Source organism: Bradyrhizobium sp. LB14.3 (assembly GCF_040547985.1).
Taxonomy (GTDB): Bacteria; Pseudomonadota; Alphaproteobacteria; order Rhizobiales; family Xanthobacteraceae; genus Bradyrhizobium.
The window spans coordinates 1-43,214 of record NZ_JBEPQT010000038.1; the positions used below are offsets into that span (position 1 = coordinate 1).

Consider the following 43,214-nt stretch of genomic DNA (forward strand, 5'->3'; position numbering starts at 1 on the left):
GGGTTGGATTGGAGGTTGGTCCGTCCGGAGGAAGCACGGCGCCCGCAGGTGGCTGGATAACTGCGACAGAATGACTCGGAAGCTATTTTGAACGTTGCACGCGCAGTGATGATGTGCTCGAAATGGCGCATGAGCATTGCGGCGCTGCGCGAGGGAAACGAACGCCTGAATGCCCTTTTGGCGCAAACGCAGTCAGCCTTGAGCGAGCATCAGGGGCGCTGGCGGCATCGGAGAAGCGCGACGTCGGCTGGAGATCCGGCGCAGTTCCGCGTTGTCGTTACCCGGCGTCCCAAATACGCCTGTCGTGCCTGCGAGGATGGTGTCGTGCAGGCCGAGGCTCCGGCCCGGCTGATCGAGGGCGGCCTGCCGACCGAGGCCACGGTCGCCCAGGTTCTGGTGTCCAAATATGCCGATCATCTGCCGCTCTACCGGCAGGCCCAGATCTAAGCCCGCCAGGGCATCGCTCTCGATCGATCGACGCTGGCGGACTGGGTTGGGCATGCCGCCTTCCAGCTGCGCTCGCTGCATGAGCGCCTTCTCACGATGCTTCGAGCGAGGTCCAAGCTGTTCGCCGACGAGACGACGGTGCCGGTGCTCGATCCCGGTCGAGGGCGCACCAAGACCGGCCAGCTCTGGGCCTATGCCGCCGACGACAGGCCCTGGGGCGGCCTGGATCCGCCCGGCATCGCCTATGTCTATGCACCCGATCGCAAGGCCGAGCGGTTGTTCAGCCATCTTGCCGGCTACAAGGGCGTCCTGCAGGTCGATGGCTACACCGCCTATCCAAAGATTGCCGAGCGCGGCGAGGTCGAGCTCACCTTCTGCTGGGTGCACATGCGGCGCAACTTCTACGAACTCGCGACGGCGGGCCCCCCGCCGATCGCAAGCGAGGCACTGAAGCACGTTGCCGCATTCTACGCGATCGAGAAGGAGATCCGCGGCCGCAGCCCGGAGGAGCGCCGTCTCGTGCGTCAGCAGAAAAGCCGACCGCTGGCCGATGCCTTCGAAGCTTGGCTACGCGCCAAGCTGGCTCTCATCAGCCAGAAGATCAAACTCGCCGCCGCCATCCGCTACGCTCTCTCGCGCTGGCAGGGGCTGACGCGCTTCATCGATGACGGTCGGCATCGAGCTCGACAACAATATGGTCGAACGATCGATCCGCGGCATCAAGCTCAGTCGCAAGAACGCGCTGTTTGCCGGATCCGACGGTGGTGCCGAACACTGGGCGGTCGTCGCGTCCCTGGTCGAGGCCTGCAAGCTCAACGACGTCGATCCGCTTGCCTATCTCACCGACGTCCTGACCAGGATCGTCAGTGGTCATCCGAACCGCGACATCACCAGCTATTGCCTTGGGCCTACCGCACTCAGTTCCTCAAAGCCGTGGCCTGATAACGACGCTTACCTTTTGGGCGATAGCTCCCGGCAGTACTGGGGTGGTCTTGTGGCCGTCAGCTGTCTAACAGCCGCGAGGTATGAGGGGGAAATCTAGTCTTCCTTACCTAACGCATTTATTAGCATCAGCGAGCCCTCGATTGACCTTGCCCCCAAGTTTTATCCAGTTTTGAGTTCGCTCCGGCAGTTGGACTTACTCTCTTGGGCGGTGGGAGCGACGGGAGCTGGCGCGGAGCCTTCGGCATAGCGCAGCGCCAGATCCGCGCGGGTGGCAGGTCAGGGCGAACTCGGACGGGGTTCTCCATCCGAGCTGCGAGTGCGGACGTGTGTGGTTGTAATCGGCCCACCAGCATCCAAGCGCGACGCGGGCTTGGGCCAGTGACGTGAACAGCGTCTCGTTCAACAGCTCATCCCGCAGGCGACCGTTGAAGCTCTCGATGAAGGCGTTCTGCATGGGTTTGCCCGGCGCGATGTAGTGCCATGCGACACGGCTCTGGTCGGCCCATGCGAGAATGGCGTTGCTAGCGAGTTCGCTGCCGTTGTCGCTGACCACCAGCTTCGGCTTGCCACGCTCGATCATCAGTCGGTCCAGTTCCCGCACCACGCGGGCGCCGGAGAGCGAGGTGTCGGCTACCAGCGTCAGGCGCTCGCGGGTACAATCATCGACGACGGTCAGGATGCGGAAGCGGCGGCCGTCGGTCAGCTGATCCGACACGAAGTCGAGCGACCACCGGTCGTTCAGCGTCATCGGAACCAGCATCGGCGCCCTGGTCCCGATCGCCCGCTTGCGGCCACCACGGCGACGCACCGTCAGCTTCTCTCCCGATAGAGCCGGAACAGCTTTTTGTGGTTGATCAGATACCCCTCCCGCTTGAGCAGAACATGCAGCCGCCGGTAGCCGAAGCGGCGGCGTTCCTGGGCAATCGCCCTCATGCGCTTGCGAAGACTGGCATCGTTAGCCCGGGTCGTCCGATATCTTATGGTCATGCGGCAGCAGCCGATGGCTTTACACGCCCGCCGTTCGCTCATCCCGTGGGTGTCCACCAGATGAGCGACAGCCTTCCGTTTCCCCGCGGGCGTCACCACTTCTTTCCCAAGAGGTCCTTCAGCGCCGCATTGTCCAGCATGGCGTCGGCCAGGAGCCGCTTCAGCTTCGTGTTCTCGCCCTCCAGCGTTCTCAGCCGCTTGGCCTCGGAGACGTCCATCCCGCCGAACCTGGCCTTCCATTTGTAGATGCTGGCGTCGCTGACGCCGTGCTTGCGGCACAGATCGGCCACCGAAATCCCGGCCTCGTGCTCCTTCAAGATCCCGATGATCTGCTCTTCCGTGAAACGATTGCGCTTCATGCTCTGGTCCTCGTCTTGGGCCAGAGCGAACTTCAAACTGGATTAAGCCCGTGGGGCAAGGTCACGATCAATCTCATAAGAGGGTCTGCGGAAACACTATGCCTCACCGCCTGCAAGAGCGATGCAAGCGAGCATTGAGAGATCAAGACAAGTTTGCGGGCGAACAGGTGTGGAGAGCGCCCAGGTGGCCGCATGCCCTGATCTTCTTAGCAGGCCACCGTTACCCCGGCTTAGATGAGCTCCACTTGTCCACTAGTTCCGAACGAACTTGCCCAGCGAATGTCTTTCTCAGTGGTCAACGCTGACCAAAAGCTGTTCTATGACATAGTCCTGCTGCTCATCCTCTAGATGCGGCCCGATCGGTAAACCGACCAGACGATCACAAATGGACTCGGTCGTCGGATAGCTCCCGCGCGGCCGCTCGAGAGCTGCAAAAGCCGGCTGCAGGTGCATGGGCGGCATGTAGGTGAGATTCGTTCCAATGCCCTTCTCAGCCAAACGTTCCCGCAAATGGTCACGATTAGCAACCTCAATCACATAGTTTCGCCATGCATGCTCAACCCCTGGCCTGCATTGAGGAACGCGGATCGCACTCCCATTGAGCGCTGCCTCGTACCGCGCCGCTTGGCGTCTGCGGCAAGCGATATTCGCCTCAATTGACGGCAGCTTGACTCGAAGCAATGCAGCCTGGATTTCGTCGAGTCTTTGGCTCATTCCAATGGTCTCGTGCCAGAACCAGCCGTCCTTCCCCAGGCCCGATTTCTTCCAGGATCTGCCTCGCGATTCTCCATACTCTGAAATCTTCCTCAAACGTTCAGCGAGGTCTCCACTCTCCGTCAGAACGCAACCGCCGGCGCCCATAGCTCCCAAGTGCTTGTTTCGACCGAAGCTGAAGCAAGTGGTCGTAGCGAGGCTTCCAACCTTCCGTCCGTTTATGGTAGCGCCAAGTGCCAGACACGAATCTTCAACGACCGGGATTTCTCGTTCAGTGGCGATAGCCTTGATCTGATCAATGTCAGCAGGATGACCGAACATGTCTACCGGGACAATCGCGCGGGTTCGCGGGGTTAGCGCCGCCTTCAATGCCTCTGGGGACATCGTCCGAGTGACAGGATCGATATCCACCCACACGAGATTGGCTCCCGACATCACCACAGCGGATGACGTGGCTCCATCTGTGTTGGGTACAGTGATCACCTCGTCGCCGGGTTTGATGCCCAATGCCAACAGCGAGGCCAACAATGCTGCCGTCCCGGAATTGACGGAAACGGCAAATGAGGCTCCGTTCCACGCGGCAAACTCAGCTTCAAACCGCGACACCTCATGATCGACGTCCAGATTGCTGGTGATCACACGCTCCACGGCAATCTTCATGTCGTCCAGAAAGGGGCGATTGATCTTGTCTCGGTCGTAAACCGGAATAGGCATCTGGAATAACTCCCTCCCAAGGGCCGCGCCGCGCTTATCTACAACTAGACTCGTAGCGTGATTTCGCGCGACTTCATCCCGGCGCAGCGATTGCCGGAAACTCGGTGCGCAGGTCGGCAAATATAGCTTCCATCTGATCCGTCAAAGGCAGCTTGGAATGCGCACCCTGTTCCACTAACGAGAAAACCCTGTGCTTGAGGAAATGCCGCCAAATGACCGGCGCTCTCGCCAGAAACGTGGTGAGCAGGTCGTATCGCGAATGGGTCCACACCCTTTCAAACTCAGTTCGCGTTGCGCCATGATCGAAATGTGGCTGCTCCGGCGTTGGCATCTTTTGTCGTAATCTCGTCGTTTCCGCTTCATCAATGATGCCCTCGCGGATAGCAACACCATAGTCCCGCAGCGCGGAATACGATGACACGAACCCACGGCGCCAATCCTGCAGGACAAGCTTGGGGTCACGCTTCAAGGCCGGTCCGTAACCACCAGCACCTGGCCCGACAACGCGTACGACATCGCCTGGCTCGCACTTGATAACATCTGCATTACCATGTTCGACCGCACCAAGCGTGTCGGGATTGGTGGTGAAACGTGAAACCGCCCCAGCACGTCCTCCGAGGGCGCCAGCAGAGGCGAAAATAGATCGGTTACGATTGCGCGCAGTTACGATTGTGTTCGGCGTGAACACCTGAAACTCCATGACCATCGCAAGTCCGCCGCGATGAAGCCCGGGTCCTGCCGTGTCGGGGAACAATCCATAGCGCCTAAAGAGAACTGGCACCTCACCTTCATTGATCTCCACAGGGGTGTTTTTGAGAAAGGCTGAGAGGCCTCCCGAACCATCGGCACCGTCGTGCGTCGGCGTGCCTCCGGCCCCGCCGCCTACCGGACCAACAGAGGCCACGATAGTCCGACCGTCCGTTGCTAACGTCTTTATGTTTATGATGGCGTTTCCACCAGGCGAGTTGGCCGGCATGCGATCCGGCACGGCAAGTGAGAAGCAGCCAAGCGTGGCAATCTGAGCGACAGTGCAGGTGAGCGAACGCATGCCGACCGCAGCCGGCTGCTCGCAATTCATTACGGTGCCTTTCGGCATGATTGCACGTGTAGGCCTCAGAGTACCGGCGTTCAGCAGCAAGGCAGGGTCAAGAGTCGAAAGAGCATAGGTAACCCCGACCAGCCCAAGCGGATGACGCTCGCGACCGCCGGTCGGCATATTTAGTGAGGACATTAGCTGTGGATCAGACCCTGTGTAGTCGAGTTCCAATTCGCCGCCCTTCACGCGCATCGTGATCGCAACGCGACAGGGATAACCCCCGTCCCCATCCTCGTCGGCGTAGTCTGCGTAGAAATACTCGCCATCGGGAATAGTCTCGATGATGCGCCGCGACTGGGCCTCGGCATAGTCCAGGATGCCATGGATGCCGTTCGAGAAATCGTCGGCGCCGAAGCGGTCGATGATTGTACGGATCTTGCTCTCACCCGTGTTCACGGACGCGATCTGGGCGTTGAAATCTCCCCAGTTTTGCTCCGGCGCCCGCACATTGAGCTTCATCATGCGGACGACATTCTCCTCAAATTTGCCGCCGCTGAAGATCTTCATGGGCGGAATGCGCAAACCTTCCTGCACAATTTCCGTCAATCCACGCGACAAAGAGGCCGGCACCGCACCACCTACGTCGGTATTGTGAATGTGGCCTACCACAAAGCACATGATCTTGCCCTGATGAAACACCGGTTTCCAAATGTGAATATCCGGCGAATGCGTCGCGACGTTCCCCGCGTAGCTGTCGTTTGTGATACAGATATCACCTTCCCCATAGTGGTCGATCAGCTCGATTACCGGTCCGTAATCGATCCCACTATACCAAGGCCCCCCAATGCTGCGGGGCGTAGCAAATGCGAGCCCTTCCGGTGTCACAAGCTGACAGGAGAAGTCTTCGGTTTCCTTGACAAAGGTGGAATGGGCAGTGCGCATCAGCGTAAATGCCATTGCATCAGCTGCAGCAGCACAGTGGTTGGCCAGAATCTGCAAGTTGCGTCCATCAATTGCCATGACAAGCGCTCAGCCTTCAAAAGGGATAATCACGAGATTGCCGAACTCATCGACATTTATCCGCATGCCTTGCGGAACGCAGGTTGTGCTGTCATCCTGAACGATGATTGCCGGCCCATCAAGGGACTGCCCGGCGCGAAAGTCTTCGCGGTGGAAGAGCGGCACGGAGTGAATTCTGCCATCGAGATGGCAGGCGACCTCGGTGCGGCGTGTCGGAGCGCCAACACCACTTTCGAGCCGCGTCAGCCGAGGTTTGACGGACGGAGACGAAATCACCAACCGGAGATTCATCACCTGTACCGACGCCTTCGCATCGGAATGCCCGAAGAGTGTTGCATGCTGAGAATCAAAGGCCGAGCGAATGGAGTCGAGATCGCCCTCTCGCACCCATTCGGCATGCAGAGGCACCTCGATCTCGAAGCTTTGGCCACGATAACGCATGTCGCTCGAAAAACTCAATTCATGCGGAAGGTCACGGCCGTGTTCCCGTTCGAGCCACGCTTTGGCGTCCGCAGTGAGGGTCCGGGCGACTTCCGCGAGTGCACCAGTCATGGCTGGAGTGAGCTCACGGTAGATAGTGTGAATGAAGTCGTTCTTGAGATCAGCTACCAGCCCGCCGAGCGCTGATAGTACACCAGGCGTTGGCGGCACGATCACGCCCTTCATGTTGAGTTCTCGCGCCAGCCAACAAGCCATCATCGGCCCGGCGCCGCCGAACGCAAGGAAATAGAATTCGCGTGGGTCGATACCGAAGCGCGACACAAGTCCGGAGACCCCCGTGTACATCGAGGACACCGCGATCTGAATGATTGTATCGGCGGTCTCGTCGACGCTGATACCAAGCTGCTTAGCGAGATCGCCAATGGCGCACCGTGAGGCGGATACGTCAAGCTGAACAGCGTTATAGCCAAGGGGGCCATGCCCGATCATGCCAGAGACGACGAACGCGTCCGTGACCGTGGGTCGAGTTCCGCCGCGTTGGTAGCACACCGGGCCGGGCAACGAACCAGCGCTTTCCGGTCCGACCCGCAATACTCCGAAATCGTCGATCCAGGCGATTGAACCGCCGCCCTGGCCTACTGAGGTGACGGATACGCTTGGGATATGAATCTGAAAATCGCCAATGATCTCGCCCGTTCCATATTCCGCTCGACCATTACGGATCACTGCGACATCGGCCGAGGTGCCGCCGATGTCGAGGCTCAGCAAATTCACGAAGCCACAGGTTTCAGCGATAAAGCTTGCACCGATTACGCCCGACGCCGTGCCTGACAGAATCATCTGCACACACTCGGCCTTGGCCTGATCGAGGGCCATAACGCCACCGTTCGACTTGGTGATGCGCGGCGGCACAGGAACGCCCATACCCTTCAGGGCGCGTTCAAAGCTTTCAAGGTAGTGTATGATCCGCGGCTGTACGTAAGCGTTGATAATCGCGGTGATGGTGCGCTCATATTCACGGATGATGGGCCAAATGTCTGCTGAGCATGACGTCAACAGCTCCGGCGCCAGCTCACCGATTATGTCTCGCACCCGCGCTTCGTTTGCACGGTTGCGGTAGCTGTGAAGCAGCGCTACCACCACTCCCTCTGCTCCGGCGGCTCGAGTAGCTTCGATTGCCTCGACTACGCTCGCGCGGTCGACATCCCTGAGAATGCGCCCGTCGCGATCGGTGCGTTCTGCGATCGGAAACACCATGTCGCGCGAAATGAGGGGGGCAGGACGAAGACAGTAAAGATCGTGGATGTGCGGAACTTTCAGACGGGCTAACTCAAGAACGTCCTCAAAATTCGCGGTTGTAAATAGAGCAAGCTTTACCCCCTTTCGTTGGATGACGGTGTTTACGCCAACCGTCGTTCCATGGGTGAAATAGCTTACTTCTCCCGGCGCAATGTTATAGCGCTCCTGCAGCGCCGTGAGTCCTGTGGTGATCTCACTGCCGGGACTGTCGGGTCGCGAGAGCACCTTGAGCGTCCGGATGGTATTGTCGCTCTCGTCAAGGACTGCGAAATCGGTGAACGAGCCGCCAATGTCGACTCCGATGCGGTAAGACATGACTATGACCTTCGTTCGGACAACTGCGGCTGGGTCGGGCTTGCCTCCGTTGAGGGGGCGTCCTGAAACACCTCCATGAGCCAATCAGGATGACGCACCGCACTCCAGCCAGCGCGCGCGTAGACAGCGTGAGCGTCTTTGGTAGAGAGGAGCCACCTGCTCACGGTAATCAAATCCGGATGGGTCCGGATCGCGGTCGCGAGCCAACTGCCGAGGCCTCGCCCCCGGTAATTCCTGTCGATAAAGACATCCATCAGGTAAGCGAGACGGGCTCCGTCGGTCAGAACCCGGGCAAAGCCGACTTGCTGTCCACCATCGTACAGGCCAACCGAGATCGCTCCTTCGATGGAGCGCAAAACGAGTTCACGCGAAATCCCCTGAGCCCAGTACGATTCGTCACCGAGAAAGCGCTGAACGCGGTCAATATCCAAACGCGCCCGATCCGTGCTTAGTACGAAGCCGTCGTCGCGACGCCACTCAATGACGCGTGTTTCATTGGGCAATGCCATTCTCTTGTCCTTCTGGAAACGCTCCTCGATCGAGCAGTAACTACAGCGTCGCGGCCTGTAACGATGAGCAGCCCGCGTCTCTCGAAAACACACCCGCGACGCCACGGAAAATGACATCGAGAACAGACACCACGGCCAGCGCAAGAGGAAACAGTTCACATCGAGACCCGAACTGTGACCTCATATGCTGCAGCGCTCCGATCTACACGAGCGCCGACCTCGCTCAATTGGCATCCGTGCTCCGGATGGTAAATCGCAGGCAGAGCAATAAGCCTCGACGTACGTTTGGAACTTCCTAAGCATAGACTGGTGCCTGTGATGCCATCAACGCTCCGGGCTAGCATGTCGGTTATTGGAAGATAACGCGCGCTCTAGACTGAATTCCGCATTTTTTGCGCTTGGCAGGCTGAAATACTGCATGAAGTTGATCGAGCGAGAACTTCTCAAGCGCTGAAGCCTACGTTCTAAGAGCGGGGCTCGCAGAGAGGTCCAGACAGCACCCCGCGCATGGTGCCCTCAGAAAGTGCGCAGCCATAGCTTGAGTGCGACGTGTTTAACGTGTGGGAAGTAGCCTTCGGCGAGGCCATCTCGGTGTGTCGCGATCCGACGTCACTGCTTGCTCTCGTTAAAAAGCCGTCCGGCCGATTGCGAGGATCAGCCCACAGGTAAATGCTCGGGAGGTCGATCCCTGCGGTTGCTCTTGGTAGAATGTTGGCCAAGGCGTATTCCTCCGTTGAGGCTTTCAATTACCCACATTTAGTCGAACGGGCTGAGGGAGCGCACAAACCATTGCAACGCAGGAATCGACCGTGATTCCTTGTCTGGCACCGATTCGCAGGGGGCGGTGCCGATGGACGAAGAAGCCGACGCATGGTTTGATCGCGAACTCGCAGGCTGCAGCCTTGCCGACGAGCGCCTGAACAAGCGGCTCCGCAAACTGGTAGCGCAGATCGGGAGCACCATGGGCGAAAGTATTCCGCTGGTGTGCCAGGACTGGGCCAACACCAAGGCTGCGTATCGTTTCTTCTCCAACGACCGGGTCAGTGAGGCGGACATTCTGGCCGGCCACTTTCAATCGACGCGTGAGCGCACGATTGCCACTGACGGTCCTGTTCTAGTGCTCCATGATACGACCGAGTTCAGCTATCAAAGAGAGAACTCAGACGCGGTCGGGATCACCAAGAGCATAAACAGCGGCCGGGACAAGGCGGGCCGCCTGAGATCGCACACGGTTTGCGGCATCCTGATGCACTCGAGCCTGGCAGTTAGAACCGATGGGCTGCCGCTTGGACTGACGGCCGTCAAATTTTGGACCCGGAAGAAATTCAAGGGGACCGCCGCACTTAAGAAGAAGATCAATCCGACCCGCGTTCCCATCGAGAAGAAGGAGAGCATTCGGTGGCTGGACAATGCCCGGCAATCCACGGAGTTGCTGGGCGATCCGGGACGATGCGTTCATGTCGGTGATCGCGAGAGCGACATCTATGAGCTGTTCTGCGCGGCTCGAGAAGCTGGAACGCATTTCGTGATTAGGACTTGCGTTAACCGTTTGGCTGGGGATGGAGCTCACACGATCGTCGACGAAATGGACGAGGTCGCCGTCAAAGGACTGCATTGCATCGACGTCAGAAACAGCAACGGTGATCCAGATGAAGCCGTCCTCGAGATCAGATACCGCAAGATTCGCGTCTTGCCGCCGATCGGAAAGCAGAAGCGCTATCCCGCGCTGACCTTGACGATGATCCATGCTGAAGAGCGCGTGACGCCGAAGAACAGAAAGAAAATCGAGTGGAAGCTGATCACAGATCTGCCTGTTAGCTCCCGCACCGACGCCATTGAGAAGCTCGAATGGTATGCTTTGAGATGGAAGATCGAGGTGTTCCACAAGATCCTCAAATCGGGCTGCAAAGCTGAGGAGTCGAAGCTTAGGACCGCCCAGCGTCTGACCAATCTGATCTCGCTCTTTTGCATCCTGAGTTGGCGGGTCTTCTGGATGACGATGCTAAACCGTTCCGCTCCAGACGCGCCGCCAACCCTCGCGTTGACCGCGACCGAAATCAAGGTGCTCGATCGCCTCGTCAACGACAAACCCAAAGCGAGACAGAAGACGCTTTCGCACTATCTCATCAAGATCGCCCGGCTCGGCGGTTATCTCGCCCGCGCCAGCGATCCGCCTCCCGGCAATACGGTCATGTGGCGCGGGCTGTCGCGCTTCACCGACATCGCGTTAGGCGCCTTGGTCGGAGGAGAATTTGTGGGTAATTGAAAGCCGTTGAGGGCCGCCTTGTTTGACGGACGCGAACGCTGCAGGTCCTAGGGGTAATCCTAGGAGAAGCGCTATGACGATTTCGAGGGCGGAGGTGATCACATCGGTCGAGCGGCGGCGCCGGTGGTCGCAGGATGAGAAGGAACGGCTTGTTGGAGCATCGCTCGAGCCCGGAGCCTGCGTTTCCGAGGTGGCTCGCATGGCTGGCCTTCATGTAAGCCAGCTGTTCCGGTGGCGCAAAGAGCTTTGCAAGCACGGTGAAGCGAGTATAGCGCCGTTCGTGCCGGTCGAGATTGGGCCGTCTGTGCCGCCGCGGGAGATGGCCGAAGCGCCATTGACGACGACGGCGGCGCGTCGACGGAAGAGCCTGGGCATCATCGAGATAGATCTTGGTAGCGGGCACCGCATCCGGGTCGATGGCGAGGTTGATGGAGACGCGCTACGTCGCGTTCTCGATGCTTTGGTACGCCGATGATCCCGGTTCCGACAGGCGCGCGACAGGCTACACGGACATGCGCCGAGGCTTTCCGTCGTTGGCGCTGCAAGTGCAGGAGGTGCTTCGCAAAGACCCGCTCAGCGGTCATCTGTTCGTCTTCCGAGGTCGCCGCAGCGACCTTGTGAAGATGATCTGGCACGATGGCCAGGGAGCATGCCTGTTCACCAAAAGACTGGAGAGAGGGCGGTTCATCTGGCCTTCGGTTGCTGCCGAAGCAGTGACGATCTCTCCGGCGCAGTTGAGCTATCTGTTCGATCACCCATGTTGATGCCCCTCCTTGTTAGGCTGACAGATTCTTAGATCAAGTTGCGTAATGACGTGGTTTCGAAGATCGCGGACAGCGTCAAGAAGAGATGGTGTATTCGGGAAGAGATAGGCGCCGCTTGGCTGGCGATCAATCAGCAAACGCTTACTTCGGATCTGCACATAGAGCCAGTTCACCGGGATCTTGAGCTTGCGGGCCAATTCGGGTGGGCTGAGGAGTGCGTCGTCATGCTCCCATCGGTTGCGCTGGGTAGCCACCTTGATGGCAGCGGCACGGCGGAGCCGCCCAACGGTGATGGGCAGCACCTTATCGGCGCAATGGGGAGAGCGGTGGCCTTCGTGGGTAAGGATCGCGGCGATCTTGTCGTCGGGGACGCCGTCGCGGGCAAGCGCCAGCAGGCGCTCCCGCATTTCCGTACCTCGCGTCAATCTGGTGACAGAGTTGACGCTCATCTTCACCTCGAGCTCCGTCACGGCGCCTCCTCGCCAGACAATCCTGGCCAGGGCCAAGTCGTGCTCACCGCGGTCGAGCACGACCTTTTCGATGAGGCATCGCAACAACGCCTTGCGATGCGCATCCGAGATAGTCTCGTCACCCCATATTTGCGGGAGGCGGCCGGTGAGGCTGATGACCTTGTCGTTGAGCTCCTTGCTTATGGCCACTTGTGTGATGGCTTTGGGCGGCGTCTGTCGGGCAAGCGCCTCTTCGGCGGCGCGCACGTCGTTTAGCGCCACTTCCCATCGGCGCTCGAGTTCCGAGGCGACCAACCGATTGTCTGGATCGGCGCGGTTGAACTGCCGTTCGGCGAGCGCCGCCGTGTAGCGCTTGCGCTCGAGCTCTCGTTCTGCACTGGAGCGTAACGCATTGTTCATCTGCTGCTGCACCCGGCGGGAGCGCGACAAGGCATCGAGTTCGGCCGGCGCTAGTGCGGTTAGGAATGCGTCGCCAACCGCTGCATCGATATGGGCCGCGCGGATGTGTTGGCGCGTTGGCTGACCTTCCTGGGTACGCAGGTGATTACATACATACTCGCCGCCCTTGTAGCGGACGTACATCTTATGGCCACATCGTGCGCACCAGGCAATGCCGTGGAGCAGGAGCTCGCCATTGCGAGGCGCGCCGCGGGTGATGATGCGCATGTATTCGGCTCGGTTATCTCTGATGACGGCTCGGATTTTGTCATAAATTGGCCAGTCGATATAGGCTGGATATCGATCTTTAACGACGATCCGCCACTCCTCCATCGGCCGCGGAGCCTTTTGTGGCAGAGCACCCTCCCGCTTGGGTGGCTGGAAGCGGGTTCGTCCATAGACAAAGGCGCCTGCGTATGCGGGGTTCTTCAAGATCGCCGCGACAGCAGCCAGCGTCGCGCGCGTCCAGCACAAATCGCCATACCGATCACGACGCGGCAGTTCCAGGTCACGCTCGTTCAACGCTCGCATGACCTTGGCAACGCTGCGCAGCAGCAGGAACAGCTGGAAGACGAGACCGAGCCGCCCTTGCACGGCCATGTCTGGATCCTTAACGACCACGCCGCTCGGGTCTCGCATCGGCCCGATTGGCAGCATAACCGCAAGTTCGCCGCGTTCGGCTTTAGCCAGCAGGCCGGCAGTCAGCCGGCTGCGGATCGTATGTAGCTCAAGCTCGGAGATCGAACCCTTCAGCCCGAGAAGTAACCGTCCGTTGGGAGTGCCCGGATCATAGACACCATCGCGGTCGGCGATCAGGCAGCCACGTAGACCGCAGATATCCAGGAGCGGATACCAGTCGGTACAATTACGCGCCAAGCGGGTCACGTCGATCGACAAAATGAGTCCGACTTCACTCAGGCCAACACGGCCAACGAGCTCCTTGAAGCCGTTACGTTGTACTATAGAAGCGCCGCTCAACCCGAGATCCGCATCGATCACGTCGATGGCCGCCTCACGCCATCCGAGTTCGCGGGCGCGCTGGCGAAGCGCGTATTGAAGGCGCAGGCTCTCCTGATTGCTTACAACCTGGTGGGGGGCGTCGACTGCCGGATGTAGACTACGGCCTTGCGCGCCAAGTGGTTTGGTGTGACCAGCTCGGACTTCATGAGGGATCTCCGCCAAAATCGCGGCGACGTCTTCGACGATCTGGCGTCGGAGCGCGGGCGTCAGCGTCGACCAAAGATCGGCTGGATCCATGCTCATGTGCGTCGGGACAATCCGCTGTCGATAAAAGCTCGAGTAGAGCCTCCATGCTCAGCTTAATCTGATTTGCTTCTTGCTCATAATATTCGATTGCGGTTGCCTGAATTAGGAGACTGCTTCCCGTGCGAAACTCAACTTCATACGAAGCGGGAATGCCTCGGCCTCGCTGGCCGATCTTCCTGATCACTCGAAATGAGCGGCGGTACAAAGGATGGTGGGGGTCTCGAACTTCGACCACCTCCGGAAATGATTCGTCAGACTCACTATTAGGGACATTCCTCAATCCCCTCACTGTCCGGGATCGATTGGCGCAACCCTCAAGAAAGCCAGCGTCCGACGCGGGTCGGATAGCCGCTTTTACGGTTTGAATCTGCTGCTTGATCTGATTCAATGGCTTCATGATATCGAAGCCGGACGATCTTCCATCGGACCTTGTGAGTGCCCTGGCGGCGCTGCAGGCCGAGCGTGAGGCGCGGCTGCGAGCCGAGGCGGTGGCTTGCCAGTGCGCGGGCGGAGCTGTCGGACAACGCGGCGCTGATCGCGCATCTCGAGCTGCGGATCGAGAAACTCAAGCGCGAACTGTACGGGCAGCGCTCCGAGCGCACGGCGCGGCTGATCGAGCAATTGGAATTGGAACTCGAAGAACTCGCCACCACGGCGAGCGAGGATGAGCTTGCCGCGCGTGCCGCCGCGGCGAAAAACCCAGAGCATGCGCACCTTCACGCGCAAGCGGCCGGTACGCAAGCCCTGGCCGGACGACATCGAACGCGAGCGCGTCGTCATTGAGGCGCCAAAGACCTGCGCCTGTTGCGGTGGGGCGCGCCTTGCGAAGCTGGGCGAGGATGTGACCGAGACGCTGGAGGAGATCCCGCGCCGGTTCAAGGGCATCGAGACCGTGCGCGAGAAGTTCACGTGCCGCGATTGCGAGAAGATCAGCCAGCCGCCGGCACCGTTCCACGCGACGCCGCGCGGCTTCATCGGTCCGCAATTGTTGGCGACGATTCTGTTCGACAAGTTCGGCATGCACATCCCGCTCAACCGCCAGAGTGCGCGCTTTAAGGCCGAGGGGATCGATTTGCCGTTGTCGACGCTGGCCGACCAGGTCGGCCACGGGACCTTCGCCGTGATGCCGCTCTTCCACCTGATCGAACGCCATGTGCTTGCTGCCGAGCGCCTGCATGGCGATGACACCACCATCCGCATCCTGGCGAAGGGCAAGTGCAAGACCGGTCGGATCTGGACATATGTGCGGGATGACCGGCCCTTCGCCGGGCCAGCGCCACCGGCGGCGGTCTATTACGCCTCGAGCGACCGTCGAGGCGAGCACCCGCAGAGGCATCTGCGCCACCGTCGCCGGTATCCTGCAAGCTGATTGCTACAACGGCTTCGAGCCGTTGTTCGATCTGCAGAAGAAGATGCTGCCGATTACGCCGGCGTTTTTGCTTTGCCCATGCGCAGCGGGGCTTCTTCGAGCTGGCCGACATCGAGAAGAACGCCCGGGAAGGCCACAGGGGCAAACGGTCTCGCCGATCGCGCTGGAGGCGGTCAAACGCCTCGACGCTTTGTTCGAGATCGAGCGCGCCATCAACGGCCGCAGCGCCGACGAACGGCGCGCCATGCGCCAGGAAAAGAGCAAGCCGCTTCTCGAGGACATGCACGCCTGGCTGCTGCGCGAGCGCGAAACCCTCTCGCGCTCCTCCGAGGTCCTGAAACCCATGAATTACATGCTCAGGCGCTGGGCTGACTTTGCCCGCTTCCTCGACGATGGCAGGATCTGCCTCAGCAACAACGCCGCCGAAAGAGCGTTGCGCGGCATCGCCCTGGGAAGGCGCAATTGGACCTTCACCGGCAGCCTGCGCGGCGCCGACCGCGCCGCCATCATGCTGACGATGATCACGACCTGGCGCCTCAACGACGTCGATCCCAAGGCCTGGCTCGCCGATATCGTCGCCCGTATCGCCGATCTTCCCGCATCGCGTCTGCACGAACTGCTGCCCTGGGAATGGAAGCTCCTGCGCCAAGCCGACACGCCCGCCGATCAGCAGGCCGCCTGATCTTCGCGCAGCGCCATCATAGAGCTCGCCGTGCCCGCGCGCATGCGTCAATCAGGCGGTCTTCGTCGTATGCGTACGCCAAGGCCAACTCTCAAGGTCGACTTCTATGATCCAGTCGGACTGATCCTTACAGGAAGGTCGTGTCCCCGATAGCGCTTGATGGCGGCAACCAGAGGCACCCTTGTGAGATCCTCCGAACTGGCCAGCGAATCTTGCGCTACTTAGACGTGGTAAACTCCTGTGCAACGCCCCGGAGAGGGCGCCGCGAGCAGGGACCGCCTGCAAAGCTGGCGCCTTCTTTCCATCAAGAAAAGTCGCGCCGGGCGAAATGACCAAGATGTCGCCTGTCGGCGTGGATACAGACGCTTACCGGAAAGCGGATGCCGGGACAGGTCTTCGATTGACTTAGCCGGCCGTACGCGAGTCCGGCGAGTTCTATAGTGTTCTCTGGATTCGTCGCTGGAGAGGCATCAGAGTTCTGCCCGTGCCGCACTTATCTGCCGCTCCGGTTTCGCAGATCATGTGGAACGAATTGCTAGTAGGCGCGCAATTGAGATGAATCCGCTTTTTTCGCTTTGCTCAGTTGGCGCAAAATCGCATTGAGGGCGGTCATACCAGATGGAACATCGCACACGGACACACCGACCGGGGGCCGACCCGTCGGCTGTCCCGGAAGCGAAACCCAGCGTTGCAATGCTGCCGACTTTCGGAGTCTGAATGAAGACATCTGCCACCGTGGAGATTGCATCCAGAAATTCACCGTCTTTCGCGACCGTCAGGTCCAGGCAGATCGAGCCCTTTCCGCGAACCTTCAAGCGCCGTTCTATGCCAATCCTACATCAACGTTTCCGAACGGCATATTGAGAACGCCTGTACCTGAGAATGGAAAGCACTCTGCTCTGCTCATTACCTACGATGGCGATGCCCTCATCGACTCCCATCCCGGGTTTTGCGAGAATCATGTCTGCCTGTGTTGCGAGCGCGACGTTGACAGCAACTGTTGCCGACAAATCTGTTTCGGTGCAGCTTCCACCAACATACGCGCCGACGCCATTTTCCTTGCAAACCAGAACGGCCGCGGCGCCGTCCGCAATCGACCCGACGTCGGGCATCTTGATCTGAACTATATGAGCCGCCTTCGCCTTGGCAAAGAGCTGAATATCTTCAAGTGTATTACATTGCTCGTCCACTACGATTTTAGCGTCTGTTCCGCGCGACTCCAGAGCAGTGACGATCTTCGCGTACTCTTGCAACTGGGCCGCTGTCGACCCGTAGTCCGCCGGACATTCGATATGAAGGCGGTAGCCGGGGACTTCATCGGCGAGCCGGGAGATGAAATCGGCAACCTTTTCCGCCTGCAAGCCGATCTCAAGACCGATCCAACCGTAAACGTCGAAATGCAGGACAGGATGATAGCCGGGCTTGCCAATTTCTCGGGTGCGTTTGGCGACCCACTTCACGAACTCGCGAAACCGTTCTCCTGACGGGCCGAACTTTTCACGGGAGTTGATGAGTCCGTGTGGAAGAATATCCACACCCTTGAGGATCATCTTATCCACGTTGAGTTCTCGTGAATCTCCACTCTGGGCGTAAATGGGGACAGGTCGCTTAGGCAATGGCAGGGCAAATTCGGAACAGATCACCTCAGCCGCTGTGGTCCGTGCAAAATGCGCAGCAGCGCGAAGAAGCGCTTGGCTCACCCCATACTCGATCGCCAAGGGTAGACGCTTGCCCTCATGGTTTGCGAGCACATGTTTACAGGCGCTGAGAAAGTTGGACGCATCGACAGCTAAAAGGCGCGGCGTGACGACAGACGTCGTAATCTCTTCTATTGATTCGAGTTGGAATACTGGATCGCGGCCGCCTGCGCCCGAGTATTGCACGCTCATCATGTCGCCCCACACAATGACGTCATCCGACAATACGAGACCGATGCCGAGCGAACGCGCCGGCATACGGATGCTGGTGAATCCGGGCGTGAGCGGCGCGCCTACATAGAGAAACCCATCATGAGGCGCGCCGGCTCGAATTGCCGCTTGATCGTCATAGAAGAAACAACCATTCCCATGCGCCAAGACTACGTCTTTTACAGTTTGTGAGTGTGTCATCGTGTGCTCAATATTAAGTTCGGCGGCAATAGCCTAATCCATCGCCACAACATGAGCTGAATTGACGAGCTTCAAGTTCTGGAAGGCTTTGAATCCTTCCGCACCACCTTCATAGCCGTAGCCGCTCTGTTTGATGCCACCGAGCGGCGCATCCGCGGAAACGCCCTTGAGAGTGTTCACGCTGACAGCACCGGCTGAAAGGCTGCGGACCATTCGTTTCTGGATTTCGGTCGACTCGCTGAAGATATAGGATGCCAGCCCGTATTCGGTCGCATTAGCTCCCACAACTGCCTCTTCAATCGTATCGAAGGGCTCTACAGTGATAATTGGTCCGAAAGGCTCCTCGCGAAGTACCAGCGAGTCGGCGTGGACGTTGCTCAGAATTGTAGGCGGCCAATAGAACCCTGGCCGGTCGAGGCGCTCCCCCCCTGTTTGGACTCTTGCTCCTCGAATGACAGCGTCCCTCGTCATACGCTCCATCGCCTCGATGCGCCTCGAATTTGCCATTGGCCCCATTTCGACTTCGGGATCATCAGGCAAACCGACCTTGATTCGGCGTGCTGCCTCCACTAGCTGTTCCAGGAACGCTTGGTAGATTGAACGCGCCACGAGAATGCGGCTAGGAGCATTGCAGCTCTGACCCGCGCACTCAAACTTGTACTCGGATATTGCGGTGACGGCCTTCGAGATGTCTGTGTCTTCAAACACAACGACAGGGGAATGGCCGCCAAGTTCGAGAACACAGCGCTGCAGATTGGCAGTTGCAATCCTGGCAAGCTGCTTGCCGACAGGCGTCGAGCCGGTGAACGACAAAACACGGACCACAGGTGAACCTAGCAAATGTTCGGAAATCATTGGCGGATTTCCAAACACCAGGCTCACGACGCCTGGGGGAATCCCCGCCTCCTGCAAAGCCTGTACTACATAGACCCCGGCGCTTGGCGTCTCCTCTGCCGCCTTCAGGATGACCGGGCACCCCGCTGCGATAGGGGCCGCAAGTTTGCGGGCGTTGAGAACGGCTGGATAGTTCCACGGGGTAAACGCAGCAACGACTCCGATCGGTTCCGGCACGATCATCCGTTTCTGATCAATCGGTAGTGGAGCCGACAATTCCTCCGCATGAACACCATTCCAGTCCAGGGTTTCAACTGCCCGCGCATATTCGCCCTTTGCTTCGGCGAGCGTCTTGCCTTGCTCTCTCGAAAGCGCGGTCGCCGCTGCTTCGAGCTTTCCTTCGAGAATCTTGGCCGCGCGAATGAGAAACGTGCCTCGCTCACGAGCCGGGGTATTGGACCAGCGTACCAGGGCTTGCTGCGCAGACCTTAACGCATCGTCGAGATCCGACGCAGAAGCCACGGCTACACGGCCGAATTCTCGGGCGTTAGCGGGATTAACAACCGGCAAACTGACGCCGTCACAACCGAAACGCCACGTTCCGTCGATAAAAAGGTTATAGTTTATGCTATGTGACATTAGTGGACATCGCTCTACTGCGGGTTGCTTCACCGGCTGGTTTTATTCACGAGGTGTGGTACAGCTTCGCTTTCCGCCCCCCTCTCGATCAAACGAACGTAATCTCCGCAACCACTCCACGCATCAGCGGAGAAGCAGACGTGAAAGGAACCCGCCTTGACGATCTCGTAGGGAGTAATGTCAAGCGCCGCCGCTGTGCGAGATCTTCACACCGCCGCGAACGAGCCCATCCATCACGGCACCAACGGCGCTTACCGTAATGGAGATGATCTCATCTATCTCGGCCTTGGTGGTTACGAGCGGTGGAGCAAAGCCGAGGATGTCGCCATGCGGCATGGGCCGGGCGATCAGACCGCGATCGCGCGCTGCCTTGGAAACCAGAGCGCCGACTTGGAGGGACGGATCAAACCGTTTCTTCTTACCCCGATCGCTTACGAACTCGATTGCCCCCATCATTCCGACCCCGCGCACCTCGCCAACTATGGGTAGTTGCGCGAACTTCTCCTGGAGCTGCGCTTGGAAGTACGCACCAACGTTCTTGGCGTTCTCAGCGAGGTTATCTTTCTCGACGATGTCGAGCACCGCATTTGCGGTAGCAGCGCCAATCGGATGACCCGAATAAGTGTACCCGTGCGAAAATACACCAACTTTGTCAGCACCCGCTTCCATGACTTCGTAGACCTTTTTGCCGATAATCGCGGCGGAGAGCGGGAAGTAGCCCGAAGTCAACCCCTTCGCGACTGTGATCAGGTCGGGCTCGATTCCGTAGTGCTCAGAACCGAACATAGAGCCGGTGCGACCGAACCCAGTAATCACTTCATCGGCGATCAGCAGCACGTCATGCTTCTTGAGGACTGCCTGAATCGCTTTCCAGTAACCCTCTGGAGGCGGCGTGATACCGCCCGTGCCGAGCACTGGCTCTGCGATGAAAGCACCCACGTTGTCCGCACCGAGACTTTCGATTAGCTCATCGAGTTCAAGCGCGCGGCGCGTAGAAAACTCGCGCTCGGTCTCGCCAGGGTCCCCTCCCCAATAATGATGCGGAACACCGGTGCGCACAGAGTGCGGTAGCGGCAGATCCATATAGTCGTGGTAAAAACTCATGCCTGTCATTGAGCCGGAAACGACGCTGCAACCATGATAGCCGCGCTCGCGCGAGATGATCCGCTTCTTGTTCGGCTTACCCCGGAGATTATTATAGTACCAGACAAGCTTTGCCTGGGTCTCATTAGCGTCTGAGCCGGACATTCCGTAGAAGACTTTGCTCATCTTTCCAGGCGCCATCTTGACGAGACGGTCAGAGAGCATCGCTAACTCGTCGGTCGTATGGCCTGCATAGGAGTGATAGTAGGCGAGCCGGTACGCCTGACGCGAGATCGCATCGGCCACCTCGGTACGTCCGTAGCCAACATTCACGCAGTACATGCCGGCGAAGGCGTCGATCAGCTGATTGCCGCGAGCATCTTGGATCCGGATGCCCTTTCCGGTTTCGACGATCGTCGGTTCGCCCAGCTTGCCGGCGGCAAAATCCTTCAGATGCGTGAAAGGATGCAGGACCGTGGATCTGTCCCTTTTACTGATCTCGCTAATGTCTGCGGTCTTGATCATCACGCGCACTCCTTTTTTATGCAACAAGCGTGCTTGAGTAGTGAATTATCGGCGAGTTGCCGGCCGCCGCTTTCAGGAACGATCCGACACTGACGTCATTAGCTGAAAGGGACAGCAGCCGATGAACCTTGGAGCCCGAGTTGTATGCATCCAGAGCCTTCGCGCGCAGCCCGGACCTGCATCGAAACTAGAGCAGTAACGATTCGTTTCGCGCTGTTCGAGGGCGACTGCTGCAGCTCATCGGAATGCCTCACCCGCGTGATCAGCATGCCGCAATCACATCGGCAAGAGCGGCCGCCCTCACGGGGCTTTCACATGGCGGGCCCGCCGCCGAGGCCGCCAAGTATCCCGACTGATCATTCGAATGTCCGTGCGATTTATTGTCTAAGCATTCAGAATACTCATCTTGCGAACAGATTTGCATCATATCGCATGTCATTCGGAGGATTTTCTGCATCGTGCAAGCAGTTGGCGCCTTAATTCACCTCATGCATGGCGTCCGACGTGCACTGTGATAGGCAAACACCCCATCCTTAAAATCGTGCAAATGAACAATTGGTTGCCTTCCAACGTGATCGGCGGGACGGCAGGACTGTCACTTACGGCGTGCAAAGGCAGCTCGTAGGGCTCCGGAGCGAGTTACAAGGCTAATATATCGATCGTGTCCAGAAGGCCGTCAGGAGATCTATTCAGATGCTTGGTTGTTTGGCGCGGGAACGTGCGCACACCATCGGCCGCTTCATCAAGAGTCGTCAATGAAGTTTACGCCACGGCGACGCTGACGTTGTCCTATACATCATCGCGCTGGATCCGACTTCACGTTTTGCTGCGCCTGACTGGCGGAGGACCGCTCGCTAGTTGAGCATCTGTGTGCCCCAACGAGTCAATGACAAGGATGGATTTAGAAACCAAAGACGGTTGTAGGCGTCGACAACCGGGACTCCCTTACGTAACGCGTGGCATGGTCTCGTGTGGCTAGGTGATAAGCAAGTGTTGAGCATTCTCGGAGGCATCGTGTTTCGCGGTATTCGCGATGTGTGCGGATGAAGAGCGTCGCAACTAGGTCAGCGGTTTCTTGGACGGAATCATATCAGGCGCGCTCTGTGAGCGTGTGGGACCCGGACTCAGCGTCGCGATCTCCGAGAGACTAATGCACCGTGCGGCTTGATTTCCTCTCAGCCCAGGGTCTTGCACACCGTTCCCGGAACCAAGCCGCGTCGTCCACAACTCACGCTGACAGCCGTGGTCCCTGGCCTTGCGCATGGCCAACACCTACCAGCTAGCCTTGGCCTCACGTGTGATCGTCCCTCGCGGACGATCATCGACAGCCCGGGGGCCATGGGCCAGTGCTCGCTCGACACAGTCTGCACCGCCTGTTGATGACCCCAAAGTCTTTGGCCCGCCGCGCAAAATGGAGTGTTCCAATACGCCAGCAGCATTCTGTGCTCGCGATACCCGGCTCGCCAGCTCAGTGTTCGACCGCCAAAGACCCGCCAAGCTCGCTATTGAACCGCCCCGGGTTTGCCGGAGGCTCCAACTCCTGAGAGGATGGAGCCATGACGAGCAAGACGACAAACAAGTTTTCACCCGAGGTCCGGACCCGAGCGGTTCGGATGGTTCTGGATCACGCCAGCGAGCACCCCTCACGCTGGGCGGCAGTGATGTCGATCGCGGCCAAGATCGGCTGCACGGCGCAGACGCTGCATGACTGGGTCAAGAAGGCCGAGGTCGATAGCGGGCAGCGGGCCGGCGTTCCGACCGACACGGCCGAGAGGCTGAAGGCGCTCGAACGAGAGAACCGCGAGCTTCGGCAGGCCAACGAGATCCTGCGCAAGGCAAGCGCCTATTTTGCGATGGCGGAGCTCGACCGCCGATCCAAGCCATGATCGCCTTCATCGACGATCATCGTGGGGCGCATGGGGTCGAGCCGATCTGCAAGGTGCTGCCGATCGCCCCCTCGACCTATCACGCCCATGTGGCCAAGCGGCGCGATCCCGCCAGACTGTCGGCGCGCGCCAGGCAGGATGCTGCGCTGAAGATCGAGGTCCGGCGCGTCTTCGATCAGAACTTCGGCGTCTACGGCGTGCGCAAGGTCTGGCGGCAGCTCAAGCGTGAAGGCTTCGATGTTGCCCGTTGTACCGTGTCGCGACTGATGCGGGACATGGGTTTGCAAGGGGTCATCCGCGGCAAACCGGTCAAGACCACGATCAGCGACAAGGCCGCGCCATGCCCGCTGGATCACGTCAACCGCCAGTTCAGGGCGCCAAGGCCAAACGTCCTTTGGCTTTCCGACTTCACCTATGTCGCGACCTGGACCGGCTTCGTCTACGTCGCCTTCGTCATCGACGCCTATGCCCGCAGGATCGTGGGCTGGCGGGCCTCGCGCACGGCGCATGCGGGCTTCGTGCTCGATGCGCTGGAACAGGCACTGCATGATCGATGGCCGGTCCATCGCGGCGGGCTCGTGCATCATAGCGACAGGGGCAGCCAAGGCGGATTCAAACGGTCGTCGCAACACCAGGAGTTTGGAGGTTGCGATGAACGTTGTAAGGCGCAGATCGGCGCGGTCAGGACGAGCCCCATTGCCGTCGCCAGGACGGCCCTCTGTTGCCGGGCGCGATGAACAGAATAACTTTTGGCGGGCGATTGCCGCTGGGTTAAGCAGCGAAGATGCTGCACTCGAAGCCGGATTGTCACAACCTGTCGGAAGCAGATTATTCCGAAAGGCGGGCGGCATGCCACCAGCGATGTTCAGATCTTCGGCAAAGGCTCTCTCCGGGCGGTATCTCTCGTTGAATGAGCGCGAGGAGATCGCACTTCTCAAGGTGCAGGGCCATTCCATACAGGAGATTGGACGTCGCCTGGGGCGGGCTGCTTCCACAGTCTCCCGTGAACTGCGGCGCAACGCGGCCACTCGCGGCGGCGGGTTGGGGTATCGGGCAATAACTGCCCAATGGCATGCGGATCGATCCGCCCGCCGGCCTAAGCCGACCAAGCTTGCGCTCAATGCAACCTTGCGCACTTATGTGGAGGAAAGACTTGCTGGCGGCGTCGTAGCCCCGACCGGCGCGCCCGTTCCTGGTCCCGCCGTTCCGTGGAAGGGGCGGCGGCATGGCCCGCGCAAGGATCGGCGATGGGCCAAAGCCTGGAGCCCTGAGCAGATTGCCCGACGCTTGCCTATCGACTTCCCGGACGACAAGACGATGCGCATCAGCCACGAAGCTATCTATCAAGCCCTCTTCGTTCAGGGCCGTGGCGCGCTACGCCGCGAGCTGACGGCCTGCTTGCGAACAGGGCGTGTGTTACGGATGCCCAGAGCGCGCGTACGCAGGCGAGGCAAGGGCTTTGTCTCGCCGGAGATCATGATCAGTGAGCGCCCTGCTGAAGCTGCCGATCGAGCAGTGCCGGGACATTGGGAGGGAGACCTCATCCTCGGTGTTGGCAGCTCAGCAATCGGCACGCTAGTCGAGCGCACGACGCGCTTTACGATGCTCTTGCACCTTCCACGGTTGGCGGGGCATGGCGAAGCTCCGCGCGTGAAAAACGGACCAGCCCTTGCGGGACATGGGGCCGAAGCCGTGCGCGACGCGATCACGCGCACCATCATCACTTTGCCCGAAGAGCTGCGCCGTTCGCTAACCTGGGATCAGGGAGCCGAAATGGCTCAGCACGATCGTCTCAAGATCGATGCGGGTATCCAGGTCTACTTCTGCGACCCGCAAAGCCCATGGCAGCGCGGCACTAACGAGAACACCAACGGGTTGCTGCGGCAGTACTTCCCGAAAGGCACGGACCTGAGCATCCACAGCGCCGAGGAGATATCCGCTGTGGCAGCGGCCCTCAATGCCCGACCGCGGAAGACACTAGGCTGGAAAACGCCGGCGGAGGCGCTTGACGATCTTCTGTTATGAGTGAAAGTAACTGGTGTTGCGACGACCGTTTGAATCCGCCCAATACGTCTCCATCAAATACACCGAGCGCCTGGCTGAAGCAGGCGTGGAGCCTTCTGTCGGCAGTGTCGGAGATTCCTACGACAATGCTCTCGCCGAAACCATCAACGGCCTCTACAAGGCCGAGGTGATCCATCGGCGCGGGCCATGGCGCAGCTTCGAGGCCGTCGAGTTCGCGACCCTGGAATGGGTCGACTGGTTCAACAACCGGCGGCTCCTGGAGCACATCGGCAACATACCGCCGGCCGAAGCCGAGCAACGCTACTACGCCATGCTGGAACAGCCGGCCATGGCGGCATAACTTAAACCAAATGGCCTCCGGTAAACCCGGGGCGGTTCAGTCGTTCGTTAGTTCTGAGTATCGAGTTATTGTCCAGGGATGACATCGAAGACATGTCGAGTTGACCAGACTGGCTCTCCTTGCGAGCGAGCGCCCGTCTTGGCGGCATTGATCTGATGCTCGATGTTCAGAGGTCGCGAATCCCGCGCAGGCGTTCGGAGCGCCGCCGCAAGAGTTCGACAGTGATCAGCACGGCAATAGAGAACAGGATCAGCACTGTGGCGGCAGCAATGATCGTCGGGCTGATCTCCTCGCGGATACCGGAAAACATGACCCTCGGCAAAGTCCGCTGTTCAGGACTAGCAACAAAAAGAGCGACTACCACCTCGTCAAAGGAAGTGAGAAAGGCGAAGAGTGCTCCAGAGATCATGCCTGGAAGTATGAGTGGCATTGTAACTTTAAAGAACGTGGTGATTGGCGGCGCACCGAGCCCTGCTGCTGCGCGCGTCAGAGAGTGGTCGAAGCCCGCCAGCGTTGCTGCCACGGTGATAATGACAAAGGGCGTAGCCAGCGTGGTGTGCGCCAGGATCAGGGCGGCAAAGGAATTGAGCAGGCCGATGTCCGCATAAAAAAAATACACGCCCACGGCGGTAATCACAACCGGTACTATGATGGGCGAGATCAGCACACTCATGACTGCCGTACGCCAAGGGAAGTGCGGTCGACTGAGCCCGAGCGCGGCTAGCGTGCCAAGAACCGTCGACAGAACGGTAGTGGCGACGGCCACGAAAATCGAATTGTGAAGTGCGCCCTGCCACCGGACAGTCAGGAAGAACTCCTCGTACCACCGAAGGGACATTCCCGCCATTGGATAGGTGAAGAAGGGTATGGAATTGAATGAGAGCGGCACGACCACGAGAATCGGCGCAATCAGAAAGAACAGCACCGCCACGCAGAGCAGTCGGTGAAGGTAGTACCAAGCCGTTTCTAATGGAGTGGCGTAGGCGGAGAGGGCCATCGTTCTCACCCCATCTTGAGCCGGTCGACGCCGACCAGCTTACTGAACGAATAGTAGAGTAGCAGCGTTACAGTGAGCAGGATGCCGCCAAGCGCCGACGCCATCCCCCAATTGAGTTCCTCATTTGTATAGTGCGCGACAAAAGAGCTAACCATTTGGTCGGCCGGCCCCCCGACGAGTGCCGGAGTTATGTAATAACCGAGGCACAGAATGAACGTCATCAGACAGCCAGCGGCGATGCCCGGCAGAGTCAGTGGGAAGTAAACCTTCCAAAAGGAGTAGAACGGTCCGGCGCCGAGCGAGCGAGCGGCGCGGATATAGCTCGGCGAGATTGTTCGCATGACGCTGTAGATCGGCAAAAGAGTTATGGGTAATTGGATATGGGTCATCGCCACGATAGTTCCAATCCTATTGTAGATTAGCTCTGCCGGTTGCGAAATGACATGCAGCGCCATCAACGTGTCATTGACGACACCGTGCTGCTGCAACAGCACGACCCAGGCGGTGGTCCGTATCAGCACTGATGTCCAGAACGGCAGCACGACCAAGATCATCAGGAGATTGCTGGACTTCCGCGGCAATGTCGCCAACAGATAGGCCACAGGAAAGCCGAGCAGGAGGGTTATGGACGTTACGCCGATGCTGATGCCAAGCGTGCGCAAGAAAACGTCTTGAAAGATCCTATTCTCTGGGGGGGAGGCGACAATCTGGCTGTCCGAGCCATACTCGAAATCGACAGAACGGAGCAGGTAGTAGCCCGTATATGCCGACGTTCCACGCTTTAGTAGGCTCCACACATCATGCCGGCCCCAGAGCGGACTGATTTTGATCAATGCCTCTCGGTAGGGTCCGGCGGGAAGCAAGCTCGCTTTGCGCGCGCTCGATATCACCTCACTGAGAGATCCGGGCAACTCATAGTTGATGCGCTTTCCGATAGCGGCCGCCGTTTTCCGGGCCGAAGAGTCTTTGAGGTCACCAGCTAGTGCAGCATACACAGCCTCGTTCGGCAGGTCCTTGCCGTCCCATCCTCTTAAGGCGGTCATTGTCCGCGGCGTCAGAGTCAAAAGTGTATCGTCGTGGATAGCTTTGAAGAGCATCCGACCAATCGGAAGAACGAAGGCGATCAGAATGAATAGCAGGAGTGGAAGCACGAGAATAAGCGCCCTCAGCTTCTGCCGGCGCTCCACCCGTTTGAGCTTAAGGCGCAGAGATATGCCTTTGGAAGTACCGCCAAGTTGAATTGCCGCCGTCGACATTGACTATTCCTCGAATTGTCCGCGCTAATGCCGCGAGGAGAGGGAAAGGGCTTCCCCGCGGCATTCTTATTGTTCCGCTACGGCTTACTTCGCGAGCCAGGAGTTAAAGCGCTGGCGCAGTTCATCGCCCCTCTCACTCCAAAAGCTTAAGTCGCTAGGCAGAGTACTACCCGCATGATCATTCGGAATATTGGGACGGACGGCCGGGTCGATCAGCGCGAGGGCATCGCTGTTGCCCGGCCCCTGGCTGGTATAGCTAGCTAGGTCGGCTTGCGTCTGCGACGCACCGGCTAGAGCGATAAACTTATATGCGTTGTCCAACCGCGGCGTGCCTTTTGGAATCACCCAAGCGTTTCCGTTCGTTACCGCGCCCTCCCATACCATCCCGAAGTGCTTGCCGGAGTTCTTGACGGCGTCATAGATTCGGGTATTCCAAGCATCGGTCATGACCACCTGGCCATCGGCGAGCAGCTGTATCGGCTGGGCGCCGGACGTCCACCAGACGATGTCCTTTTTGATGGTGTCCAGCTTTTTGAAAGCACGATCTACTCCCTCTGGCGTGTTGAGTACCTTGTAGACGTCCTTGATAGGTACGCCGTCCGCGATAAGAGCCCATTCGAGTGTAACCTGGGGAGTCTTAGGTAGTCCCCTCTTGCCGGGAAATTTATTCAGATTAAAGAAATCGTCGATTGCTTTTGGGCCGTTCGGTAGTTTGTCTCTGTCGTAGGTAACCACGGAGGCGGCTATGCCGGCTGGCACTCCACAGTCGCTGTATTCGGTCCCCTCGAACTTGCTCCGGTCAATGCCAAGCTTCTTCCAATCGATAGTCTCAATCAAACCCTCCGCGCACATCTGCCGCGTGCCCGAGTCGCCAGCGTAAACCACGTCCCAACTCACGGTCTTGGTCTCGACCATGGCGCGGATCTTGCCGAGGCTGTAGTCGTACTCGGCTTCAGTGATCTTGATCCCGCTCGCCTTTGAGAATGGTTCGAAAATGACCTTGCGCAGGATCTGCTGGAAGGACCCGCCTCCGGCCGTGACCGTGAGCTGATCGTCTGAAAGGGCGGGCGTTGCTGCGAACATGCCCACTGTCAGGCCGACGACGGCCAGGCAGTTCGCTATCATCTGTGACGTTCTCATCGTTACTCTCCCCTCTATGCCACCCCCGAGATGAAGGCAGCGCTGCCAAAGTCCCAGCCGGGCCTGCTCGGGCAGGGCCGTTGTCGTCAATCAAGGGGCGCATCGAGCGCTCGACAATCCTCAGTTTTCCAGCCGATGGTGATCATCGCACCGGGCTCGACCTGCACCGCCCCTTCCGAATTCGGCAGCTTGACGATGAAATCGTCGTGACCGCAGACCGTAACGCGGGCGCGCACGTGATCGCCGAGATAGATCACTTCCGCAACTTGTGCGCTGAAGACATTGGGCAGCGAGCCCGGCGCAGGGTTCAACTTCACCCGCTCGGGCCGCAACGACAGCACCGTCGACCCGCCAACTGCGTCAATATTAACGGCGAGCGCCTGCACATTGCCGGCGCCCGGAATCTCCACATCGCAACTCGCGCCGTTTATCGCCACGATCTTGCCAGTCAGTCGGTTGTTCTCGCCAATAAACTGGGCGACGAAAGCGCTCTGCGGCCGCTCGTAGAGTTCGGCAGGCGCTGCGAGTTGCTGGATGACACCATCATCGAAAACGGCGATCCGGTCCGACATCGTTAGCGCCTCGCCCTGATCGTGCGTGACATAGACCATGGTGACGCCGAGATCCTCGTGGATATGCTTGATCTCGAGTTGCATGTGCTCGCGCAATTGCTTGTCGAGCGCGCCGAGCGGCTCGTCCATCAGAACGAGCTTGGGATCAAAGACGAGCGCGCGTGCCAGCGCGACGCGCTGCTGCTGGCCACCGGAAAGCTGGCCCGGCCGCCGCCCGCCATAGGCACCAAGACGAACCATGTCGAGCGCCCGCTTGATCTTCGCTTCTCGCTCCAACTTTCCAAGCTTGCGAACCTTCAGCGGGAAGGCGAGATTCTCCTCCACGGTCATATGCGGAAACAGCGCGTAATTCTGAAATACCATCCCGATGTCGCGTTTGTGCGGCGGCATGTTGCTGATCGAGCGGCCCGCCAACAGGATCGAGCCCTGGGTCGGCGCCTCGAAGCCGGCGAGCATCATGAGGGTTGTGGTCTTGCCGGAGCCTGACGGGCCTAGCATCGTCAGAAACTCTCCCCGCTCGATATCCAGATTGAGATTCTTGACGACCAGAGTCTCACCGTCGTAGGTCTTCTGAACCCCAGCAAATTCTACAAAGGCATTCTTAGCGCCTGGCATCGACCCTCTTCCCTCCCCCGCGCGCCCCGGCGCTCCCGTTTCCGCCGCGCCCGTCGAAGACCAGACCACGATCTTCCTCTTCACCGATTGCAGCAGTTGCGTACTCGGCCAGAATCGGAGCGATAGATTTGTATAAGGCGCTAGCGGTTGGCTCACCGTTTCCTCACCTTCCTTTTGGACCCTGCGGTCTGATGACCAGCAGAGACGTCTTATGAGCAAAACATGTATCCGCTGACAGCGACGATTTTCGTCGATATAGGCTGCCGGACAGCCGAAATTGTGCGCTGGAGCCAGGAATCTGACTCTTTGGAGCGCCAAACTTGAAGAGCCGATGAACCGTCGCAACCCCCTAACACAAGGCGAACCCCAAGCCGTCGTAGCGCCCAGTTCACAACGGTCTTCTTGCTTGTCTTTGCTCCCGTGGAGCTCTTCATCGGAATGCGAGCGAGCTTCAGTGGCACTTTGTGTTCGGCCCTAGGAGTTTCCGCCCATCGGCCCGAGTCGGGACCTATCGCCAGAATTGTTTCGCCAAACATCGTGCGGTCATAGCGGGCGATCAGCCCCCTCGAGCAACGACAGATCGAAGCACGAGTTCTTGGCGGGTCTGATCTCTCGTCCCCTGCGAGTGTGGTTCTCGCAAGAGAAGGCAAGCGTTGATTGTGGTGCAGTGGCGGGGGCTGACGTTAATCGGCCCGAAATCTGAGACGCTAGTCGTCATATGCCGGATGATTAACATTTAGTCCTTCGCGGGCGATATATTGGTGCAGTGGATCACTGCCAGATCAGCTGTTCGAAGTCACTGCATCAATCCCGAGCAAAGGCGAATCGCACGAGCAGGGACGAGGGCGTCGATCTTGCTCAGCCCTCATCGTTCTTCGATTGCTTGGCGCGCCTCCGCATCAACTGCGCGGTAGCTAGCAGTAATGCCGTCAGAATTATCGTGAGCGTTGATACAGCCGCGATCGTGGGATTGAGCTGAAAACGTAGATCATCCCACATGCGACGCGGCAGCGTGACGGCGCCAGAACCAGATAGAAAAAGTGCTACGATCACCTCATCGAAGGAAGTGATGAACGCGAACAGCGCACCAACGAGAACGCCCGGGCGGATCAGCGGTAATGTTACTTGCCATAAGGTGGCACAAGGTGTCGCGCCGAGGCTCAATGCCGCATGCTCAAGCCGCGGATCAATGCCAGCGAGGCTGGCGCTGACGCTCGTTACCACGAACGGCACGGCCAAGCACGTATGCGCCAGTACAATTCCGATCGGCGAGCCGATCAGCCCGTAGCGGGAGAAAGCGTAGTATACGCCGATCGCAACGATTATTCCCGGCATGACTAGTGGCGATAGAACGAGCGCGGTCGTTACAATGCGTACAGGTCGAGGCAGGCGAGCGATGCCGATCGCTGCAAGCGTACCGAGTGCGGTCGAAAGCACGACGACAGCTGCCGCCACCCAGAGGCTAAGCCAAGTTGCGTCCAGCCAATTTGAATCGGCGAAATAGGCCTTATACCATCTCAAGCCAAAGGCAGGTGGTGGGAACGTAAGGTACGCCGCCGAGGATAAGGAGAGCACGAATACCACAACAATCGGCAGAGCAAGGAATAGCAAGATAATCGCGACCAAGAACGACGGCACAAGGCGAACAGCACTCATCACTTGCTTGTCCTAAAGGCGTGGTCCACGGCAGGCAGGAGTTGCGCAAGGGCCACCAGAGCGAGCGACATCGCCAGCAACAATGTGGAAAGAGTGGCGGCGTAAGCCCAGTGGAGCTGATCGACTTCTTGAGCAATCAGCATCGAGAGCGTAATATCGCGGGATCCGCCCACCATGGCCGGCGTTATGTAGAACCCCAACGCCAACACGAAAACCAGCAGCATGCCGGCAGCCACACCGGGCATTGACAAGGGAAGCGTCACTTGCCGGAAGGTGCCCCAAGGGGTGGCGCCCAGACCGGAGGAAGCCAGCGCCAGTGAGGGGTCGATCTGCCGCAGCGCATTCGCGATCGGCAGGATCATATAGGGTAATAAGATGTGAATCATTGCGATCTCCGTCGCAAGAGTCGTGTTGAGCAGCCGGAGGGGCTGTTCAACTGCACCGAGCGCTATCAGCGCCTCGTTAATAATCCCGTGACGACCGAGCAACACCATCCAGGCGTAGGTGCGGACCAGCACCGACGTCCAAAACGGCAGCAGCACCACAATCAGGATAAAGGGCGCGGTTGACCGGGCGCGAGACAGAGCAAGGGCCACGGGATACCCAAGTACGAGGGTGCTGAGCGTCACTACGAATGATGTGCTGATCGTTATCCAGAGAACCTTGAGAAAAACGACGTCGCCCGTTAATGCTGCGTAATGGTCCAGCGACCAAATCGGGTCATTAAAGCTGCGCAACAGCATCGACACGACCGGAATGGCGTAGAACACAACCATGTAGAGGACTAGGGGCGCGGCGAGCAGCAGTGGATTGAGCCATGGCATCTCGCGCCTCCAGGCGCTCGATTCCCATCGGTCTTGTAAGAAGCGTAGGTATGATGTCATCGACTCAAACATTGCGCGCCCTACACGATGATCGTGTCCACGACCGGCCAGGCGATCTCCGCGCGATCACCAACGTCGTGGCGGCGGACCGTCGCACTCGAAGCTTCCTTGAGCACCATGGAGGTCCCGTTGTCGGCCTTCAATAGATACCGGCAACGCTCGCCGGCAAATACCGCCTCCGTCACGGTAACGGTGATGCGGTTGACCGCGAGTTCGGACTCGGCGAGCCTTTCAGCAAAGTGCAGCCGCTCCGGGCGGGTTGCCAACGTAACCTCCGCGCCGACGGCCGGACGTAGTGAGGTAACGGCTCGCAGCAGCATCCCCCCGCATTCTGCGACGATCATGCCATTTTCCAGGCCCCGCACGACTGAAGGCAAGAAATTGGATTCTCCAATAAAGCTAGCCACGAAATGATTGCAGGGCCGATCGTAGAGGTCTACCGGCCGGCCGACCTGCGCGATCTTTCCATCGTTCATGACGACGATGCGGTCTGACATGGTGAGCGCCTCTTCCTGATCGTGAGTCACATAGATGAATGTGATGCCGAGTTCTGCGTGCAGCCGGCGCATCTCAAGCTGAAGGTGTTCCCGCAACTGCTTGTCGAGCGCGCCCAGTGGCTCGTCCATCAACAGTAAACGCGGCTTGAAGACCAGCGCCCGCGCCACTGCTACGCGTTGCTGTTGCCCGCCGGAAAGCTGACGGGGGTAGCGCCTGCCATGACCCGGAAGGTGCATCAGTTCGAGCGCCTCGCCGACCAGCCTCGCCTGCTCGAGCTTCGGGACGCGACGCTGTTTCAGCGGGAACGCGATGTTTTCGGCCACCGTCAGGTGTGGGAATAGCGCGTAGTTCTGGAACACCATGCCGATATTGCGTCGATAAGGCGGGGTGGAAACCACCGACGCGCCATCAATTGCAATGTCGCCCTTGCTGGGAGCCTGGAAACCCGCGATCATCATCAGCGTCGTCGTCTTTCCTGAGCCGCTGGGCCCCAACAAGGTGAGAAATTCACCCGAGTGAATATCAAGCGATACTCCTGCCACAGCCGCGAAACCGCCGTAACGCCTCTCCAAATTGCTGAGCGACACCGACGCTCCGCGAACAAAATGCTCCTCATGAGGAAGAGCCGAGTGGTCCGACGCTTGGTCCATAAGATCCCTCTGGGGTGGCCCTAGGCACTGGTTGACGAGATATCGAGCTTCGCCAAGAGCTACTCGTTGAAGCTCGTGGGCGTTGCTCGCGCTCGTCCAGCCGCTCTTCACAATCATTGGACACGAGTTGCTGTTTCGAGCCAGCCTGAGTCGCCAATACCGCGTTCTATTCCGCCGTGACGTCACTCTTGGGGATAGAGAGGCAGTTGTGTCTGCAGATGCAGCGGTACGGCTGTTTGCAGCGCGATTTGCGATGACAACGAGTCGTGTCGGTCACACAACTCCTCTGTCCAAGCAGCTGTTCGACTTGAACTCGATGGCGCGCAAGGGTCGCAAAAAGGAAAGGCGACATCAGCCTAATAGCCATTTGTTGAACTTGGCGACAGCCATATCTTGGTTTGCAATCCACCAATTGTAGTCGTATGGGATAAGTTGTTTCTTGATCTCAGGCGCGCTCGGCAGCAACGCCATTCGCTCTGGCGGGATGTATTTAAAGGCACCTTCATTGACCGGGCCATATGGTATGGAAAGCGCGAAACGCGCCTGCGGAATTGCCATGGTCGAATAGGCGACGAACTTCATCGCATTGGCCTTGTTCTTGGCTCCTTTGGGAACTCCCCACCCGTCGCGCCGAGCCACCCCCTGGTTCCAGCAGATCGTCGCCGGCACGCCTTGCTCCTGCAATGCGGCCATGCGGCCATTCCAGACCGTGGTCATGACAACCTCGCGATCTGTCAACATCTGCGTCGGCTGAGCGCCGGTAGTCCACCATTTCGTCACGCTCTTTCTGATCTTGTCATAGCTCGTCAAAGCCTTGTCGACGTCGAGCGGATAGAGCTTGTCTGCGGGTACTCCAGCCGCCATTAGAGCGAACTCCAATTCCGGATGCTCAGAGCCGAGCCCATACAATGCGCGGGCTCCGGGAAATCTGCCGACGTCCCAGAAATCCGTCCAGCTTCCAGGCGCGGCGCCGTTGAATGCATCTGTGCGGTAGGCCATCACGCTGGCCCAGACCAACATTTCCAGTCCATACTCCGACCGGTATTCCTTGCCGACACCATCGTCGACGAGTGAGTAGTCGATTCTCTCAAAGTAATCACCGGACTTCATCAGGTTCATAATCGACCCGTTGCTGAGTTGTACGATGTCCCATTCAACGTTGCCGGTTTCAACCATAGCCTTGACCTTCGTCTGGTCGGCGCCCGGGACGGCGCGCACCTTTATGCCGGTCAGCTTCTCGAACGGTTCGAAATATGCCTTCTGCTCAGCCTCCTGCAACGCACCACCCCAAGTGGCGATGCGCACCTCGCCCGAACCTTTCAGGACGTCCGGGACGCCCGTCTGCTCTGGCCAGACAATTTGTGCACCCGCCGAATGGCCCACGAAAGGTGCGGCGAGCCCGGCGGTGATCACGCCGACAGCGCGGCGGCGAGTGATTGTTCGGATTGGACGTTTACCCAATGAAGGCCCTCCTTCATTTTCCATTCGAAAGCTGGCATCGAAGCAAGCAGAATCGCACTCGCTGACCTCTGTGCTGGTCACGGTTAGAACGCTTCTTCGCGTGAGGCAGAACCAGATACTTCCTGATCGTAGAGGCGCCCGACGCACAAAAACGGTAAAAATCATCCATGAAAGCAGCAAATCTGCGGATGAATAGGCCTTCCGGCGCTTTCGGCGTCGAGCGCTCCCACAGCGTTTGTTTTCGACGTGTCGTAGAGCCGCTTGTGGTCGCTCGGAAAACGTTGCTCGCTCGCGCAGGAAGTCGCAAAGTATCGATCAAGACGAACGGGCGAACTGGACTTTGCCGCCGCCTCTCCGTCAGGAGAAGCGGCGCAAATGTCGCTCAGCGACAGAGATGATCATGCCCAGTGTTTCTGCGCGGCTACGAGATGGGACTTTCGCTTCCGCTTGGAGAAGGTGAGAGCAGGTCCCAATTTGCGTGTTCAACGCTGTACCCGCCATGCGAGCCAGCGTTCTCCAATGTAGTCAAGATTCGTCTTGCCGTCGGGGCGCTTGGCGGCGAGCCAACCGGAATCTTCATGCACCACCCTCGACGAATTCTCTGGATTGATGCTTAGCAGGGGAGCCAAATCAGAAGGCAAATGCTTGAGCTGATTTGTGTTTGGGCCAGGGTATCCCGTTCCTAATGTAAAGTCCGCGGCGACTTTTGCTCTGTTCACAAAGGCCAGAAGCTTCTGCGCGTTTTCGCTGTTTGGGCCACCTTTCAGCACCGTCCAATACGTGTAATTCACGTATGCACCATCCCAAACCATTCGAATTGGTAAGCCTTGACGAATTGCTGTGATCGCCCGACCATCATAGTTGCTTGTCATTACGAGTTCGCGGTTGACGAGCAACTGATTGGGTTCGCCGGCGGCCGCCCACCACTTCGTCAGGTGCGGCCTGAGTTCGTCAAGCTTCTTTAACGCCCTTTCGATTTTGTCGTCGGTCAGCGGCCAGACATCTGCCTTTGCGATCCCGTCCGCTTGTAAGGCAATCACGATGTTGTTTTTTGCCGCTGAGGGCAAGCCGCCAAGGCCGCGCGGCCCAGGAAAGGCTTTGACGTTCCAGAAATCGGCCCAGCTTTTAGGACCATTCTCTCCAAACACGCGCTTGTCATAGGTGATCAGGTTGGCCGACGCGATGTCCGGGACAGCGTCCTTCAGACGGACTGCTTGGGGTACGCCCTCGAGGGACTCGGCGTCCCAGAGGCTGTAGTCAATCGGCAGGAACATGCCCGCTTGGTCCATGGGCGGAAAAATGGATCCTTGTATGAAGGCCGTGTCCCAATCAACGCGTCCGGCCTGGTTCATGGCCTTGACCTGAGGTTCCGCAACGTCAGCAATTACGTCTATCACCTTGATTCCAGTTGCTTCGGTGAAGGGCTCGAACACATTTTTGCGAATGCCCTGGGTAAACGCGCCGCCCGTGGAATACGCCACTACTTGGCCGCCTCCTGCGAGCTTCTCCTGAGCAAAGGCAATCGTGGATCGCGAGACTGCGGGAATGGCCATGGCTGAAGCAGCAGCCCACAATAGATTCCGGCGGCTAAACTCGCAGCGTCCATGTTTATCATTGCTTGAGCCGTTCATGAGTTACCCTCCTGGTTTCGCTCCAACGCGGCACTGGCGGCCAACCGGAGCCTTATGCAATTAACGAGCGGCCGGCATGCTCTGAAATCGGCAGAACGCCTGCGCGTAAGGGGCGCTAACAGTGATTGTTTGCAGCCACCGCGGCCGAGTGATGCGCTGCGGTTAAGAAAGCTAGAACGACGGCCACTATCAAAATCGTTTTATGCATCCCAGTTCGCCTTGAGCTATTTTAGAGAACCGGCGCCGAGTATGTGCCCTAAAAATCGCCTAAAGGCATTGTTGTCCAGGGTATCCTCTCGCCTGAAGCCGGTCTAACTCGGATGCATGACCAGGGTCCCCGTTGGGCCCCGCGGACAGTAAGAGTAATTGCGGATGAGTAAAACTTGCGGGCGCTATTGATCGATTTTCTGGACTCTCGCCCTACTCATTCATAGGTCTCCCGCTCAGCTTGTCCTCGCATAGGCCTGATACTTCAATAGCAGCCTCGGCCAAAGGTGCTTTTGATAGGCGCTTCGGTTTGTACGCTGGGGCGACTCGGCCGACATTGGCTAGCTGGGCCTCATAGAACGTTATCGTGAACACGGGAGCCGAGCAGGACGGTTAGCGCAAGTTCGTATGTGTTCGATTTTGTGAGTGGAAATTTCAGCCTCGGTCGGTTTAGGACGATTGGCCCCGACAATGAAGGCGTGCTCGATCCCTTTAACTCGCCGGCCGCTATGTGATCGGGCGGGATCTCTTACCGCGCCCTGTTCCGGTAAGCCCAGCAATCGATCTCAACGAGAGCACCATTCCACAACTCATGTACGGCCATCGTCATTCGAGCCGGCGGATTGTCGTCCGTCGAGGAAGGGAACACTTTTGTGTATTCGGCGTGCATCGCCTCGTAATCGCTCCACTTCACCAGATAAACGGTTGCCTTGACAATGTCTGCGGAGGTGAGCCCGTTAGCCTCAACGATCTCCAGGAGATTCTTTAGTGCCTGCCGGGTCTGTGCAGCAACTTGCGCCGCCCGGTCACCGTCGGCGGTTACGAGCCCCCCGGGCGCAGTACCCAATTGGCCCGCCACATTCAACAAATCGCCAGCCCAACGGGCTGGGCTACAAGGAATCTGCTTACCCATTTGGCCGTTACCTTTCCCTAACTGTCGACACTCGACATACGAAAAACTAAGAGGAGCTGATAAGCTTGCAGGAATGCTAATCTTATCGTCGCGCAGATTTTCACCGAGCTTTGATCGCTGTCGAGCCATTTCGAACGTACTTGCGCTGTCTGAGCAGCTTTACGACGCAACGTCGCGAAAAGTCGCTCAGGCAGAGCATCAGCCGTTGCCTGGCGCCGGCGCCTGTGACCGCGTCAGCGGCGCGCAACTCGACAGACCCAGTGTTTCTTGGCGTCTTAACCGCGGCGCGCAACGAGCGGCCGAACTCACCGACGCGTGCGGCGAGTCGGATCGTCCCATCGTCACGGACACTCGCACCAGTCTTTGAAAAGTCTGGACTGGCGGGTCGCGCGTGTGAACAGGTGAGCAGATGAAGGGACTAGATGTGCACAATCGCGTAATCGGCGTTCCTGCTTAGCGTGAGAATGATTACGAGCGGGCGCTCGATCGCGATCAGGACCCTCTCCACAGCGGACCGAGCGTCTCACCCGTGCATCAACTGTAGGAGATTCCCAGGTCAGTGTGTCCCAGCCACATGCTCCCAGACGCGGAAGAAGTTGCCGCCCATCACCTTCCCCACTTCCTCAACTGAGTAGCCCTCCGCCAACAAGCCATTAGCAATGACACGGAAGTTCGCTTCTTCGCCGAATTCAAACATGTATTCGGGCGGGAAAGCACCTCCCACCTCGCGGAGAAGGTCGCTGCCGATGCCGAGGTGATCGATGCCGACGAGCCGCCTGACGTGATTGCAGTGGCGCACGAGGTCACTCAAGCGAGGCATCCACTCGCGGACGAGGATCATGCCAATGACACCGCCCTTGGCCGCAATGGCCCGGATTTCTTCGTCCGCCAGAAAGCGATCAAAGCCAGTCTGTTCTTGCCCGTTATAGAGGCTCCGAACGCCAGTGTGGCTGCAGATCATGGGGTGGGAGGAGAGCGCGAGGGTGTCCATGATGATCTCGGTGTTGGCATGTGCCAGGTCGATGACCATCCCAAGTTCATTGCACTCGCGCACGACCTCGCGCCCAAAAGGGGTCAGGCCCCCAGGTGAGTATGGGAATGTCTGGACGTGCCCGACTTCGTTCGCACGCATGTGGACCAATTGGAGGAGTCGCAAACCGCGCCGGTGGAACTCGTGCAGGTTGTCGATGATCCCTTCCAGACTGTCTGCCCCCTCTAGAGCCGGCAGCAACGCGAGTTTCCCTTCGCGCTTGGCCGCTCGCACAGCCGCCGGGCTGTCCGCAAGGACAGCGTCGACGTCCTCAATCGTCTTCAGGATCGCCGATAGCCGATCAAGGTCGAGCGCGAAAGCCTCCCCCGGCTTGGGGCGGTACCGACCCCGGAAAGCGGCCCCGGACCCGGGGGGATATTGGCCGGATTCGTCGCGCTTCACGCAGCTATACGTCGCGTCGCCCACGAGGCTGCAGACGACGAGGTCCATCAGGCTACGGCGATATCGATCGATCTCGTCGGACCCTATGCGCGGCACGCCGGGCCAGCAGAACCCGCTCGGGTGGGCATGCACGTCGACGAATACTGTCTGCTGATGGATCTGTTCCAGTCGATCCGGGTGACTTGCGTCATCCATCGTTCTCTCCGCTATGCACGCAACAGTTGGATACTGGGATTGTGTCGAGTCTGCTCTGGGATCCCAGGCGAAAACACCGGGCCATGCGCGCGAAAAGAGTACCCAAGGAAAATGCTTTCGGGCAGCAGAAGATCAGCATAGGTCCCGCCGAACGCGACGGTTGCCGACACGCACGTCATCACGTTGCCTTTGAGCAAGATCACTGGACCCGCCGTGCCAGCCAACGATTCCCGATGTGGTCGAGATTGATCTTGGCATCAGGGCGCCTGGCGGCAAGCCGAGACCACATTCGCGGGATTGGCAAAGGTCGTCGTGAATGGAGCGGTTGCTGGAATCGCCATAGCCGCAGCCCGCAAGGTGTCTCGGCGATTGAATCGAGATTTCTCATTCGCAACCAAATGCTCGTCGATCGGTCTTGCCGTACGTGGTATTGCTGATGACCTGCCCCTGCCGATTTCCTCCGGTTGAAGTTAGAGTCCGGCCTTCTGAAGGACGGACAGATGAAGCGAGCCAGGTTTACGGAAGAACAGATTATCGGTGTGCTGCGCGAACATGAGGCCGGTGCGAAGGCGGCCGATTTGGCGCGTAAGCACGGCATCTCGGAAGGGACGCTGTACAATTGGAAGGCCAAATTCGGCGGGATGGACGTTTCGGAGGCCAAGCGGCTGCGGCAGCTTGAGGACGAGAACGCCAAGCTGAAGAAGCTACTGGCCGAGCAGATGTTGGATGCCGCCGCGTTGCGCGAGCTTCTGTCAAAAAAATGGTAGGGCCCGTCGCCAAGCGCGAGGCTGTCGCGCATCTGCAGGCCGAACTGGGCCTGTCAGAGCGGCGGGCCTGCTCAATCGTTAGCGCCGACCGCAAGATGATCCGCTATCGGTCGTGCCGGCCGCCGGATACCGAACTGCGCGTCCAATTGCGCGAGCTTGCCAATGCTCGCAGGCGCTTCGGCTATCGCCGGCTGTTCGTCCTGCTGCGCCAACATGGCGAGCCGTCCGGGCTAAACCGAATCTACCGTCTCTATCGGGAGGAAGGCCTCAGCGTCCGCAAGCGCCGGACCCGCCGCCGCGCGGTGGGTGTTCGGGCGCCAATCCTGGTCGAGGCTCGGCCGAATGCCCGTTGGTCGCTGGATTTTGTCCATGACCAGTTCGCCAGTGGTCGCCGCTTCCGGATCCTGAACATCGTCGATGACGTGACCCGGGAATGCCTGGCGGCAATCCCCGACACCTCGCTCCCGGGACGGCGGGTGGCGCGCGAACTGACGGCGCTGATCGCCCGTCGCGGCAAGCCTGGCATGATCGTCTCGGACAACGGCACCGAGTTCACCTGCAACGCCATGCTGACCTGGTCGGAAGACCACCAGATCGCCTGGCACTTCATCGCACCGGGAAAGCCGATGCAGAACGGCTTCTGTGAAAGCTTCAACGGCCGGATGCGCGACGAGCTTCTCAACGAAACTCTGTTCTTAGGCCTCGATCACGCCCGGGCCAGAATTGCCGCTTGGGCCGCCGACTACAACAGCCAACGCCCGCATTCTTCGCTGGGCTACCTGACGCCTGCGGCCTATGCCGCCAACCTCACCGCAACGTGCGACCGGCTGCGCAACCCCGACCAGCTCCGCCGATCGCACGTTGCTCACCCCGCGCCAAACGGCGTAACATCCGCTGAGGCTCTAATCGCCACTGGATGAAACTTCGGAGGCAGGTCACTGAGGCACCTTAAGGAAAATCCAGGATGAATAGCTGCATCTGTTCTGCTTTGGTGGTGGACTTCTGCGGAGTCTCGCTTTCTTTTGCCGGAATACAAGCTGCTCACTTCAGGATCGATGAAACACGCGAAAACTGTGGCGCATGCGGCCTTCAGAGCCTTAGAGGGGTTGCTGACGGTGAGAGAGGCACGACTCTAGGCTGCTCATCATAGCACGCCCACCGTGAAGATAGGCTCCAAGCCATCTATCCAACTCGCGCGTGTCATGGCAATTTTCGAGGCGAAAGTGTCCCTTTTGATAGTCGTGCCGCCTGACTAGTCGATCCGGCACGGGATAAGCCATGCCGGACCTCGTGTGTTCAACCGCGCTTCTTGAGACCAAGAATTACCCGCGCCTCAGCAGGTGTGGCGACGCTGCCGCCCATGCGCTCGATGATGCCAACCGCATTTTCGACGAGTTCGGCGTTGGAGGCGAGCACGCCACGTCGAAGATAAATGTTATCCTCTAATCCCACTCTGACGTGGCCGCCCATGTTGACCAACTGTCCGACCATTCGCATTTCGTCTGGACCACAGCCGAATCCACCCCAGACGGCGCCCGGAGGTAGAATTTCTCGCATGGCCTGGAGAGCGATTGGAACGCCGGGCGCGCCATAGCCTGTGCTGAGACAGAATTGGAAAAGCGGCGGCGCCTCGATCAGTTGTTCCGATATGAGTCTCTTGGCAGTTTCAATATGGCCCAGATCGAAACATTCCAACTCGGGCTTCACGCCTGCTTCTCGCATGAGCTTGGCGAGTTCTCGCAGGTCCGACATACGTGCGACGAATATGCGTTCCCCGAACGCCATCGTGCCGCAATCCAAGCTGCTGATCTCAGGTTGAAGTTTGACGGCATGAAGACAGCGCCCCAAGGGCGTTTTTAGTGTACTTGTTCCGCCAATCTTTGTCGGCTCGATCGAATCGAGCACCAGTTCGCCATCCATTCCGCTCGTCAAATTGATTATGACGTCGGTGGATGCATCCCGAAGCTTCTTGACGACCTTTTCATAGAGGTCAAACCGATTCGATGGGGCTCCGGTCTCTGGGTCGCGGACATGAATGTGAACGACCGCCGCCCCAGCCTTCGCAGCGTCTAGAGCCGCATCGGCGATTTGTGATGGGGTGATGGGAATCTTTGGGTGTTTCGCAACAACGGCTGAATTTCCGCCGGTCACAGCGCACGTGATGATAACCTTCTCTGACATTAACAACTCCTGTGTTGATACTCTTCCATACGATCCGCAGGGCGAAGGCTAGGGAGATCGTTTTCGCCGAAGTGGTGGTAGCGCCATCGCGACGGCGCCTGCCAGGATTATGCATCGCAACAGGCGCCCATCGTTGGCCGTGATCGTTCAGATCCCGTGGCTCGACAGTCCCTCGCGGCGCTGCGCTAGGAGAATCTCGATCACCATCTTGTCGCGCGCCGCCGCAAGTTCGGTCCTGCTGCGGTCGCCGGACATGGCGCGGCACCCCTCCTCCATGGCCCGAATGAATTCGGGCGTGAACTCTGGCGGCTTCACGTGAGAGAGAGACGGTTCGCTACCCTGATAAAAGCGCTCGAAATACGCGCCGATTCCGGCGGGATTTCCCATGTTGCGCACCATGCAGGGGCCAATTGCGCTCCAGCGCGGGGCGAGACCATGCACCACTGCGGCGTCGATCTGCTGGGGTGTTGCGTGGCCCTCAGCAACCAGGTGCATTGCTTCCCGCTCCAGCGCAGCCTGCAGGTGGTTGGCTATGAAGCCGGGAATCTCGTGGTCCATGCGGATCACGATTTTCCCGATCGACTGATAAAACGCCTCCGCAGCGGCGAGCGCCTCTGTGCTGGTGTGTGTTGCACCGGCGACCTCAACCAGGGGAATGAGATAAGGAGGATTGAACGG

29 protein-coding genes, 4 pseudogenes and 1 other annotated feature are annotated in these 43,214 nt (G+C 58.9%); of the genes and pseudogenes, 11 read left to right on the plus strand and 22 right to left on the minus strand.

Annotation, left to right across the window (positions count from 1 at the left end):
* Window positions 1-129: 129 nt before the first annotated feature.
* Window positions 130-1,389, plus strand: a pseudogene (tnpC, locus tag ABIB00_RS35310) (IS66 family transposase).
* A 162-nt stretch (window positions 1,390-1,551) separates the two neighbouring features.
* Here tnpC (ABIB00_RS35310) and ABIB00_RS35315 read toward each other — a convergent pair.
* The 5 genes and pseudogenes from ABIB00_RS35315 to ABIB00_RS35335 form a co-directional block, all read right to left on the minus strand.
* Window positions 1,552-2,738, minus strand: a pseudogene (locus ABIB00_RS35315) (IS3 family transposase).
* Between the two features lie 288 nt (window positions 2,739-3,026).
* Window positions 3,027-4,166 carry a DegT/DnrJ/EryC1/StrS family aminotransferase gene (locus tag ABIB00_RS35320; protein WP_354107535.1) on the minus strand — a complete coding sequence of 380 codons (1,140 nt, stop codon included), beginning with the start codon at window positions 4,164-4,166 and terminating at the stop codon, window positions 3,027-3,029.
* Between the two features lie 73 nt (window positions 4,167-4,239).
* Window positions 4,240-6,222 (minus strand): hydantoinase B/oxoprolinase family protein, encoded by a 1,983-nt coding sequence (locus ABIB00_RS35325; protein WP_354107536.1) that lies wholly within the window; start codon window positions 6,220-6,222, stop codon window positions 4,240-4,242.
* 9 nt (window positions 6,223-6,231) lie between these two features.
* A complete protein-coding gene (locus ABIB00_RS35330; protein WP_354107537.1) occupies window positions 6,232-8,277 on the minus strand; it encodes a hydantoinase/oxoprolinase family protein in 2,046 nt (681 codons plus the stop codon).
* Window positions 8,278-8,279: 2 nt separating this feature from the next.
* The gene (locus tag ABIB00_RS35335; protein WP_354107538.1) at window positions 8,280-8,786 is read right to left on the minus strand and encodes a GNAT family N-acetyltransferase; all 507 of its coding nucleotides are present in this window, start codon (window positions 8,784-8,786) and stop codon (window positions 8,280-8,282) included.
* A gap of 850 nt (window positions 8,787-9,636) precedes the next feature.
* Between ABIB00_RS35335 and ABIB00_RS35340 the strand changes: the two genes are divergently transcribed.
* The 3 genes from ABIB00_RS35340 to tnpB all read left to right on the plus strand — a co-directional run bounded on the left by ABIB00_RS35340 (window position 9,637) and on the right by tnpB (window position 11,816).
* Window positions 9,637-11,052, plus strand: a complete 1,416-nt coding sequence (locus tag ABIB00_RS35340; RefSeq protein WP_354107539.1) for an IS4 family transposase — start codon at window positions 9,637-9,639, stop codon at window positions 11,050-11,052.
* Window positions 11,053-11,125: 73 nt separating this feature from the next.
* A complete protein-coding gene (tnpA, locus tag ABIB00_RS35345; RefSeq protein WP_354107540.1) occupies window positions 11,126-11,527 on the plus strand; it encodes an IS66-like element accessory protein TnpA in 402 nt (133 codons plus the stop codon).
* Window positions 11,481-11,816, plus strand: a complete 336-nt coding sequence (gene tnpB, locus ABIB00_RS35350; protein WP_354107541.1) for an IS66 family insertion sequence element accessory protein TnpB — start codon at window positions 11,481-11,483, stop codon at window positions 11,814-11,816. Before tnpA ends, tnpB begins: the two co-directional genes overlap by 47 nt.
* On the opposite strand, the gene ABIB00_RS35355 is transcribed toward tnpB, so the two are convergent.
* Window positions 11,804-13,987 (minus strand): recombinase family protein, encoded by a 2,184-nt coding sequence (locus ABIB00_RS35355; protein WP_354107542.1) that lies wholly within the window; start codon window positions 13,985-13,987, stop codon window positions 11,804-11,806. The two genes, tnpB and ABIB00_RS35355, sit on opposite strands and share 13 nt — an antisense overlap.
* Window positions 13,988-14,452: 465 nt before the next feature.
* On the opposite strand from ABIB00_RS35355, the gene ABIB00_RS35360 reads away from it, so the two are divergent.
* Genes ABIB00_RS35360 through ABIB00_RS35370 form a run of 3 tightly spaced genes read left to right on the plus strand, consistent with a single transcriptional unit; the run spans window position 14,453 to window position 16,041 of the window.
* Entirely contained in the window at window positions 14,453-14,773 is a 321-nt protein-coding gene (locus tag ABIB00_RS35360; RefSeq protein ID WP_354107543.1) for an IS66 family transposase, read from the plus strand.
* On the plus strand, window positions 14,697-15,359 hold the full coding sequence (gene tnpC, locus ABIB00_RS35365; RefSeq protein WP_354107544.1) for an IS66 family transposase: 663 nt from the start codon (window positions 14,697-14,699) through the stop codon (window positions 15,357-15,359). Before ABIB00_RS35360 ends, tnpC (ABIB00_RS35365) begins: the two co-directional genes overlap by 77 nt.
* Before the next feature lie 22 nt (window positions 15,360-15,381).
* Complete coding sequence (locus ABIB00_RS35370; protein WP_354107545.1) at window positions 15,382-16,041, plus strand: IS66 family transposase; 660 nt, start codon at window positions 15,382-15,384, stop codon at window positions 16,039-16,041.
* Between the two features lie 839 nt (window positions 16,042-16,880).
* On the opposite strand, the gene ABIB00_RS35375 is transcribed toward ABIB00_RS35370, so the two are convergent.
* The 3 genes from ABIB00_RS35375 to ABIB00_RS35385 form a co-directional block, all read right to left on the minus strand.
* Complete coding sequence (locus ABIB00_RS35375; RefSeq protein WP_354107546.1) at window positions 16,881-18,149, minus strand: methylaspartate ammonia-lyase; 1,269 nt, start codon at window positions 18,147-18,149, stop codon at window positions 16,881-16,883.
* A gap of 33 nt (window positions 18,150-18,182) precedes the next feature.
* Complete coding sequence (locus ABIB00_RS35380; protein ID WP_354107547.1) at window positions 18,183-19,622, minus strand: aldehyde dehydrogenase family protein; 1,440 nt, start codon at window positions 19,620-19,622, stop codon at window positions 18,183-18,185.
* A gap of 180 nt (window positions 19,623-19,802) precedes the next feature.
* Complete coding sequence (locus ABIB00_RS35385) at window positions 19,803-21,230, minus strand: aminotransferase (RefSeq protein WP_354107548.1); 1,428 nt, start codon at window positions 21,228-21,230, stop codon at window positions 19,803-19,805.
* 1,556 nt (window positions 21,231-22,786) lie between these two features.
* Between ABIB00_RS35385 and ABIB00_RS35390 the strand changes: the two are divergent.
* The 3 genes and pseudogenes from ABIB00_RS35390 to ABIB00_RS35400 all read left to right on the plus strand — a co-directional run.
* Window positions 22,787-23,721, plus strand: a pseudogene (locus ABIB00_RS35390) (IS3 family transposase); the annotation flags it as partial.
* Window positions 23,071-23,187, plus strand: a sequence feature (AL1L pseudoknot). It overlaps the preceding pseudogene by 117 nt.
* Before the next feature lie 46 nt (window positions 23,722-23,767).
* Window positions 23,768-25,141: an IS30 family transposase gene (locus ABIB00_RS35395; protein WP_354107549.1), complete on the plus strand. Its 1,374-nt coding sequence runs from the start codon at window positions 23,768-23,770 to the stop codon at window positions 25,139-25,141.
* Between the two features lie 37 nt (window positions 25,142-25,178).
* Window positions 25,179-25,481: pseudogene (locus tag ABIB00_RS35400) on the plus strand (integrase core domain-containing protein); the annotation flags it as partial.
* A gap of 166 nt (window positions 25,482-25,647) precedes the next feature.
* Here ABIB00_RS35400 and ABIB00_RS35405 read toward each other — a convergent pair.
* From ABIB00_RS35405 to ABIB00_RS35455, 11 genes are all read right to left on the minus strand, one after another.
* On the minus strand, window positions 25,648-26,478 hold the full coding sequence (locus tag ABIB00_RS35405; RefSeq protein ID WP_354107550.1) for an ABC transporter permease: 831 nt from the start codon (window positions 26,476-26,478) through the stop codon (window positions 25,648-25,650).
* 5 nt (window positions 26,479-26,483) lie between these two features.
* A complete protein-coding gene (locus ABIB00_RS35410) occupies window positions 26,484-27,734 on the minus strand; it encodes an ABC transporter permease (protein ID WP_354107551.1) in 1,251 nt (416 codons plus the stop codon).
* Window positions 27,735-27,818: 84 nt separating this feature from the next.
* The gene (locus ABIB00_RS35415; protein ID WP_354107552.1) at window positions 27,819-28,874 is read right to left on the minus strand and encodes an ABC transporter substrate-binding protein; all 1,056 of its coding nucleotides are present in this window, start codon (window positions 28,872-28,874) and stop codon (window positions 27,819-27,821) included.
* A gap of 86 nt (window positions 28,875-28,960) precedes the next feature.
* Complete coding sequence (locus ABIB00_RS35420) at window positions 28,961-30,061, minus strand: ABC transporter ATP-binding protein (RefSeq protein WP_354107562.1); 1,101 nt, start codon at window positions 30,059-30,061, stop codon at window positions 28,961-28,963.
* 858 nt (window positions 30,062-30,919) lie between these two features.
* Entirely contained in the window at window positions 30,920-31,717 is a 798-nt protein-coding gene (locus tag ABIB00_RS35425) for an ABC transporter permease (RefSeq protein ID WP_354107553.1), read from the minus strand.
* A complete protein-coding gene (locus ABIB00_RS35430) occupies window positions 31,717-32,541 on the minus strand; it encodes an ABC transporter permease (protein ID WP_354107554.1) in 825 nt (274 codons plus the stop codon). Before ABIB00_RS35430 ends, ABIB00_RS35425 begins: the two co-directional genes overlap by 1 nt.
* Window positions 32,542-32,621: 80 nt before the next feature.
* Entirely contained in the window at window positions 32,622-33,686 is a 1,065-nt protein-coding gene (locus ABIB00_RS35435; RefSeq protein ID WP_354107555.1) for an ABC transporter ATP-binding protein, read from the minus strand.
* 414 nt (window positions 33,687-34,100) lie between these two features.
* Window positions 34,101-35,291 carry an ABC transporter substrate-binding protein gene (locus tag ABIB00_RS35440; protein ID WP_354107556.1) on the minus strand — a complete coding sequence of 397 codons (1,191 nt, stop codon included), beginning with the start codon at window positions 35,289-35,291 and terminating at the stop codon, window positions 34,101-34,103.
* Window positions 35,292-35,692: 401 nt separating this feature from the next.
* Window positions 35,693-36,841 carry an ABC transporter substrate-binding protein gene (locus tag ABIB00_RS35445; protein ID WP_354107557.1) on the minus strand — a complete coding sequence of 383 codons (1,149 nt, stop codon included), beginning with the start codon at window positions 36,839-36,841 and terminating at the stop codon, window positions 35,693-35,695.
* A 736-nt stretch (window positions 36,842-37,577) separates the two neighbouring features.
* Window positions 37,578-37,961: a RidA family protein gene (locus ABIB00_RS35450; RefSeq protein WP_354107558.1), complete on the minus strand. Its 384-nt coding sequence runs from the start codon at window positions 37,959-37,961 to the stop codon at window positions 37,578-37,580.
* 556 nt (window positions 37,962-38,517) lie between these two features.
* Complete coding sequence (locus ABIB00_RS35455) at window positions 38,518-39,588, minus strand: dipeptidase (protein WP_354107559.1); 1,071 nt, start codon at window positions 39,586-39,588, stop codon at window positions 38,518-38,520.
* 500 nt (window positions 39,589-40,088) lie between these two features.
* On the opposite strand from ABIB00_RS35455, the gene ABIB00_RS35460 reads away from it, so the two are divergent.
* Window positions 40,089-41,275 (plus strand): IS3 family transposase gene (locus ABIB00_RS35460; RefSeq protein ID WP_247350894.1). Its coding sequence is split into 2 segments (ribosomal slippage): window positions 40,089-40,341 and window positions 40,341-41,275, totalling 1,188 coding nucleotides; the frame shifts between segments, so codons are not numbered across the junction.
* Between the two features lie 376 nt (window positions 41,276-41,651).
* Here ABIB00_RS35460 and ABIB00_RS35465 read toward each other — a convergent pair.
* Together ABIB00_RS35465 and ABIB00_RS35470 are read right to left on the minus strand one after the other, a co-directional pair.
* Complete coding sequence (locus tag ABIB00_RS35465; RefSeq protein ID WP_354107560.1) at window positions 41,652-42,536, minus strand: beta-keto acid cleavage family enzyme; 885 nt, start codon at window positions 42,534-42,536, stop codon at window positions 41,652-41,654.
* Between the two features lie 147 nt (window positions 42,537-42,683).
* A partial coding sequence (locus ABIB00_RS35470) for a 3-hydroxyacyl-CoA dehydrogenase family protein (protein WP_354107561.1) occupies window positions 42,684-43,214 on the minus strand: 531 nt, incomplete at its 5' end.

Bases quoted from the DNA above. Each gene is read 5' to 3' on its own strand.
- ABIB00_RS35320 (WP_354107535.1), bottom strand. From the start codon at position 4,166: ATGCCTATTCCGGTTTACGACCGAGACAAGATCAATCGCCCCTTTCTG.
- ABIB00_RS35325 (WP_354107536.1), bottom strand. From the start codon at position 6,222: ATGGCAATTGATGGACGCAACTTGCAGATTCTGGCCAACCACTGTGCT.
- ABIB00_RS35330 (WP_354107537.1), bottom strand. From the start codon at position 8,277: ATGTCTTACCGCATCGGAGTCGACATTGGCGGCTCGTTCACCGATTTC.
- ABIB00_RS35335 (WP_354107538.1), bottom strand. From the start codon at position 8,786: ATGGCATTGCCCAATGAAACACGCGTCATTGAGTGGCGTCGCGACGAC.
- ABIB00_RS35340 (WP_354107539.1), top strand. From the start codon at position 9,637: ATGGACGAAGAAGCCGACGCATGGTTTGATCGCGAACTCGCAGGCTGC.
- tnpA (WP_354107540.1), top strand. From the start codon at position 11,126: ATGACGATTTCGAGGGCGGAGGTGATCACATCGGTCGAGCGGCGGCGC.
- tnpB (WP_354107541.1), top strand. From the start codon at position 11,481: ATGGAGACGCGCTACGTCGCGTTCTCGATGCTTTGGTACGCCGATGAT.
- ABIB00_RS35355 (WP_354107542.1), bottom strand. From the start codon at position 13,987: ATGAGCATGGATCCAGCCGATCTTTGGTCGACGCTGACGCCCGCGCTC.
- tnpC (WP_354107544.1), top strand. From the start codon at position 14,697: ATGCGCACCTTCACGCGCAAGCGGCCGGTACGCAAGCCCTGGCCGGAC.
- ABIB00_RS35375 (WP_354107546.1), bottom strand. From the start codon at position 18,149: ATGACACACTCACAAACTGTAAAAGACGTAGTCTTGGCGCATGGGAAT.
- ABIB00_RS35380 (WP_354107547.1), bottom strand. From the start codon at position 19,622: ATGTCACATAGCATAAACTATAACCTTTTTATCGACGGAACGTGGCGT.
- ABIB00_RS35385 (WP_354107548.1), bottom strand. From the start codon at position 21,230: ATGATCAAGACCGCAGACATTAGCGAGATCAGTAAAAGGGACAGATCC.
- ABIB00_RS35395 (WP_354107549.1), top strand. From the start codon at position 23,768: ATGAACGTTGTAAGGCGCAGATCGGCGCGGTCAGGACGAGCCCCATTG.
- ABIB00_RS35405 (WP_354107550.1), bottom strand. From the start codon at position 26,478: ATGGCCCTCTCCGCCTACGCCACTCCATTAGAAACGGCTTGGTACTAC.
- ABIB00_RS35410 (WP_354107551.1), bottom strand. From the start codon at position 27,734: ATGTCGACGGCGGCAATTCAACTTGGCGGTACTTCCAAAGGCATATCT.
- ABIB00_RS35415 (WP_354107552.1), bottom strand. From the start codon at position 28,874: ATGAGAACGTCACAGATGATAGCGAACTGCCTGGCCGTCGTCGGCCTG.
- ABIB00_RS35420 (WP_354107562.1), bottom strand. From the start codon at position 30,061: ATGCCAGGCGCTAAGAATGCCTTTGTAGAATTTGCTGGGGTTCAGAAG.
- ABIB00_RS35425 (WP_354107553.1), bottom strand. From the start codon at position 31,717: ATGAGTGCTGTTCGCCTTGTGCCGTCGTTCTTGGTCGCGATTATCTTG.
- ABIB00_RS35430 (WP_354107554.1), bottom strand. From the start codon at position 32,541: ATGCCATGGCTCAATCCACTGCTGCTCGCCGCGCCCCTAGTCCTCTAC.
- ABIB00_RS35445 (WP_354107557.1), bottom strand. From the start codon at position 36,841: ATGAACGGCTCAAGCAATGATAAACATGGACGCTGCGAGTTTAGCCGC.
- ABIB00_RS35450 (WP_354107558.1), bottom strand. From the start codon at position 37,961: ATGGGTAAGCAGATTCCTTGTAGCCCAGCCCGTTGGGCTGGCGATTTG.
- ABIB00_RS35455 (WP_354107559.1), bottom strand. From the start codon at position 39,588: ATGGATGACGCAAGTCACCCGGATCGACTGGAACAGATCCATCAGCAG.
- ABIB00_RS35465 (WP_354107560.1), bottom strand. From the start codon at position 42,536: ATGTCAGAGAAGGTTATCATCACGTGCGCTGTGACCGGCGGAAATTCA.